The sequence below is a fragment of the Siccirubricoccus deserti genome, from assembly GCF_014283215.1.
Lineage (GTDB): Bacteria > Pseudomonadota > Alphaproteobacteria > Acetobacterales > Acetobacteraceae > Siccirubricoccus > Siccirubricoccus deserti.
Map to the genome: position 1 here is coordinate 1 of NZ_JACOMF010000007.1, position 56,984 is coordinate 56,984.

At 70.5% G+C, this 56,984-nt stretch carries 48 protein-coding genes and 1 pseudogene (1 of these 49 running past the window's edge); 22 read left to right on the forward strand and 27 right to left on the reverse strand.

Going from position 1 to position 56,984, the window contains the following annotated elements; translation table 11 throughout:
* Positions 1-63: 63 nt before the first annotated feature.
* Positions 64-393: pseudogene (locus tag H7965_RS08125) on the forward strand (transposase); the annotation flags it as partial.
* A 200-nt stretch (positions 394-593) separates the two neighbouring features.
* On the opposite strand, the gene H7965_RS08130 reads toward H7965_RS08125, so the two are convergent.
* The 6 genes from H7965_RS08130 to cydD form a co-directional block, all read right to left on the reverse strand.
* Positions 594-1,727 (reverse strand): DegT/DnrJ/EryC1/StrS family aminotransferase, encoded by a 1,134-nt coding sequence (locus H7965_RS08130; RefSeq protein WP_229682531.1) that lies wholly within the window; start codon positions 1,725-1,727, stop codon positions 594-596.
* A 7-nt stretch (positions 1,728-1,734) separates the two neighbouring features.
* The gene (locus H7965_RS08135; RefSeq protein ID WP_186770071.1) at positions 1,735-2,736 is read right to left on the reverse strand and encodes an NAD-dependent epimerase/dehydratase family protein; all 1,002 of its coding nucleotides are present in this window, start codon (positions 2,734-2,736) and stop codon (positions 1,735-1,737) included.
* Positions 2,737-2,938: 202 nt separating this feature from the next.
* Positions 2,939-3,304: a RidA family protein gene (locus H7965_RS08140; protein ID WP_186770072.1), complete on the reverse strand. Its 366-nt coding sequence runs from the start codon at positions 3,302-3,304 to the stop codon at positions 2,939-2,941.
* Positions 3,305-3,353: 49 nt separating this feature from the next.
* A complete protein-coding gene (locus H7965_RS08145; RefSeq protein ID WP_186770073.1) occupies positions 3,354-5,021 on the reverse strand; it encodes a calcium-binding protein in 1,668 nt (555 codons plus the stop codon).
* A 73-nt stretch (positions 5,022-5,094) separates the two neighbouring features.
* Positions 5,095-6,717: a thiol reductant ABC exporter subunit CydC gene (gene cydC / locus H7965_RS08150; RefSeq protein WP_229682533.1), complete on the reverse strand. Its 1,623-nt coding sequence runs from the start codon at positions 6,715-6,717 to the stop codon at positions 5,095-5,097.
* Complete coding sequence (gene cydD, locus H7965_RS08155; protein WP_186770074.1) at positions 6,718-8,382, reverse strand: thiol reductant ABC exporter subunit CydD; 1,665 nt, start codon at positions 8,380-8,382, stop codon at positions 6,718-6,720. It abuts the gene before it with no gap.
* A 454-nt stretch (positions 8,383-8,836) separates the two neighbouring features.
* Here cydD and H7965_RS08160 point away from each other — a divergent pair, with 454 nt between their 5' ends.
* Entirely contained in the window at positions 8,837-9,352 is a 516-nt protein-coding gene (locus tag H7965_RS08160; RefSeq protein WP_186770075.1) for a lipocalin family protein, read from the forward strand.
* Between the two features lie 183 nt (positions 9,353-9,535).
* On the opposite strand, the gene H7965_RS08165 is transcribed toward H7965_RS08160, so the two are convergent.
* The 3 genes from H7965_RS08165 to H7965_RS08175 form a co-directional block, all read right to left on the reverse strand.
* Positions 9,536-10,762, reverse strand: coding sequence for an MFS transporter (locus H7965_RS08165; RefSeq protein WP_186770076.1), 1,227 nt, complete (start codon positions 10,760-10,762; stop codon positions 9,536-9,538).
* A gap of 148 nt (positions 10,763-10,910) precedes the next feature.
* Positions 10,911-11,306 (reverse strand): Zn-ribbon domain-containing OB-fold protein, encoded by a 396-nt coding sequence (locus H7965_RS08170; protein ID WP_186770077.1) that lies wholly within the window; start codon positions 11,304-11,306, stop codon positions 10,911-10,913.
* A 5-nt stretch (positions 11,307-11,311) separates the two neighbouring features.
* A complete protein-coding gene (locus H7965_RS08175; protein WP_186770078.1) occupies positions 11,312-12,478 on the reverse strand; it encodes a thiolase domain-containing protein in 1,167 nt (388 codons plus the stop codon).
* Between the two features lie 191 nt (positions 12,479-12,669).
* Here H7965_RS08175 and H7965_RS08180 point away from each other — a divergent pair, with 191 nt between their 5' ends.
* The 4 genes from H7965_RS08180 to H7965_RS08195 all read left to right on the forward strand — a co-directional run bounded on the left by H7965_RS08180 (position 12,670) and on the right by H7965_RS08195 (position 19,547).
* The gene (locus tag H7965_RS08180) at positions 12,670-13,911 is read left to right on the forward strand and encodes a CaiB/BaiF CoA transferase family protein (protein ID WP_186770079.1); all 1,242 of its coding nucleotides are present in this window, start codon (positions 12,670-12,672) and stop codon (positions 13,909-13,911) included.
* A 173-nt stretch (positions 13,912-14,084) separates the two neighbouring features.
* Positions 14,085-15,263, forward strand: a complete 1,179-nt coding sequence (locus H7965_RS08185; protein ID WP_186770080.1) for an aminotransferase — start codon at positions 14,085-14,087, stop codon at positions 15,261-15,263.
* 269 nt (positions 15,264-15,532) lie between these two features.
* The gene (locus tag H7965_RS08190) at positions 15,533-18,070 is read left to right on the forward strand and encodes a PAS domain S-box protein (RefSeq protein WP_222440518.1); all 2,538 of its coding nucleotides are present in this window, start codon (positions 15,533-15,535) and stop codon (positions 18,068-18,070) included.
* A 409-nt stretch (positions 18,071-18,479) separates the two neighbouring features.
* Positions 18,480-19,547, forward strand: a complete 1,068-nt coding sequence (locus H7965_RS08195; protein ID WP_186770081.1) for an NAD(P)H-dependent flavin oxidoreductase — start codon at positions 18,480-18,482, stop codon at positions 19,545-19,547.
* Positions 19,548-19,578: 31 nt separating this feature from the next.
* Here H7965_RS08195 and H7965_RS08200 read toward each other — a convergent pair whose 3' ends face one another.
* The 5 genes from H7965_RS08200 to H7965_RS08220 all read right to left on the reverse strand — a co-directional run bounded on the left by H7965_RS08200 (position 19,579) and on the right by H7965_RS08220 (position 24,790).
* On the reverse strand, positions 19,579-20,526 hold the full coding sequence (locus tag H7965_RS08200; protein WP_186770082.1) for a Bug family tripartite tricarboxylate transporter substrate binding protein: 948 nt from the start codon (positions 20,524-20,526) through the stop codon (positions 19,579-19,581).
* Positions 20,527-20,603: 77 nt separating this feature from the next.
* On the reverse strand, positions 20,604-21,248 hold the full coding sequence (locus H7965_RS08205) for an antibiotic biosynthesis monooxygenase family protein (RefSeq protein WP_186770083.1): 645 nt from the start codon (positions 21,246-21,248) through the stop codon (positions 20,604-20,606).
* Positions 21,249-21,480: 232 nt separating this feature from the next.
* The gene (locus H7965_RS08210) at positions 21,481-22,140 is read right to left on the reverse strand and encodes a polysaccharide deacetylase family protein (RefSeq protein WP_186770084.1); all 660 of its coding nucleotides are present in this window, start codon (positions 22,138-22,140) and stop codon (positions 21,481-21,483) included.
* Between the two features lie 82 nt (positions 22,141-22,222).
* Positions 22,223-23,509 (reverse strand): NCS2 family permease, encoded by a 1,287-nt coding sequence (locus H7965_RS08215; RefSeq protein ID WP_186770085.1) that lies wholly within the window; start codon positions 23,507-23,509, stop codon positions 22,223-22,225.
* 54 nt (positions 23,510-23,563) lie between these two features.
* On the reverse strand, positions 23,564-24,790 hold the full coding sequence (locus H7965_RS08220; protein ID WP_186770086.1) for a polyhydroxyalkanoate depolymerase: 1,227 nt from the start codon (positions 24,788-24,790) through the stop codon (positions 23,564-23,566).
* A 137-nt stretch (positions 24,791-24,927) separates the two neighbouring features.
* Here H7965_RS08220 and H7965_RS08225 point away from each other — a divergent pair, with 137 nt between their 5' ends.
* Positions 24,928-25,644, forward strand: a complete 717-nt coding sequence (locus H7965_RS08225; protein ID WP_186770087.1) for a glutathione S-transferase — start codon at positions 24,928-24,930, stop codon at positions 25,642-25,644.
* 292 nt (positions 25,645-25,936) lie between these two features.
* Here the strand turns inward: H7965_RS08225 and H7965_RS08230 are convergent, their stop codons facing one another.
* A complete protein-coding gene (locus tag H7965_RS08230) occupies positions 25,937-26,260 on the reverse strand; it encodes a DUF962 domain-containing protein (RefSeq protein WP_186770088.1) in 324 nt (107 codons plus the stop codon).
* A gap of 91 nt (positions 26,261-26,351) precedes the next feature.
* Between H7965_RS08230 and H7965_RS08235 the strand changes: the two genes are divergently transcribed.
* Positions 26,352-27,968, forward strand: coding sequence for an MFS transporter (locus tag H7965_RS08235; RefSeq protein ID WP_186770089.1), 1,617 nt, complete (start codon positions 26,352-26,354; stop codon positions 27,966-27,968).
* A gap of 151 nt (positions 27,969-28,119) precedes the next feature.
* On the opposite strand, the gene H7965_RS08240 is transcribed toward H7965_RS08235, so the two are convergent.
* The gene (locus tag H7965_RS08240; RefSeq protein WP_186770090.1) at positions 28,120-28,641 is read right to left on the reverse strand and encodes a DinB family protein; all 522 of its coding nucleotides are present in this window, start codon (positions 28,639-28,641) and stop codon (positions 28,120-28,122) included.
* Between the two features lie 198 nt (positions 28,642-28,839).
* Here H7965_RS08240 and dps point away from each other — a divergent pair, with 198 nt between their 5' ends.
* Positions 28,840-29,358, forward strand: coding sequence for a DNA starvation/stationary phase protection protein Dps (gene dps, locus H7965_RS08245; protein ID WP_186770091.1), 519 nt, complete (start codon positions 28,840-28,842; stop codon positions 29,356-29,358).
* Between the two features lie 53 nt (positions 29,359-29,411).
* Here dps and H7965_RS08250 read toward each other — a convergent pair whose 3' ends face one another.
* Complete coding sequence (locus H7965_RS08250; protein WP_186770092.1) at positions 29,412-30,695, reverse strand: CAP domain-containing protein; 1,284 nt, start codon at positions 30,693-30,695, stop codon at positions 29,412-29,414.
* A 281-nt stretch (positions 30,696-30,976) separates the two neighbouring features.
* Here H7965_RS08250 and parE point away from each other — a divergent pair, with 281 nt between their 5' ends.
* The 5 genes from parE (at position 30,977) to H7965_RS31685 (ending at position 37,990) form a co-directional block, all read left to right on the forward strand.
* Positions 30,977-32,959: a DNA topoisomerase IV subunit B gene (gene parE / locus H7965_RS08255; RefSeq protein WP_186770093.1), complete on the forward strand. Its 1,983-nt coding sequence runs from the start codon at positions 30,977-30,979 to the stop codon at positions 32,957-32,959.
* Positions 32,960-33,173: 214 nt separating this feature from the next.
* On the forward strand, positions 33,174-33,671 hold the full coding sequence (locus H7965_RS08260) for a hypothetical protein (protein ID WP_186770094.1): 498 nt from the start codon (positions 33,174-33,176) through the stop codon (positions 33,669-33,671).
* The gene (locus tag H7965_RS08265) at positions 33,664-34,509 is read left to right on the forward strand and encodes a class I SAM-dependent methyltransferase (RefSeq protein WP_222440519.1); all 846 of its coding nucleotides are present in this window, start codon (positions 33,664-33,666) and stop codon (positions 34,507-34,509) included. Before H7965_RS08260 ends, H7965_RS08265 begins: the two co-directional genes overlap by 8 nt.
* Positions 34,510-34,522: 13 nt before the next feature.
* Positions 34,523-34,864, forward strand: coding sequence for a hypothetical protein (locus tag H7965_RS08270; protein WP_186770095.1), 342 nt, complete (start codon positions 34,523-34,525; stop codon positions 34,862-34,864).
* Positions 34,865-35,119: 255 nt separating this feature from the next.
* Complete coding sequence (locus H7965_RS31685; protein WP_186770096.1) at positions 35,120-37,990, forward strand: PAS domain-containing protein; 2,871 nt, start codon at positions 35,120-35,122, stop codon at positions 37,988-37,990.
* 70 nt (positions 37,991-38,060) lie between these two features.
* Here the strand turns inward: H7965_RS31685 and H7965_RS08280 are convergent, their stop codons facing one another.
* The gene (locus H7965_RS08280) at positions 38,061-38,780 is read right to left on the reverse strand and encodes an alpha/beta fold hydrolase (protein ID WP_186770097.1); all 720 of its coding nucleotides are present in this window, start codon (positions 38,778-38,780) and stop codon (positions 38,061-38,063) included.
* A 371-nt stretch (positions 38,781-39,151) separates the two neighbouring features.
* Here H7965_RS08280 and H7965_RS08285 point away from each other — a divergent pair, with 371 nt between their 5' ends.
* From H7965_RS08285 to H7965_RS08305, 5 genes are all read left to right on the forward strand, one after another.
* Positions 39,152-41,080, forward strand: a complete 1,929-nt coding sequence (locus H7965_RS08285; protein WP_186770232.1) for a DEAD/DEAH box helicase — start codon at positions 39,152-39,154, stop codon at positions 41,078-41,080.
* A 223-nt stretch (positions 41,081-41,303) separates the two neighbouring features.
* On the forward strand, positions 41,304-42,494 hold the full coding sequence (locus tag H7965_RS08290) for an acyl-CoA dehydrogenase (RefSeq protein WP_186770233.1): 1,191 nt from the start codon (positions 41,304-41,306) through the stop codon (positions 42,492-42,494).
* Positions 42,475-42,930, forward strand: a complete 456-nt coding sequence (locus tag H7965_RS08295; RefSeq protein ID WP_186770098.1) for a DUF2721 domain-containing protein — start codon at positions 42,475-42,477, stop codon at positions 42,928-42,930. The genes H7965_RS08290 and H7965_RS08295 overlap by 20 nt, the downstream gene beginning before the upstream one ends.
* Entirely contained in the window at positions 42,923-44,179 is a 1,257-nt protein-coding gene (locus H7965_RS08300) for a class I SAM-dependent RNA methyltransferase (protein ID WP_186770099.1), read from the forward strand. Before H7965_RS08295 ends, H7965_RS08300 begins: the two co-directional genes overlap by 8 nt.
* A 103-nt stretch (positions 44,180-44,282) precedes the next feature.
* Positions 44,283-45,269: an MBL fold metallo-hydrolase gene (locus H7965_RS08305; protein ID WP_186770100.1), complete on the forward strand. Its 987-nt coding sequence runs from the start codon at positions 44,283-44,285 to the stop codon at positions 45,267-45,269.
* 293 nt (positions 45,270-45,562) lie between these two features.
* On the opposite strand, the gene H7965_RS31690 is transcribed toward H7965_RS08305, so the two are convergent.
* The 9 genes from H7965_RS31690 to H7965_RS08350 form a co-directional block, all read right to left on the reverse strand.
* A complete protein-coding gene (locus H7965_RS31690; protein ID WP_186770101.1) occupies positions 45,563-46,171 on the reverse strand; it encodes an acyloxyacyl hydrolase in 609 nt (202 codons plus the stop codon).
* A gap of 81 nt (positions 46,172-46,252) precedes the next feature.
* Entirely contained in the window at positions 46,253-46,624 is a 372-nt protein-coding gene (locus H7965_RS08315; protein ID WP_186770102.1) for a HesB/IscA family protein, read from the reverse strand.
* 15 nt (positions 46,625-46,639) lie between these two features.
* A complete protein-coding gene (locus H7965_RS08320) occupies positions 46,640-47,014 on the reverse strand; it encodes an SUF system Fe-S cluster assembly protein (protein WP_186770103.1) in 375 nt (124 codons plus the stop codon).
* Complete coding sequence (gene sufU / locus H7965_RS08325; RefSeq protein ID WP_186770104.1) at positions 47,007-47,483, reverse strand: Fe-S cluster assembly sulfur transfer protein SufU; 477 nt, start codon at positions 47,481-47,483, stop codon at positions 47,007-47,009. The genes H7965_RS08320 and sufU overlap by 8 nt, the downstream gene beginning before the upstream one ends.
* A 28-nt stretch (positions 47,484-47,511) precedes the next feature.
* Positions 47,512-48,777 carry an aminotransferase class V-fold PLP-dependent enzyme gene (locus tag H7965_RS08330; protein WP_186770105.1) on the reverse strand — a complete coding sequence of 422 codons (1,266 nt, stop codon included), beginning with the start codon at positions 48,775-48,777 and terminating at the stop codon, positions 47,512-47,514.
* The gene (gene sufD, locus H7965_RS08335) at positions 48,756-50,045 is read right to left on the reverse strand and encodes a Fe-S cluster assembly protein SufD (RefSeq protein ID WP_186770106.1); all 1,290 of its coding nucleotides are present in this window, start codon (positions 50,043-50,045) and stop codon (positions 48,756-48,758) included. The genes H7965_RS08330 and sufD overlap by 22 nt, the downstream gene beginning before the upstream one ends.
* Positions 50,042-50,788, reverse strand: a complete 747-nt coding sequence (gene sufC, locus H7965_RS08340) for a Fe-S cluster assembly ATPase SufC (RefSeq protein WP_186770107.1) — start codon at positions 50,786-50,788, stop codon at positions 50,042-50,044. The genes sufD and sufC overlap by 4 nt, the downstream gene beginning before the upstream one ends.
* Position 50,789: 1 nt before the next feature.
* The gene (gene sufB, locus H7965_RS08345) at positions 50,790-52,283 is read right to left on the reverse strand and encodes a Fe-S cluster assembly protein SufB (protein ID WP_186770108.1); all 1,494 of its coding nucleotides are present in this window, start codon (positions 52,281-52,283) and stop codon (positions 50,790-50,792) included.
* Positions 52,284-52,290: 7 nt separating this feature from the next.
* Positions 52,291-52,770: an SUF system Fe-S cluster assembly regulator gene (locus tag H7965_RS08350; protein ID WP_186770109.1), complete on the reverse strand. Its 480-nt coding sequence runs from the start codon at positions 52,768-52,770 to the stop codon at positions 52,291-52,293.
* Positions 52,771-52,891: 121 nt separating this feature from the next.
* Between H7965_RS08350 and H7965_RS08355 the strand changes: the two genes are divergently transcribed.
* The 3 genes from H7965_RS08355 to H7965_RS08365 form a co-directional block, all read left to right on the forward strand.
* Entirely contained in the window at positions 52,892-53,782 is an 891-nt protein-coding gene (locus H7965_RS08355; protein ID WP_186770110.1) for an alpha/beta fold hydrolase, read from the forward strand.
* 145 nt (positions 53,783-53,927) lie between these two features.
* Entirely contained in the window at positions 53,928-54,839 is a 912-nt protein-coding gene (locus H7965_RS08360) for an SDR family NAD(P)-dependent oxidoreductase (protein WP_186770111.1), read from the forward strand.
* Positions 54,840-55,022: 183 nt separating this feature from the next.
* Positions 55,023-56,984, forward strand: partial view of an acetate--CoA ligase family protein gene (locus H7965_RS08365; protein ID WP_186770112.1) — the 5' portion only. It continues 90 nt past the right edge of the window; 1,962 of the gene's 2,052 nt are visible here — the first part of the coding sequence; it begins with the start codon at positions 55,023-55,025; the stop codon falls past the right edge of the window.

Consider the following 56,984-nt stretch of genomic DNA (forward strand, 5'->3'; position numbering starts at 1 on the left):
TCGGGACATCGCCAGAGAGCCTGGCCGAAGCTCACCGCGGTCGTCCACACCCATTCGCACCTGATCCTCGGCGCGGTTCCCGGCGTCGGACCGAGCCAGGACTCGCCCGACTTCGCCCCGGTAGTGCGTCAGGCGACTGCCCTCCTTGCGTTCAAGGCTGCGCTGGCCGATGCGGCCTATGACGCCGAGCATAATCACCGTCTCTGCCGCGAGGAGTGCGGAATGCGGCGCAGCGTCATCGCGCTCAACTCGCGGAATGCCGGCCGGCGCTGGCCGAAGACGCCCCACAGGCGCGCCATGCGACGGCACTTCCCGCGTGCGCTGTACCATCAGCGCTGGCATGCCGAGAGCGGCTTTAGCCAGCACAAACGACGCCTCGGCTCGGCTCTGAGCGCTCGCAGCGGTGCCGCGCAGGCGCGCGAAATCATCCTGCGGGTCCTCACCCACAACCTGATGCTCCTCAGGTCGCCCACCACAGGGTTTCAACAATGCATGGCCGGGCCAAAGCCCGGCCATGATGGGTTTCGGCTTGTCCAGTCCCGAAGCCCCGCTGTTCAGCCGCCGGACGGAGCGCCCGCCGCCAGCGTGCCCCCTCAGCCGCCGAGGCCGCGCAGCGCCTCGCAGATCCGCTCGATCTGCTCCTCGGTCAGTTCCGGGTACATCGGCAGGCTGAACACCTCCAGCGCGGCCCTTGCGGTCTCGGCGCAGCCGGCAGGGCCGAGGGCGGTGCGCCCCTGATAGGCGGATTGCAGATGGACCGGCACCGGGTAGTGGATGCCGGTGCCGACCCCGGCCTCCTTCAGCCGGGCCTGCAGCGCGGCGCGTTCGGGGCTGCGCAGCACATACTGGTGGAACACATGCTCGGCGTCCGGACGGCGCACCGGCGGCGCGACCGGGCCATTGGCCAGCGCGGCGTCGTAGCGCGCCGCGATCTCCCGCCGCTTCGTATTGCCGGCGTCGAGCGCGGTCAGTTTCACCCGCAGGATCGCTGCCTGCACCTCGTCCAGCCGGCTGTTCACCCCGACCATCGAGGAGATGTAGCGCTCCTTCCAGCCATACTGGCGGATGGCGGCGATGCGGTCGGCCAACTCGAAATCATCGGTCGCCAGCACCCCGCCGTCGCCGAGCGCCCCGAGGTTCTTGGTTGGATAGAGCGAGAATGCTGCGGCGGCGCCGAGGGTGCCGAGCTTCCGGCCATGCAGGGTGGCGCCATGCGCCTGGGCGCAATCCTCGATCAGCGCGACGCCATTGCGGCTGCATGCCTCCAGCATCGGCCCGAGGTCGCAGGACTGGCCGTAGAGATGGACGGCGATGGCCGCGCGGATCGGCGGCAGGCCGGGTGGCGGATCCTCCAGCACCGCGGTCAGCTCGTCCGGGTCCATGGTGTAGGTGTCCGGGTCGATGTCGAGCAGCAGCGGCGTCGCCCCGGCCATCTCGATGGCGGCGACGGTGGCGACGGCGGTGTGGGAAACGGTGGCGACAGTGCAGCCCTCGCCGATGCCCATGCCGCGCAGGATCAGCGCCAGCGCGTCGGTGCCATTGGCGCAGCCGACGGCGCGGGTGGTGCCGAGCCAGGCGGCGAATTCCCGCTCGAAGGCCTCGCCCTCCTTGCCGAGGATGTACCAGCCGGAGGCCAGCGCGCGCTGCACGGCGGCGTCGATCTCGGCCTGCTGGGCCCGGTAGCCGGCGCCTGGGTCGGCCTGCGGGATCATGGTCTGCGGATTCATTCTGGCCTCACGTGTAATCGGCGAGCCGGCTGCGGTACCAGTCGAGGGAGCGACGCAGCCCCTCGTCCAGCCCGATCTCCGGCACCCATCCCGTCGCCTCGCGGAAGGCCCGGTCATCGGCGTGGTAGCTGCCGATGTCGATGGGGGCGCGATCGGCGGGGAAGCTCTTCACAGTGTAGTGACCGCGGCCGTCATTGGCGGCAATCAACCGATCGGCCAGTTCCTTCAGCGAGGCCGGCGGGGAACCGCCCAGGTTGAACACCCGCCCGGCCACATCGGGCCGCGGCGCCGCCTCGGCCGAGAGCAGGAAGGCGCGAACCACGTCATCCACATAGGTCAGGTCGCGGAGCTGCTCGCCACCCCAGACCTCAAAGGGCTCGCCGCGCAGCACCTGGCGGATCCAGATGCCGAGGAAGGTCTGCCGCGCGTCGCGGATCCGCAGCCGCGGGCCGTAGCAGTTGGTCAGCCGCAGCGAGACCACCGGGCGGTGCAGCACCCGCTGTTCCAGCAGCCAGTACTGCTCGCCGGCCCATTTCGAGACGCCATTGGCGTCCGGCGGGTTCACCGGATGGACCTCATCGACCGGCAGGCTGATCGGCCGGCCATAGAATTGCCGGGTGGAGGCATGCACCACCACCGCCTTCGGCGCCGCCTCCCGCATCACCTGGATCAGCCGCACCTGGGCAACGGCATTGATGGCGATATCCGCCACCGGGTCCTTCTGCCCGCCCATATGGCTGGTCTGCGCCGCCATGTTGAACAGCACGTCGGCATCCTGGCAGAGCGTATGCAACTCCACATCACGGATGTCGCCGCGCACCAGCAATACCGAGGCGCCCTCGAGATTGGCGATATTCGCCCCGCCATCGTCATGCATGGCATCCAGCGCGGTCACCCGCGCCCCGAGGCCGGCAAGCCGATGGCAAAGCGCGCTGCCGAGGAAGCCGGCCCCGCCCGTCACCAGCACCCGCTTGCCCCGCCAGAAGGCGGCCCGTTCGGCGTCCGTCATTGATCCCTCATGCCTCCGCGGGCAGCCGCCCACATCTGTGTTGTCGTGCCCGATTGCGGCGGAACCGCGTCACCTCTCCGGCGGAGGCGCGGCGCTCGTCCCGCAGCGCAACATGCCCTGACCCGGAGGTTGCCGGGGAATGATGGCTGCGTGAGCCCGCAGGGTTGTGCACCGCGGCGCCATATTCCACCGGACCACTCGGTTACCTGGCAGCCGGCTCCGGCAAGGCGGCGACGCCGGTGATCTCCACCCGCCAGGCGGGATCGACCAGCGGCGCCTGGATGGTCATCCGCGCCGGCTTGGCGCGAGGGTCGAGCCAGCGGTCCCAGGCGCGGTTCATCGCCGGCGCATCGGCGATGTCGCGCAGCACCACGGTGATGCTCAGCAACGCTGATTTGTCGGTACCGGCCTCGGCCAGTAGGACATCGATCTGCGCCAGTATGTCCTCGGTCTGTCCCTCGGTGTCGAGGGTGCTGTCGTCGGCCACCTGGCCGGCCAGCCAGACCAGCCCGCCATGCACCACCGCGCCCGAAAGCCGTGCTTCCTCGCCGATTCGCCTGATCGCCATCATTCCCTCCCGGCCCATGCCGGAAGGGGGAGTAGCGCGGCCGGCGGCCTCAGGCGAAGAGGAAATCCGCCGCGGTCAGGCCGGTGACGCCGGTGACGATGACGTAATGGCCCGGGCCGAAATGGACCACCGTGCTGCCGCCGCTGACCAGGAAGGCAGGTTGCAACTGGGTGAAATCGGTGAAGCCCAACCCGACCAGCAGCATATGGTCCTCATTCCGGACGAAATCGCCGATGACCGTGCCGCCGATGCCGCGCTCGAACACGAAGCTGTCGGCTCCGGCCTGGCCGAACAGGACGTCGTTGCCGCCCTTGCCGTTCAGCGTGTCGTTGCCGGCACCGCCGTAGAGCCAGTTCGCCGAGGTGTTGCCGATAATGGCGTTGTCGAGCGGATTGCCGACACCGAAGGAGGTGGTGCCGTGCAGGACGAGGGTCTCGATCTCCTCGTACAGATAGTAGGCGCCGTCGAAGATGTCGGCGAAGACCGTGTCATTGCCATCGCCGGCGGATTCGAAAACGAGGTCGGCCGGGCTGTCAGCATGGAAGCTATCGTCGCCGGCTCCGCCATGGAGGTAGTCGGAATCGCCGAGGCCGCTGGCGCCGTCCAGCGTGTCGTTCCCGGCGCCACCGAACAGCATGTCGAAGGCGAAGCCAGCGCCGCCGCTGAGGCTGTCGTCGCCATCCTCGCCATGGAGCGCGTCGGCGTCCGCGCCGCCGTCCAGCGTGTCATTGCCCTCTCCGCCGAAGAGGCTGTCGGTGCCGGCACCACCGAGCAGGCTGTCGTTGCCCGCCTCGCCGTAGAGCACGTCATCGCCCTCGCCGCCGTCCAGCGTATCCGCCCCCTCGCCGGCGTGGAGGTCGTCGGCGCCAGCGCCGCCGCTGAGGCTGTCGTCGCCATCCTCGCCATGGAGCGCATCGGCGTCCGCGCCGCCGTCCAGCCTGTCGTCGCCCTCCCCGCCGAAGAGCTGGTCGATGCCGGCACCACCGATCAGGCTATCGTTGCCCGCCTCGCCGTAGAGCATGTCATCGCCCTCGCCGCCGTCCAGCGTATCCGCCCCTTCGCCGGCGTGGAGGTCGTCGGCGCCAGCGCCGCCGCTGAGGCTGTCGTCGCCATCCTCGCCATGGAGCGCATCGGCGTCCGCGCCGCCGTCCAGCCTGTCGTCGCCCTCCCCACCGAAGAGCTGGTCGATGCCGGCACCACCGATCAGGCTGTCGTTGCCCGCCTCGCCGTAGAGCATGTCATCGCCCTCGCCACCGGCAAGCGTATCGACGCCCTCGCCGCCCCGCAGCGTATCGGCGGCGGCTCCGCCCTCCAGCCTGTCGTCGCCAGCCCCGCCATCGGCGATGCTGCCGTCGCCGCCACCAACAGTGAGGGACACATTGCCTGGCCCATTCGCGACCCGCAGCAACCCGGGGGTCCCCAACTGCCCAGCGGTGAGGATGATATTGGCGTTGGCCGGCGTCAGCGCATAACAGCCGACGGCATCGGTGCTGGTGGCGGAGGCGTAATAGGTGCCGCTGCTGCGTAAGGTGATGCTGCCGGCACTGGTCAGCGACAACTGCTCCGTGCCATTGGCCGAGCGCAGCCGGACGGTGCCAGCACCGCCCAGCACTTCGGCCAGGATCGGGCGGTTACTGTGGCCGGTCAGTAGGCTCACCGCGAACCAGTCGTGGTCACCGGCGGCATCCCAGGAACCGGAGGCTGTGCATGGAGTCATGCCTCGCAGCTTCTACGGGAACATCGCCTGGGGGGATACTGTTCCCCGCAAATAACGTGTTCTGGTAGAGGAACTACCCGGCCGCCGACAGCACCCGCCCACCGACCAGCCGAAGGATGCGGGTCGGCCGCTCCACCCCGGTCAGCCGGTGGGTGATGAGGATGACGCTGCGGCCGGCGGTCACCGTCTCCAGGGTTTCCAGGAAGGCCCGCTCGGTTTCGGCGTCAAGGCCGGCGGTGGGTTCGTCCAGGATCAGCACCGGGGCAGCGGAGAGCAGCACCCGGGCCAGCGCCAGCCGCCGCGCCTGGCCGCCGGAGAAGCGCGCCCCACCCTCGCCACAGCCGGTCGCAAGCCCGTCCGGCAGAGTGCGCACCAGCTCGCCGATCCCGGCCCGGTCCAGCGCCCGCCACAGCGCTGCATCGGGCGCGGTCGGTGCGGCGATGCGGAGGTTGGCGGCGATGCTGTCGTCGAACAGCCTGGCGTCCTGGGTCAGGCAGGCGATCCGCCGCCGCACCGCATCCGCCGGCAGGTTGGCGAGATCGACCCCACCGAGGGTGATCCGCCCCTCCTGCGGTGCCGCCAGCTTCAGCAGCAGCGCGGCGAGGCTCGACTTGCCGGCGCCGGAGGGACCGAGCAAGGCCAGCCGGGCGCCCTCCGGCACTTCCAGGGCCAAATCCTCGAAGACCGGCGGGCGGTCCGGGGTCCAGGCAAAGCGGATGTGCTCAAGGCGGAGGGCGTAGCCGGCGGGCAGTTCGGCCGGAGTGACGGGCTCGGCCACCGGGGCGGGGGTATCCGCCGCCTCGAACAGCCTTCGGGCACTGGCGGCGGCGATGGCGAGGGTGGTGCCGGCGCGCGGCAGGGTACCGATGGATTCGGCTGCCGCCACTGCCAGGAACAGCCCAAGCACGGCGAGGCCGAGGCCGGAGGCCCCGGTCTCCAGTCCCCAGCCGAGCGCGCCGAGCAGCGCCGCCTGTACCAGCACCGCCCCCGCCGCCCCGGCCCAGGCGCCACGCCAGGCGAGCCGCCGCTGTGCCGCGGCCAGCGCGGCGCCCTCGGTGGCCAGCGCCGCCCCGGCCCGGGCCTCGGCATTGGCCGCCAGCGTATCCTCGATGCCCATCAGCGGATCGACCGCGGCGGCGCGCAGCCTGCCCTGGGCGGTGGCGCCAGCGGCGGCGGCGCGGGCGGCGCCGGGGGCCAGCAGCAGCGGCAGCAGCAGGGCGACGGCGAGCGGCAGCGCCACCAGCGCCGCCAGCAGCGGCGCCCCGGCCAGCAGCGCCAGGGTGACGAGCACCACCACGATTGCGGTCAGCACCGGGACTATGGCGCTGAGGTAGAGCCGGTCCAGCGCCTCCACATCCGCCACCAGCCGGCCGAGCAGGTCGCCGGAGCGGTGCAGCCCGATCCCCGCCGGCATGCGTTCCGCCAGGCGGCGGAAGAACCAGACGCGGGTATCGGCCAGCGCCCGGAAGGTGGCGGCATGGGTCAGCATGCGCTCCACCCAGCGGCTGGCCGGGCGCAGCACCACCAGCGGCAGAAGCAACAGCCCGCCGGCGGCCAGGGCGGCGACCCGCTCCCCGGCCATGGCCAGCAGCGCCAGCCCGAGCAGCGCGGCGACGGCGGCGGCGGCGATGCCGCCGAGGAGCCAGGTGGCACGGGGCCGCCACAGCCCCAGCACCCGGGCAAGATCGGCGCGCATCTAGGCCGGCACCTGCCGCGCGGTGCCGGGCACCCGCCCCGCCGCGATCTCCAGCACCCGTCCGAGCTGCGCCCGGGCGCCGCTGTGGCTGGCAATGATCGCGGTGCGGCCGAGGCAGAGACGCTGCAGGCTTTCGATCACCTCCGCCTCGGTGCCGGGGTCGAGATGGGCGGTCGGTTCGTCCAGCAGTACGAGAGGGGTGTCGCGCAGGAAGGCCCGGGCCAGTGCCACCCGCTGCGCCTGGCCGCCGGACAGGCCCCAGCCCCCCTCGCCCACCGCGGTGTCGAGGCCCTCGGGCAGCGCCGCGGCGAAATCGGTCACGCGGGCGGCCTGGGCGGCGGCCTCCACCTGGGCAGCCGTCGCCTCAGGCCGGGCGAAGCGGATGTTCTCGCGGATCGAGCCGCGGAAGAGATGCGGCTTCTGGCCGATGTAGGAGGAAAGACGGCGCAATTCCTCCGGCCGCAGAGCCATGGCGTCCTGGCCGTTGATGGCCATGCGCCCGGCATCGGGCCGGATGAAGCCCATCAGCAGCCGCAGCACCGAGGATTTCCCCGCCCCGGAGGGCCCGGCCAGCACCAGTGTCTCCCCGGCATTGACCCGGAAGGATAGGCCATCCAGCGCCGGTGCCCGGGCCGGGTCGTAGCTGAGGCGGACATCGCTGAAGGTGACGACGACGCGCGGCGGCATCGCCTCCAGCGCCAGGCCTTCAGCGGCTGGCCGGTCCAGCAGCGGGGCCAGGGCAGCTGCGGCGCCGGTGGCGGCCAGTCTTTCGTGATAGGCGGCGGAGAAGGCGCGCAGCGGGGCGAAGAAGGCCGGCACCAGCAGCAGGGCGAAGACGCCGGCGGTGGGGTCGCCGGCGAAGCCGCCATACCGCCAGGCGGTGCAGGCAATGGCGCCCGCCGCCAGCAGTTCCATGGCGGTGCCGGAGAGGAAGGCGATGCGCAGCACCCGCATGGTGCGGGCGCGCAGCTCATCGGCGGCGGTACCGAGCGCCGTCGCCTCTTCTTCCTGCCGGTTGAACAGCACCAGCGTGGGCAGGCCGCGCATACGGTCGAGGAAACGGCCGGAGAGGCGTTCCAGGCTTTCGAATTGTCGGCGGCTGGCGGCGGCGGCACCGATCCCGGTCAGCGCCATGGCGATCGGGTAGAGCAGTCCGGCGATCGCCAGCACCAGGGCGCTGCGGCCATCCACCATGAAGGCCGCGACGATGACGACGAGCGGCGCCAGCAGCGCCAGGGCGGCGGCCGGCAGCCAGCGGGCGAAATAGCCGTCCAGCGCCTCGATCCGGTCGACCACCAGGCTGGCGCGCTCGCCGACGCCGCGCGGATCGGCCGGGCCGAGGGCGAGCAGTCGGGCGAAGGCGGCATCCCGTAGCCGGGCCCGCGCCGCCTCTCCTGCCGCGAGCTGGCTGCGTTCCTGGGCCAGGCCAAGACCGATACCGAGCAGCGCCAGCGCCCCGGTAGCGGCCAGATCGTCCCAGCCAGCACCCGGATGACCGAGCAGCGCGGCGACCAGACGGGCTACCAGCCAGGCGCCGAGCAGGCCGGTGATGGTGGCGGCGAGGCCAAAGGCCACCGGCCGCAGCACATGGCCGCGCAGGGCCTTCGATTGCTGGCGCAGCAGGGCCCGTGCCGCGCCCGCATTGCCCTCCCCGGGAGTGATCATGCGCTGTAGATAGCCCCGTACGGGGGTTGCCGTCACGCGGTACCGACAGTTACGGAATGATCCTAAGTAGTAACATTATCGACACCCTTCCGCCGGAGCCGCCGATGCTGCCGACCCATGGCCGCCACGTCTGCTCGCCCTGGCCCGACCGAACGCGCCACGCCTGGCCAGGCGGGACGAAGCTCGCGGTATACCTCGGGACGACCCTTGGGCATTTCGCTTTTGGCAAGACGCTGGGGCCGGAGTTGGCGCCGGACGCCAACAGCGGTGGCGGGCCGCGACGATGTTCCGCAGGGGGTAGGCATCGTGTTGCATCCCTGCATCCTCGACCAACCTTACCGCCTGCGAGTGCTGCGCGGCGCACTGGCAGCGATCGCGGCACAGGAGGAGGTCGGATCGCCACCGTCGGGGCGATCTTCAACCATGTGGCTGCGCTGCCGGCCGGGGGCGTGCCATGAAGCGCCTGCTCATGCTGCTTGCTCTTCTGGCCGACTGCGCCAGGCCGGCTGCCGACGCGCCGCAGACCGTCGCCGCGGTGGAGCTGCCGCGCTACCTCGGCGTCTGGCATGAGGTTGCCCGCTTCCCCAACCGCTTCCAGGATGGCGGTGGACGGCGCTGTACTCAGGTGACCGCCACCTATACGGCGCGCGAGGATGGCCAGATCGGCGTCGAGAACCGCTGCCTGGATCGCGGCGAGGAACGCGTTGCGCGCGGCCGGGCCTATGTGGTCGAGGGCAGCAACAACGCCCGGCTCCGGGTGACCTTCTTCTGGCCCTTCTATGGCGACTATTGGGTAATCGGCCTCGATCCCGACTACCGCTGGGCCGTCGTGGGGGCGCCGGATCGGGATTACCTCTGGGTGCTGTCGCGGACGCCGGAGATGGCGCCGGCGGCCTATGCAGGGGCGGTGGAGCTGGCGCGGGCGGAAGGCTTCGATGTGGGGAGGCTGCGTCGCTCGGCGGGTGGGTGAAACGGCCTGGGCGACCAGCGGGAATTTCGCCTCGAGCCTCTGCTTTCGAAGACATGCTTGAGAATAATGGGGTTGGATCGGGGAGGCGCTACCCCCCGCCCCCGCCGGGCGGACAAGCATCCTCAGACCCTGGCCTGGGTTTGGAGCGGGCTTTACGGCCCCTGGCGGCCACGCCTCCGCTGTCTACGCCCCTGCCCGCAGCACGACGGACGCGCGCCTGTGCCCCAGTACGGTGATGACCGCCAGAAGCTGGAACGCCCCGGTCGCCAGGAACAGCAAGGGGGCCGCGCCAGGTGCCTCGGTGGCGGGCAGCACCTCGCGCAGCGCCCCGAAAGCCGCTGGCGCGAAGGCATAGACGGCCTGGCTGCAGGCGGTGACCAGGGCGACGACCCGGGCGGTCTCCGCCGGGGCGAAATCCTGCTGGGCGATTAGCGGCGGCAACGAGGTGGCGTTGCCGAGGCCGAGGCCGAACAGCACCACGCCCAGCACCAGCAGCGGGATGCTCGTGCCACCGGCAGCCAGCAGGACGAGGGACCCGCAGAGCTGCAGCCCGTAATTCGCTGCCGCCGCCCGGCGCCGATCCGCCCCCGGCGGCATCAGCCAGCCGAGTGCCGTACGGCCAAGGATGGCACAGCCGGTCGCCAGCCCGGCGACAAAGCCGGCACGCTGGGCACCGAACACCGGCACCAGCAATGAGAAGAGATGGGCAATGAGGCCGATCTGGGCGAAGAGGCCGAGCGCGGTGGCGGCCACCAGCGTGGCGAAGCGCCGGTCGTGCCACAGAAGGGCGCCAGGCCGGGATACACCCGCCGCCGCGGGAGGCGGGGCAGTCACCGCCTCGCCATCCGGCGCCTGGCCCAATGCGGCCGGTGTCCGGGAGAAGATCCGAGCCGAGAGCCAGCAGAGCGTCATCACCATGGCGCCGCCCACCACCGCCGCCGCCCCGGCAAAGCCGAGCCCGGCGATCAGCGCAACCCAGAGAGGGGAGAGCAGCACGCCGCCGATGCTGGCACCGTTGTAGGCCATGCTGAGCGCCGCTGGCCGCCGGCGGATGAACCAGGGGGAAACCATGGCGTTGATCGCCGCCGCCCCGGTCGCCGCGTAGCCGAAGCCGCTCAGCAATGTCGCCGCGAAAAGCTGCCAGGGCTCCGCCGCCAGCGCCCAGCCGAACACGCCGAGCGCCGCGGCCATCGCTGCCGCGCTGGTGACGGCGGCCGAGACCAGGGCAATCGGCCAGCCGCGCGCCTCATGCACGGCATGCAGGAAGATCGGCGGGCCATAAAAGCCGACACCCCAGCCGAAGATGGCGACGGTGAAGGCCGCCCAGACCACGCGCCAGCCGAAGAAGCCGGCTTGTTGGTCAGGGTGCGGGCCGAAGCCGACAGATGTGGGGGTGGGGTTTTGAGGCATGGCTGCTCCGCCTGGAAGGTTCCAGGCAGCATGCCGCCGGAGCGATAGCCGATGCTGCGCGCATGGCCGAAGTGTAGGTGCCGGTGCTGAACGGCCCCATGTCGCCGAAAAGCAGGGGCGGTCGGCCTGCGCCGACCGCTCCCTTGCCTCAGGCCGGCTTGAACACCGGATAGGGCGGGCCGTCGTCCTGGGTCGGACGCCAGGTGATCTGCACCTTGTCGCCGATCGCCACCTTGTCGAAGTCGCACTCGACGATGTTGGTCATCATCGTCGGCCCGTCATCCAGCGTGACATAGGCGATGGCGTAGACCTCCGGCGCGCGCTTCATCACGCTGACGCTGTAGATGGTGCCGGTGCCCTTGCTCTCGACCCATTCGGTCGTCTCGCTCATGCAGTGCGGGCAGGTCGCGCGCGGATACCAATGCGCCTTGTTGCAGGCGGTGCAGCGCTTGATGAGGAATTTGCCTTCCTTGGCCGCGGCCCAGAAGGGCGCGGTCTCGGGGTTGACGCCGGGCGCGGGGATCGCGCGTTCCTTGGCAGCCATGCGGATCACTCCCGTTCCATGATGAGCGTGGCGGCGCCGTGCCGGCTGCCGAGCAGCCCGCCGGTGCCATGCGCCAGCGCCAGATTGCAATTCGGCACCTGCACCTTCGGATGCGCCTCGCCGCGCAGCTGCCGCACCGCCTCGATCACCTTGGTGATGCCGCCGCGGTTCGCCGGGTGGTTGTTGCAGAGCCCGCCGCCGTCGGTGTTGAAGGGCAGCTTGCCGACGCCGCTGATGAGGTTGCCGTCGGCCACGAACCGGCCGCCCTGGCCCTTCTCGCAGAAGCCGATGTCCTCCAGCTGCACCACCACGGTGATGGTGAAGCTGTCGTAGATGCTGGCGTATTTGATGTCGCCCGGCTTGACGCCCGCCTCGGCGAAGGCGGCGGGGCCGCTGCGCACGCCGGCGGAATAGGTCAGGTCGACGTCGCCGCCCATCTGGCCCTTGATCGATTCGCCGGCGCCCAGCACCTTCACCAGCGGCCGCTTCAGCGACTTTGCGATCTCCGGCGCGACGACGACCAGCGCGCCGCCACCGTCGGAGACGACGCAGCAATCCAGCCGGTGCAGCGGCGTGGCGATCAGCGGGCTGCCCACCACCTGCTCCACCGTCACCACGTCGCGCAGCATCGCGTGTTCGTTGTACTGGGCATGGTGGCTGGCGGCGACCTTCACCCAGGCGAGCTGCTCGGCGGTGGTGCCGAACTGGTGCATGTGCCGCGCCGCGACCATCGCATAGGCGTTCACCGTGGCGACGCCGAGCGGGAATTCCCACTGGGTGTCCGGCGCATCGGCGCCGCGCATCCGCGGCGTCGCGCCGGAATGGCCTTCCGACCGCGGCCGTCCGGCCAGGGTGATCAGCGCCACCTTGCACTTGCCGGCGGCGATCGCCTCGGCGGCGTGCGCGACATGGGCGATGTAGGAACAGCCGCCGACATCGGTGCTGTCGTAATGCTTCAGCGTCAGGCCCATGTAGTCGACCATGGCGATCGGCCCGAGGCCGGGCGCGTCGCCGGCGCAGAAATAGCCGTCGACATCGGCCTTGGTCAGCCCGGCATCGCGCAGCGCGCCGAGCGCGGCTTCCGCGTGGAGCTGTGCGACCGACTTGTCCTTCGCCAGTCGCGTCGGGTGCTCATAGGCCCCCGCGATATAGGCCTTGCCCTTGATGCTCATGCGCCGCTCGCGCTCCCTTCCCCACGGCCCCTCATGGCCGCTGCCGTAGTGTCGCGCCAGAGACGCGCGGGTGCAAATTGGCCTGCGACGCGCCCCGCAAATCGACGGAGGTGCGCGCCTGCCGATCCGCCCGGGTTTCCCCCGCGCGCCGCACGCCGTATTCCTGGGGGAAGAGAATTCCGGGGGAGCCCATGTCCGACGCGATCGGGACCGAAGCCAGCACCACCACAGCCAGCGCCACCGAGGCGACCGGTCCGCTGAAGGGGATTCGCGTCCTCGACCTGACGGCCGTCGTGCTAGGCCCGTTCTGCACCCAGACCCTGGGCGACTGGGGCGCCGAGGTCATCAAGATCGAGCCGCCGACCGGTGACATCGTCCGCAACTCCGGCCTCTACCGCAACCGCGGCATGGCCTCGGTCTACCTTGGCCTCAACCGCAACAAGCGCTCGCTGGCGATCGACCTGAAGTCGCCGGAGGGCAAGGAGGCGCTGCGGCGGCTGATCCCGCGGACCGATGTGCTGGTCACCAACATTCGCCCCGCCGGCATGGCGCGACTCGGCTTCGGGCCGGAGGAATGCCGCCGGCTGAACCCGAAGCTGGTCTTCGCCGTTGCCACCGGCTTCGGCCAGGATGGCCCGTACCGCGCCCGCCCGGCCTTCGACGAGATCATCCAGGCCGCCTCGGGCCTCGCCGACATCGTCGGCGAGGAGACCGGGGAGCCGCGCTTCGTCCCCTCCCTGGTGGCCGACAAGATCACCGGCATGGCGCTGCTCTCGGCGGTGCTCGGCGCCCTGCTGCACCGCGAGCGCAGCGGCGAGGGCCAGCTGGTGGAGGTGCCGATGCTGGAGACGCTGAGCGCCTTCGTCGGCGTCGAGCATCTCGGCGGCATGGCCTTCGAACCCTCGATCGGCGAGCCCGGCTACAAGCGGCTGCGCCACAGGAAGCCGGCGCGCACCAAGGACGGCTGGGTCACCCTGCTACCCTATTCCTCGGCCAATTGGGTCGCCTTCTTCACCGCCGCCGGCCGGCCGGAGCTGATCGAGGAGCTGCACCTGCGCGACCCGGTGCAGCGCAACGCGAATATCGACAAGGTCTATGCCGCGCTGCGCGAGGTGGCGCTGACCCGCACCACCGCGGAATGGCTGGCGCTCTGCCAGGAGAATGACGTGCCGGCCACCGCCTTCACCCCGATCGGCGAGGTGACCGAGCATCCGCATCTGAAGGCGGTCGGGATGTTCGGGCTGCATGACCACCCGAGCGAGGGCCGCATCCGCCTGCCCAAGCCGCCGACCCGCTTCGAGAAGACCCCGGCCAATATCCGGCAACAGGCGCCCCGCCTTGGCGAGCACACCGCCGAGGTGCTGGAGGAGCTGGGCTTCGGCGCGGCGGAGATCGCCGGGATGGAGGCCCGCAAGGTCATTCGTAAGGCGTGAGCCGTCGCCTCGTCGGGCCACGCCCCCGGCAGGCCTGGAGCGGATCGTGCATGGGCGTGAACGCCCCGGAGCGCGAATCCGCTCTGCAAACAACAGGCTACCGCGGGCTGACGTTCGGACATGAACGCACTCTGCGGTAGACTGGCCGGGCGTGGAGTGGGAAGCCTGCCGCCATGCCGCCGCTCTCGCCGCGAATCCGCGCCACCGCCGCCCCGCCCATCCCCTCCGTCCGAAGCTGGGCGGCGCGCTACGCCGGCCAGGCCGGGCCAATGATCGACCTGACCCAGGCGGTGCCGGGCTACCCGCCGCATCCGGAGCTGCTGGCGAGGCTCGCCAGCCTGGCCGGCAGTGCCGCCACCGCCGGCTACGGCCCGATCGACGGCGAGCCGACCCTGCGGGAAGCGCTGGCGGCCGATATCGCGCAATTCTACGCCGCCCCGGTCACCGCCGCCGATGTCGCCATCACCGCCGGCTGCAACCTCGGCTTCGCCATGACCATGGCGGTGCTGGCCGCCGAGGGCGAGGCGGTGGTGCTGCCCACCCCCTGGTACTTCAACCACGCCATGGCGCTGAGCATGGCCGGCATCCGCGCCCTGCCCCTGCCCTGCCGCGCCGGGGACGGTTTCATCCCCGACCCCGAGCGGCTGGAGCCGCTATTGGCGGCCGGCGCCCGGGCGCTGGTGCTGGTCTCGCCGAACAACCCGACCGGCGCGGTCTACCCGGCCGAGGTCATCGCCCGCTGCGCCGCGCTCTGCCGCCGCCACGGCGCCTGGCTGGTGCTGGACGAGACCTACCGGGATTTCCTGCCGGCCGTCGCCACCCCGCCGCATGCGCTGTTCCAGGACCCCGCCTGGCGCGACGGCATCATCCAGCTCTACAGCTTCTCCAAGGCCTATTGCGTGCCTGGCCATCGGGTCGGCGCCATCCTCGCCGGCCCCGGCGTCCGGGCCGAGCTGATGAAGGCGCTGGACACCCAGCAGATCTGCGCCCCGCGCCCCGCCCAGGCGGCGCTGGCCTGGGCGGTGCCGGCGCTGGCCGGATGGCGCGCCGGCAACCGCGACCTCATGGCCGGGCGCGCCGCCGCCTTCCGCCAGGCGGCGGGCCAACTGCCGGGCTGGCGGCTGGAGTCGCTCGGGGCCTATTTCGCCTACCTGCGGGTGCCGGAGGATGGGCCGGATGCGCTGGCGGTCGCCGAGGCGCTGGCGGTGCAACGCGGGCTGCTCGGCCTGCCAGGTCCCTTCTTCGGCCCGGCCCGCAATTCGGGCCAGGACCGCCACCTGCGACTGGCCTTTGCCAACGCCGCGCTGGAGGCGATCAGCGAACTACCCGGGCGGCTGGCCGGCGCCGGATAGGGCGGATCGCTGCAGGGCGAGATTGCTCAATGGCCTGAAGCAATCCCGATTCAGGGTCTTGTGAGACATCCCTGCCATTCGCCCGAACCCGCCTGACCGGCTTCTGTTCCGGACCGGGCCCATCCAGACCGGATCCGCTCCCGTTGGGGCACTTGCCCACCAGTCAACACCTCCAGGGCGGATGCCGCCTGCCCGCTTCGGCGCATCTGGTGCGGTCCGCTGCCGGGGATGTGAGTGTCATTCGCTGCCTGGCCACGAGATTTCGTACTATGTATTCGCGCTTGCGCGCTCCGCCGGCGCAGCCCGACGGGATCTACCAGTCGATCATGCCGAGCCAGCAGCCCCCCGCGCCGGCGCCTGCCGAAGGTCACGGCGATTTCCTTGCCCATGGCGGCGCGACCGGCGCGCTGTTGCGGCAATACGACTGGAGCACATCGCCGCTCGGCCCGCCCTCCGGCTGGCCCGCCGCGCTCCGCACCGTGATCGACCTGATCCTCGACTCGCGTCAGCCGATGGTCGTCGCCTGGGGGCCGGAGCTCGGCATCCTCTACAACGACGCCTATGGGGAGGTGCTACGCGCCCGCCACCCACGGGCGCTGGGCCAGCCCTTCCAACAGGTCTGGTCCGAGATCTGGGACGAGATCCTCCCGCTGATCCGACGCACGCTGGCCGGCAAAGCAACCCTGGCGGATAATCTCCTGCTGGCGACGGAGCGGAACGGCCGCCGGGAGGAGAGCTGGTACGATTTCTCCTTCAGCCCGCTACGCGACGCGGCCGGGCAGGTCATCGGCCTTTTCTGCGTCTGTGCCGAGACCACCTGGCGGGTGCTGGCCGACCGCGCCCGGGCCGAGACCGAGGCGGCGCTGCGGGAGAGCGAGAATCGCTTCCGGAGCCTGGCCGACGATGCGCCGGTGATGATCTGGACCACTGATGCCACGGGCCACTGCATCTGGTTCAACCGTCGCTGGATCGAGTTCACCGGCCGGGACGCGCAGAATGACCTCGGCTTCGGCTGGCTCGCGGCGGCGCATCCCGAGGACCACGCGCGGGCCGAAAGCACCTTCATCGCCGCCAATGCCAGCGCCGCCGATTTCACCGTGGAATACCGGCTCCGCCACCGCCACGGGGACTGGCGCTGGGTGCTCGCCACCGCGGCGGCACGGCGCGGCCCGGGTGGCGAGTTCCTCGGCTACATCGGCTCGGTCATCGACATCTCGGAGCGGCATGCAGCGGAGGTGGCGGCGCACGCGCTGAACGACGCGCTCGAGGCGCGGGTCGCCGAACGCACCGAGGAACGCGACCGGCTCTGGCGTATCTCCCGCGACCTGATGGTGGTCGCCGACTTCGACGGCGGCGTTCGGGCGGTAAACCCGGCCTGGACCGCGGTGCTCGGTTGGACCAAGGCCGAGTTGCATCGCACCAACCTGTTCACCCTGCTGCATCCCGACGACCTTGGTCCTGCCAGGCAGGAGACGGCGCGGCTGGCGGCCGGGCATACCACGCGGCATTTCGAGACCCGCTGCCGCCACAAGGATGGCAACTGGCGCTGGATCTCCTGGATGGCGGCGGCGGAGGAAGGGCTGGTCCATGGCGTTGGCCGCGACGTAACCGCGGAGCGGGAGGCGACCGAGGCGCTGCGCGCCACCGAGGAGCAACTGCGGCAGGCGCAGAAAATGGAGGCGCTGGGCCAGCTGACCGGCGGCATCGCGCATGATTTCAACAACCTGCTAACCGGCATCATCGGCTCGCTGACGCTGATGCAGCGCCGGGTGGCGGCGGGCCGCGCGGTCGAGGCGGAACGCTATGTGGAGGCGGCGACGCAATCGGCACGGCGGGCGGCGGCGTTGACCCAGCGGCTGCTGGCCTTCGCCCGCCGCCAGCCGCTCGACCCCAGGCCGGTCGATGCCGCCCGGCTGCTGGAGGACATGGCGGAGCTGCTGCGGCGGACCATCGGCCCCGCCATCGCGCTCGAGATCGGTGCCGAGCCGGGGATCTGGCCGATCCTCTGCGATCCCAGCCAGCTGGAGAATGTGGTCCTCAACCTGGCGATCAATGCGCGTGACGCCATGCCGGACGGTGGCCACCTCTGCATCGGCTTGCGCAATGCCAGCTTGCCGGCGGGAGGCGAGCTGGCAGCTGGCGACTACCTCTGCTTGGACGTCATCGATACCGGTGCGGGCATGACGCCGGCGGTGATGGCCCGCGCCTTCGACCCCTTCTTCACCACCAAGCCGATCGGCCAGGGCACTGGGCTCGGTCTCTCCATGGTCTATGGCTTCGCCCGGCAATCCGGCGGCGTGGTGCGGCTCCACTCCAGGCCGGAGAAAGGCACCACGGTGACGCTCCTCCTGCCGCGCCATCGCGGCGGCATGCCAGCCGAGCCGGCCCTCGCCACCGCCGGCGATGGCCAGTGCCACGCCCAGGGCAACGAGACCGTGCTGGTGGTGGAGGATGAGGCGGTGGTGCTCGACGTGCTGACTGAGGTGCTGCACGACCTCGGCTACCGCACGCTGCATGCGACCGACGGACCGGCCGGGCTGGAGATCCTGCGCGGCGCCGAGCGGCTCGACCTGCTGGTTACCGATGTCGGGCTGCCGGGCGGGATGAACGGGCGGCAGCTCGCCGACCAGGCCAGGCTGCTGCGGCCGGGGCTGAAGGTCCTGTTCGTCACCGGCTACGCCGAGGCGGCCACCCTCGGCACCGGCTCGCTGGAGCCGGGGATGGCGCTGCTGACCAAGCCCTTTTCGGTGGAGACGCTGGCGGAGCGGATCCGCGACATGGTCGGCGGCGCGACGCGCCCAGGCTAGCAACGGTCACGACCGGCGGCGAAGCAGGCGCCGGGCACCGATGCCGCCCGCCGCTGTGCCCGCAACGACGATGGCTAGGAAGGCAGGGGCCCTGCACCGGCTACCGCCCCACGTGCACAGGAGTCGCCCTCAGGGCTGCACAAGGCGTCAGCGATGAGCCCGGCCGCTATGATGCCAAGCCATCCCGGAACATGAAGGCGAGGCCGCCATGCGCGATCGTCGCGAGCAGGACTAGGCACCAGGATCTTCAACATCGCTAGCCGCTCTGGCGCCGTTCCGAACTATGGGGCCATGGCTTCGTGGGACGCCACCCTTGCAGATGCTCGTGCGGTGCCGATGGCGGTCCCACCGCCGCGGCTCTGGCGTCTGGCGCGCTGGACGGCCACCTTGGGCTGCGGAGGGAATGACCATGACCGATGCCCGTAGCCGTGCCGCCGCCTTCTGCTCCCGCCATGACCTGCGCGTCCCGATCCTGCAGGCGCCGATGGCCGGAGCCTGCCCGCCGCCGCTTGCCGCCGCGGTTGCTTCGGCCGGCGGCATGGGCGGCTTCGGCGCGCTGATGAGCAGCCCGGCGGCCATGGCCGACTGGGTCGCCAGCTTCCGCAGCCGCAGCAACGGCGCCTTCCAGATCAACCTCTGGATTCCCGACCCCGCCCCGGTCCGCGACGCGGCGCATGAGGCACGGGTGCGGGAGAGGCTGGAGCGGCTGGCCGGCATCGCCGTGCCGGACCCCGGCCCCGGCCCCTTCGTCCAGGATTTCGCCGCCCAGCTGGAGGCACTGCTGACAGCGGGGCCGGTGGTCGCCTCCTGCATCATGGGGGTCCTCCCGCCGGAGGTCGCGGCGCGCCTGGCCGAGCGCGGCATCGCTTGGTTCGCCAATGCGACCACGGTCGCCGAAGCCCGCGCCGCCGAGGCTGCCGGCGCCGCGGCGGTGGTGGCACAGGGTGCCGAGGCCGGCGGGCACCGTGGCAGCTTCGACCCTGGTGCGGCCGAAGCCGGGCTCAATGGGCTGTTCGCGCTGCTGCCGCAGGTCGTGGATGCGGTGGGCATTCCGGTGATCGCGGCCGGCGGCATCATGGACGGCCGGGGGATTGCCGCGGCGCTGACCCTCGGCGCCAGCGCGGTCCAACTCGGCACCGCCTTCCTCCGCTGCCCGGAGACCGGGCTGCACCCGGCCTGGGCGGCGGCGCTGGCTGTTGCGAAGCCGGAGGATACCGTGCTGACCCGCGCCTTCTCCGGCCGGCTGGCCCGCGGCATTCGCAATGCGGTCACCGAGGCCTTCGCCGGGGACCTCCGCCCGGCCCCCTATCCGGTGCAGCGCGCGATGATGGCGCCGGTGCGGGCGGCGGCCGAGGCGGCCGGCGACGCCTCCCGCATGCAGACATGGGCCGGCCAGGGCGCCGCCCTCGGAACGGCGGAGCCGGCGGGGGCACTGGTGCAGCGGCTGTGGGCGGAGGCGCAGGCGCTGCTGCCGTAGGGTCGTGAAGGGCCGGGCTCCCGGCCCTGCCCTACTCCGCCGTGATGCCCGCCGCCTGCACCACCTCGCGCTGCCGCGCCAATTCGCTGCGGGTATGGTCGGCAAGCTCCTCGGGCGTGCCGCCCATCACCTCCAGCCCCTGCCGCTCCAACTCCGCCCGGGTCGCCGGGTCGGTCAGCGCCACATTCACCAGCGCATTCAGCCGGCCGATGACCGGCGCCGGCGTCCCGGCCGGGGCAAAGACGCCCCACCACCCCTCCACCACCGCGCCGGGCAGCCCGGCCTCGATCAGCGTCGGCACCTCGGGAAAGAGGAAATGCCGTGCCTTGCCAGTCACCGCGAGGGGGCGGATCGCACCGCTGCGGATGTGCGGCAGGAAGCCGAGCGGGTGGTAGACCATGGCATCGAGCGTACCGTTCAACAGGTCGGCGATCGCCCGCGCGCCGTCGCGGTAGGGCACATGGGTCAGCGTGACACCGCTGCGCAGCGCGATCAGCGCCTGGGTAAGGTGGCCGGTGGTGCCGGTACCGGCGGTCCCCACTGAAAGCGTCTGCCTGCGACCGAGTGCCAGGAACTCCGCGTCATCCCCCGCCCCGAGTTGCGGCCGCGCACCGAGCACCACGCTGGTGCGGGCGAAGCTGGCGACCGGCGCGAAATCGCGCAACGGGTCGTAGGGGATGCCCGGCATGATGATCGGGTTGGTCGCCATGGTGCCGCTGGTGCCGAACAGCAGGGTATGGCCATCCGCCGCCGCCTGGGCGACCGCCGCGCTGCCGACCGTGCCGCCGGCGCCGGCCCGGTTGTCCACCACCACCGGCTGGCCGACGCCGCGAGAGATGGCGGTGGCGGCGATGCGGCCGAGGATGTCGGTGGTGGTGCCGGCGGCGAAGGGCACGATCATCCGCAGCGGCCGGTCCGGCCATTCGGCGGCACGGGCCGGCAGCGCGGCGAGGCTCGCCAACATGGTACGACGCAGCATGGCGCAGGATCCTCCCCGTTGGCCGGCGCCGCCGGTGCAGCGGTGCGACTTGGCACGGCCTGACGCTTCCCGGCGGCTCAGGCCGCAGGGTCGCGCCCGGCCGCGGGTGAGGTCACCAGCAGGACACTCATCCCGGAGGCACTCTCCGGCGGGTCGGGCAGAATGTCACGCAGCTTCGGCAGGAGTGCTTGGGTGAAGTGGCTGGCCCAGGCGTTTGCCGCCTCGGCGTTCTGCCAGAAGGAGATGGCGGCGCCGCGGGTGGGGTCCTGGTCGGACATCAGGTTGACGAAGCCGCGGAAGCCGGCCTGCCCCCGCATAACCGGCAGGATGTCCTGGTCGACCCGTCGCCTCATCTCCTCGATCGAGCCCCGGCGCCCGGTGTAGCGGTTCACCCTGGCGAAAACCTTGTCCGTCGCACCGCTGCGCAGCTGCGTCAGATCGTGGTTTGCCGACCCGCCCTGCATGATCTCGGGCGGGCTCCGTATCCATCCACTGAGATTGGCCTGCACCCAGGCACGGACCTTGTCGTAGGCGGCGTTCGCTGCCTCCCGGGTGTCGAACAGGCTGATGGAATGAAGGTCGGCATCATCACCCGTGATGACGCAGTAGGCGGCGAAGCCGTCTGACTGCCTGAGGATGGGAAGCAGGCCCTGGATTGCCTTCGGGACCATCTGCTCGGCCGTTGCGCCAATCCCGCGATACCGCCGTATCGATACGTACATGGCGATCTCCTCCCTGAAGACCTACAGCGGATTGCGTTCACGCCGCTCCACGATCCGCTCCGGGCAGCAAACCGTGCTCCGCATCAGGCATCATGATCAAGGATATTGGGCTGTGGTGGATGAGCGCTGCAGCGCGTGCCTGATGGAGCGCCTCCGCTACTTCCTGTGCGTGGCTGGTGTCTTGCCCAGGTCTCGTTTCAGCGATCTGGTGGGGAAGGACGGCAGGCGCGGTTCAGGGTGCGGGATCCGCCGAGACATAACGGTCAAGCGCCTCGGTCGGCACGCCGGCGCGCAGAGGCACGCAGGCTGCCGGGGGCGTGGCGAGGAACTCCACCCCGAGGTCCTGCCAACGCCCCAGCACCCGGTCCAGATGCCGCATCGCCCCGTTCGGCAGGTCATGCAGCACCATCAGCAGCGGCCCGGTTGCCGCCGCATGCTGGGCGAAAGCGGTCGCCGGCCAGTCATCCGGCGCGGCGAAGTCGCGCGGCACGGCGTTCCACAGCACCACCGTATGGCCACCCGCCCGCAGGTGCCGCACCGCACTGGCGTTCAGCAGATGCGGCCCGAGTTCACCGCCGCCGCCATTCGGCCGGAACAGGCGCTCCGGCTCGCGCAGCCTGCCGAGCAGCGCATCGGTCTTGGCGATCTCCGCCACCGCCTCGGCGCCGCCGCGGCGTCCGAGCGGCACCCCATGGGTCAGGGTGTGGTTGCCGACCGGATGCCCCTCCGCCCTGGCGCGCTCCGCCAGCGCCCGCCGGGCCGGGTCGCGCAATTTCTCTCCCACCACGAAGAAGATCGCCGGAATGCGGCGGCGGGCCAGCACATCGAGCACGAAGGGAGTCGCCTCCGGCTCCGGCCCGTTGTCGAAGCTAAGGCAGATGGGGCTGGGCACGGCGGCGTCCTCGCGCGGAACGGCGAGGATGCGTCCGCCCCGCCGCCTGGGGCAAGGCCCGGCGGCACAGGGGCCGCCGGCGTCAGCCCAGGATGAGCTTCACCAGGCACAGCCCGGCCAGCAGCCAGACTGCGGCGGTGACCTCGCGCGCCCGCCCGGCCGCCGTCTTCAGCATCGCATAGGTGATGAAGCCGAGGCCGATGCCGGTGGCGATGGAGAAGGTGAAGGGCGTCGCCAGGGTGGTGATCACCGCGGGCACGTATTCGGTCGGGTCCTCCCACCCCAACTCGCGCAGCGCCTGGACCATCAGACAGGCGACGAAGACCAGCGCCGGAGCGGTGGCGAAGCCGGGAACGCCGGTGGCGAGCGGCGAGAGGAACAGCGTCACCAGAAACAGCACCGCGACGGTGACCGCGTTCAGCCCGGTGCGCCCGCCGGCCTGCACGCCGGAGGCGCTCTCCATGTAGCTGACCGTGGTGGAGGTGCCGAGCACCGCGCCGATCACCGCGCCGCCGCTGTCCGCCAGCAACGCCGGCCCGAGGTTGGGCACGGTGCCGTCCTTGCGCATCAGCCCGGCGCGGCGGGTGGTGGCGATCAGCGTCCCGGTGTTGTCCAGCAGGTCGACTAGGAAGAAGCTGAAGACGATGCCGGTGATGCCGATACCCAGGGCGCCGGCGATGTCGAGGTGCAGGAAGGTGGGTGCCAGCGACGGCGGCAGGCTGACCACTCCGCCGATCTCGGTCAATCCGAAGGGCACGCCGAGCGCCGCGGTGATCAGGATGCCGAGCACGATGGCCCCCGGCACCCGCCACACCGTGAAGATGCCGATCAGCAGGAAGCCGACGGCGCCAAGCAGGGTCGCCGGCTCACGCAAATCGCCGATCCCGAGCAGGGTGGCCGGGTTGTCGATCACCAGCCCCATGGTCTTGAGGCCGATCAGGCCGAGGAAACAGCCGATGCCGGCGGCGATGCCGAGCTTCAGGCTGAGCGGGATGCCGTTGATCAGCCATTCCCGCATCTCCAGCACCGACACCAGCATGAACAGCAGCCCGGAGAGGAACACCGCCCCCAGCGCCACCTGCCACGGCACCCCCATGCCGAGCACCACGGCATAGGCGAAATAGGCGTTCAGTCCCATCCCCGGCGCCAGGGCAATGGGGAAATTCGCCAGCAGCCCCATCAGCGCCGAGCCGATGGCGGCGGCCAGGCAGGTGGCGACGAAGGCGGCACCCTGGTCGACCCCCGCCTGCGCCAGGACCGCCGGGTTGATGATGACGACATAGACCATGGTCAGGAAGGTGGTGACGCCGGCCAGCCCCTCGGTGCGCAGGTTCGTCCTGCGTTCCGTGAGATGGAAGAACCGGTCCATCCGCCGCTGCCACCTGCCGCCGAACCGCCGAGCGGCCGCCGTCGCCCGCTGCATTCAGAGGGCGTCCGAATAGGACTGGATCATCTCCCGCACCCGCGGATAGATCTCCTGCGCCCAGCGCCGGCCGCTGAATACGCCGTAATGGCCGACGCCGGTCTGCAGGTGGTGACGCTTCATCGTCACCGGCACGCCGCGGCAGAGGTCGAGCGCCGCCATGGTCTGGCCCACCGCGCAGATATCGTCCTTCTCGCCTTCCACCGTCATCACCGCGGTGCGGCGGATCGCCTCCGGCCGCACGCGGCGGCCACGCCATTCCAGGGTGCCGAGCGGCAGCGCATGCTGCTGGAACACGGTGCCGACGGTCTCCAGGTAGAACTCGGCCGGCAGGTCCATGACGGCCAGGTACTCGTCGTAGAAGCGGCGGTGCTGCCCGGCCTTGGCCAGGTCGCCATCGAGCAGGTGGAGGAACTGGTCCTGGTACGCCTTGGCATGCCGGCCGAGGTTCATCGACATGAAGGCCGTCAGCTGCAGCGCACCGGGGTAGACCCGCCGGCCGCCGCCCTTGTGCCGCCAGGGCACCTTGGCGACCAGGTTGCGCTCGAACCAGTCGATCGATTTGCTGTTGGCCAGCTCGTTCACCTTGGTCGGCTTGATGCGGGTGTCGATCGGCCCGGCCATCAGGGTCATGGTCCGCGGCGTCGCGCAATCGCGCTCCTCGGCCATCAGCGCGACCGCCGAGAGCACCGAGACCACCGGCTGGCACACCGCCAGCACATGGCTGCCGGGACCGATGGCGCGCAGGAACTCCATGATGTGGGCGGTGAACTCATCGAGGCCGAAGCGCCCCTCGGCCACCGGGATGTCACGGGCGTTGTGCCAATCGGTGATGTAGACGTCGTGGTCCTGCAGCAGCACCTGCACGGTGTTGCGCAGCAGGGTGGCGAAATGCCCGGACATCGGCGCCACCACCAGCACCCGCGGCAGCCTCACCTCAATGGCCTTGCGGAAATGCAGCAGGCTGGCGAAGGGCGTCGCCTGCACCACCTCCTCGGTGACCGCGACCACGCGGTTGCCGACCCGCACCGCGTCGATGCCGAACGCCGGCCGGGTATGGGTGACTGCGTAATCGGCGAAGACCTCAAGCGCGGCGCGGGTGGCGTGGAGCGGGAAGAAGGCGGGATGCGCGCTGTCCATCGTCGAGAGGATGCCGCCCCAGCCGCGCGCCAGCCGTCGCATCGGCGTGAGCAGGTCCTGCCGGGCCTGGTAAAGATGGTAGATCATAGGCAGGCGGGTACTCCGGGGGCGGCGGACGACAGGGTGCAGCATGGCAGCGTCCCTATCGTGGCAGTGATGTACCATTTCGCAACAGCGAAGGCGCTGCTAGTCTCGATCCACGCCGCCAAGCCGAGGAGACAGCGATGCCCGAGCCGAAGCGCCGCAGGGCCGCGCCGCCGGAGGCACCCGCCGTGGCCGTGCCGGCGGTGCTGCACATCAGCAGCCGCAATTACTCCTCCTGGTCGATGCGCGGCTTCCTGCTGGCCCGGATGGCGGGGCTCGACTTCACCGTCGACACCGTCTCGCCCGACGATCCCTCGGCGCGGGCGGAGCTGCTGCTGCAATCCTCCTCCATCCTGCTGCCCTGCCTCTCGCACGAGGGCGCCGAGCTGTGGGACACGCTGGCGATCGCCGAATACCTGAACGAGCGCTACCCCGAGGCGCGGATGATGCCGGAGGAGCGCATCGCCCGCGCCCGCTGCCGGGCGATCAGCGGCGAGATGCATGCCGGCTTCCACGCGCTGCGCTCCACCCTGCCGATGAACCTGCGGACGACCATCCCCGGCTTCACCATCTGGTCGGCGGCACGGGCCGACATCGAGCGTATCCTGAAGCTTTGGCGCGACTGCCTGGCGGAATGGGACGGCCCCTGGCTGTTCGGTACCAGGCCGAGCGTCGCCGATGCGATGTTCGCCCCGGTGGTCACCCGCTTCCGCACCTATGCGGTGGCGCTGGACCCGGGCTGCGAGGCCTATGCCCGCACCATCCTGACCTGGCCGGCGGTGCGGGAGTGGATCACCGCGGCGGAGCGCGAGCCGGAGCAGGGCATCGCCGAACTCGACCTCGACGCCGAGTTCTGATGCATCCCCGCGAAGCCGCTGGGCGGCTTTGCAGGACCCTCGGGACCTCTCCCGACCAGCGCGTCGGCCGCCTTCCGCCGCCAAGCCGTGGAAGGTCACCAGCAGGCATTGGGTTCCACGGGCCTGGCTTCGGATCCGGAGTGGTGGCTCGGTTACGGCGCAGGTCGGGCGGCGGGCGGCCGCCTACAGCGGATTTACGCGCCGGGGCATTCGCGCCCTCCGCGATCCGTCCTGACCGAGTTCGTTGCGATATTGCAGCCACGCTGCCAGCTCGCCGGACGCGGGCCCGACCCTACAGCCCGTGCCGGCGCAGTTCCGCCCCGAGCCGGCCGGTGACCGCCAGCCAGGCCATGCGCAGATCGCCACGCAGCGACCACAGCGGGTGACGGAAGGTGGCGGGGCGGTTGCGCTCCACCAGCAGATGCGACCCCCAGGCGCAGCCGTAGCCCAGCACCGGCGCCAGCAGCATCAGCCACCACGACCCGGCGATCACCCCGGCCAGCAACACCGCCGCCCCGGCCAGGGTCCCGCCGACATGCACCGCCCGGGTGGCCGGGCGGGCATGGTCCCGCAGATAGGCAGGCCAGAACGCCTCGAAGCCGCCATCAGTTGCCATAAGGTCCGAGTTGGGGCGGCGGGCCCGGCCTCGCAAGCTTGTCGCCGTGGTTTCCCTTGGCGCCGCGACCGGCCACGGGCAGAAGCGGTCCATGCCGAGATTCGCCCCGCGACGCATCCCCCTGCCGCGCGCCTTCCTGCCGCTGCGCCATGGCGTGTTCCGCAGCCTCTGGCTGGCGACCCTGGCCAGCAACATCGGCGGCTGGATGCAGAACACCGGCGCCGGGTGGCTGATGACAAGCCTCGATCCCAGCCCGATGATGGTCAGCCTGGTGCAGGCTGCCTCCATGCTGCCGGTCTTCCTGCTGGCGCTGCCGGCCGGCGCTCTGGCCGACATCATTGACCGGCGGCTGTTCCTGATTGGCGCCCAGGCCTGGATCCTGGCGATGGCGCTGATCCTGACGGCGCTGACCATGACCGGCAACATCGGCGCCTGGGGGCTGCTGGCGCTGACCTTCGCGATCGGTGCGGGCAGCGCGATGAACTTCCCCGCCTGGGCCGCCACCACCAATGAGCTGGTGCCGCGCGAGGACCTGGTCGGCGCCATCGCGCTCAACGGCATCGGCTTCAACCTGGCCCGGGCGCTCGGCCCGGCGATCGGCGGCTTCGCCATCGCCTGGGCCGGGCCGGAAGCCGCCTTCGCGCTGAACGCAGTCGCCTTCCTGGTGCTGATCCTGGCGCTGCTCCTGTGGAAGCGGCGCGAGGCGCCGGGGGGCGGGCCGAAGGAGCATCTGGTCTCCGCCATGCGGGCCGGGCTGCGCTTCGTCTCGGCCAGCCCGGCGATGCGGGCGGCGATCCTGCGGGCCTGCACCTTCTTCCTGTTCAGCGCCGCGGTCTGGGGGCTGCTGCCGCTGTTCGTACGACAGCAACTGGGCCTTGGGCCGCAGGCCTTCGGGCTGATGCTCGGGGTGATGGGCGGCTCGGCGGTCGCCGCCGGCTTCGCCCTGCCGGCGCTGCGCGGGCGGCTGGACCGCAGCGGGATGGTGCTCTGGGCCTCGCTCATCGGCGCGGTGTCGATGGCGCTGCTGGCCGTCGCGCAGCACTGGGCGCTGGCGGCGCTCGGGATGCTGCTCTACGGCGCCTCCTGGATCGCCGCCGGCAGCACCCTGGCCGCGGCAGCGCAGCTGGCGGCGCCGGGCTGGGTGCGGGCGCGGGCGATCGCGATCTATCAGCTCAGCTTCTTCGGCGTCATGGCGGCGGGCGCGGCGCTCGCCGGCTGGCTCGGTGGGCGCTTCGGGGTGCCGCTGGCGCTCGGCGCCGCCGCGGTGGGTGCCGCGATCGCCGCCGTGCTGGTGCGGCGCTGGCGGATCGATTCCGTCGCCGTGGCGCAAACCCCGGCTACCGTCGCCGCCATCCCGCAGCCGGAGGCGCCGGCGGATGAGCTTCGCCCGGTGCTCGGCGAACGGTCGGGCCGGGTGCTGGAGGTGGTGCGCTATCGCATAGACCCGGCGGAACGCGCCGCCTTCCTTGCCGCCATGCAGGAGGTACGGCGGGTCCGGCTGCGCTCCGGCGCCGAGGATTGGCGGCTGTGCGAGGATGTGGCGCATCCCGAGCGCTGGGTGGAGCTCTGGGCAGTGGCAAGCTGGACGGAGCATCTGCGGGAGGCAGCGCGACTGACCGATTCCGACCATGCGGCCCTGGCCCGTGCAGCGGCGCTGCACCGTGGCGAGCCACCCGAGGCGGCCCGGTTCATCCAGGTGGAGCCATAGGGCTTCCCCGTGGAGCCGTGGCGCAGCCTTGCGAGGCCCCGGCTGGCCCCTCCCGGTCAGCACTTCGGCACGGCCTTGCGCGGCAATGGCGGGGAAGGACACTCCAAAGGCAACTGATTCCCGCGGGCATCCGGGCGACCGGAAGAGGAAGCTATTGCGGCGCCACGGCAGCGACGCGCTGGAAGGCCAGCAGGTCGAGCACCGGCGTCCCTTCGCGCCCCAGCACCAGCCCGAGCAAGTGATGCGCCTGGCCGCGGTGGTGGGTCTGGTGGTTGAACAGATGGGCCAGCGCCTGATGCAGCGGCTGGGATTGCGCCGCACCGCTGGTGGTGGCGTAGGTAAGCGGCGCGGCCAGCCGCGCCTCATCCAGCGCCGCGACGTAGCCGATCAGCCGCTCATCCTCGGCCTGGCGCGCCGTCTGCAAGGCGGCGAAATCCCCATACGGCATCGCATCCAGCCGGGTGCCGCGCGGGCTCTCGCCCTCCAGCCGCGCCAGCCACAGGCGGTCGGTCACCAGCAGATGGTTCAAGGTGCCGAGCAGCGAGCCGAAGAAGGCCCCGCGATCCTCCGCGAGCGCCGCCGGCGTCAGCCGCGCCGCGGCGGCATAGAGGCGCTGGTTGGCCCAGCGGTTGTAGCCGGCGAACATCCTTACATGCTCCTGGCGCGGTCCCATGCTGATCCTCCACGAGGGGCGTCCGCAGGATCATCGCCAGGGCAGAATCCGGACGCCAGCGTGGTTGCGCACATGTTTGTCATGCGCCCGGCGGCGGCGTTCCGGCGCTGGCATATGGCAGACGCAACGCGCCGGGGGTGGCCCTCGGCGCGAGGTGTCGCCACATCTGCATGTGCAACACCCAAGAGGACAGCAAGCATGGCGAAATCCGCCGATAAATCCGCAGCCATCCAGTCCACCCGCAACGACGTGCCGACCAACGCCAAGCAGGTCTCGATCGGCGTGCTGCAGGGCTGCCTAGCCGACTCGACCGACCTGTTCAACGCCACGCGCCAGGCTCATTGGAACGTCAAGGGCCCGCATTTCGGCGAGTTGCACCGGCTGTTCGAGGAATTCTATACCGCCCTCGTCACCTCCACCGACGATCTGGCCGAGCGCATCGTCCAGCTCGGCGGCACCGCCAATGGCACCAGCCAAGTGGTCGCCGGCGGCACCCGCCTGCCGCCCTACCCCACCGACCTCTACGCCGGCATGGATCATGTGAAGGCTCTGGCCGACCGCTACGCCATGGTCGCCAAGACCCTGCGCGAGGGCATCGACCAGACCGACGAAGCCGGCGATGCCGACACCGCCGACCTGCTGACCGAGCAGTCCCGCGCCACTGATAAGATGCTGTGGATGCTGGAAGCCCATCTACCGGCCGACAAGGCACCCTGACCCCAGGGCGCCGGTCGCTGTCGAGGGGCGTCCGGCGCCCCTCGCCGCGCCGATCAGGCGATAATCGCGTGGTCGCCGAGCGCGGCGACCGTCGTCCCGTGCAGCGCCGCGATCTGGACGAAGCGATTGCCACCGCCGTCCATGTCCAGCTCGACCCGCACCCCCGAGCCACCTTGGGTGAGCCGCAGATAGCCGCCCGCCAGCAGTTGCGCCTGGGTGTCGAGTCCGGCGCCGAACAGCGCCGAAAAATCCAGCAGGTCGCCCGCCGCGGCAGCGAAATCCATGATGCTGTCATGGCGGTCGGACAAGGCCAGGAAGACGAAGTGGTCGGCGCCGGCGCCGCCGGTCAGCGTGTCGGCCCCCGCGCCGCCGATGAGCCGGTCGTCGCCGGCATCGCCGTACAGCCGGTCGGCCCCGTCCCCGCCCTCCAACGTGTCGTTGCCGCCGCCGCCCTGCAGCCGGTCATTGCCACCAAGGCCCTGGATCAGCTCGGCTGCGGCGGCGCCCTTCAGCGTATCCGCCGCCGCGGTGCCACGCAGGGCCGCCGGCGCCGACGTGACATCGGCATCCAGGTCGAGCTTGACGTTGACACTGCCGATGACCGCGGTCTTCGTCACCGGCGCCGCCAGACCGCCGCCGGAGAAAGTCACCGAATAGCTCCCCGTCGGCAGGGCGAGTTGCCAGCCGCCGGCGTCCCAGCTGGTGGCGTGCCAGGTCTGGCCGGCGGTGTTGCGGATGTCGATCGAGACGCCACCCAGCCCCTCGCCGGGGTCGTAGAGATGGTCGCCGTCGCGGTCGTCGAAGGTGACGCCGAGCAGAAAGCTCGCGCTGCCGGAACGGGCGAAGACCTCGGTCGCGGTGATGCCGTTGCTGCCCTGGTACTCGCCGGTGGCGACGCCGATGCCGATCTCGCTGAAGCCGGTGCTCTCGATGTTGGTGCGGTGGCCGGGGCTGCGGAACAGTCCGGCATGGAAGCTGTCGATCTGCGCCTGGGTGACGGCGCCGCTGCCGCCCCAGGTGATGGCGATGTTCTCGCCCCAGCTCCAGCTGCCGGTGAAGCTGTAGCCTGCCGCCTTCATCCGGTCGCCGGCGCTGCTGCCGTTGGCTCCGGTGTGGGAGAAGGTGTCGGTGGCCAGCATCCAGGCACTGTGGGCATCGGCGGCGTCGAGCAGCGCCGCGTTGAAGGCGAGCGGCGCCTTGGCGGCGGTGGAGATGGTACCGGCGGCCAGCCCGTCGTTCAGGCCAATGCCATGGCGGGCAGCCTCGGCGGCCGGGTCGGCCCGGGCGCGGTTCACCAATTCGAGGAAATACTGCTCGTAGGCATTCGGCTGAGCCATGCGTAATGTCCCTGCGGCTGGTGCCCGGCGGCGCCGGGCGATATCGGGGCGGGGCGCCCTCCCCTTCGGTTGGTCCGGGCCCCGCCGCGGTGCAGGCTTAGCGATAAGGAATACTAAATACAACTTATGCGCGCATTTGGTGTGCGCCATAGGGGTTGCGAGTCGCCCTGTGAGGGCGGGTTCCCAACAGCCGGCACGCGGCCGCAGCCCTGACCTAACGCCAACGGCGTTGTTTCCCGCCGCCACCAAGGTTATCTTGGGCCGGAATACGGGAACAAGACATGAACGATCTGTTCGGCGGGCGCCGGGCCGGGCGCAGCGTGGCCCCCGAGCCCGCCTCCTACTCCGCCAAGGATATCGAGGTGCTGGAGGGGCTGGAGCCGGTCCGACGCCGGCCCGGCATGTATATCGGCGGCACCGACGAGACCGCGCTGCATCACCTCGCCGCCGAGATCATCGACAATTCGATGGATGAGGCGGTGGCTGGCCATGCCGATCGTATCGAGGTGACCTTGGAGCCCGGCAATTGGCTGACGGTGCGCGACAACGGCCGTGGTATCCCGACCGACCCGCACCCAAAATTCCCCAAGCTCAGTGCCTTGGAAGTCATTTTTACGACGCTGCATTCGGGCGGCAAATTCAGCGGCAAATCCTATGAGACCTCCGGCGGCCTGCACGGCGTCGGCAGCAGCGTGGTCAATGCGCTGAGCGAGCGGCTGGAGGTGGAGGTGGCGCGCGACCGCACCCTGTTCACCCAGGCCTATTCCCGCGGCAAGCCGCTCGGCAAGCTGAAGAACGCCGGCGCCATCCACAATCGCCGCGGCACGTCGATCCGCTTCAGGCCGGACCCGGAGATCTTCGGCAAGCTGGAGTTCAGCGCCGCCAGGCTGTACCGGCTCTGCCGTTCCAAGGCCTATCTCTACCGCGGTGTCGAGATCCGCTGGGCCTCCGACCCCACCCTGGTGAAGGACGACACCCCGGCCCAGGCCATCCTGCACTTCCCCGGCGGCCTTGCCGACTTCCTCGGCTCGGCGATCGAGGGCCGCAGCCAGGTCACCCCTGCCCCCTACGTCGGCGAGGTGGCGTTTGCCGACAACGCCGGCCGGGTGGAATGGGCGATCACCTGGCTGGAACAGGGCGAGGGCTTCCTCTCCACCTATGCCAACACCATCCCGACCAGCCAGGGCGGCACCCATGAGGCTGGGTTGCGCGCGGCCCTTGTCAAAGGCTTGCGGGCCTATGGTGAGCTGAAGAAGGAGAAACGGGCCACAAGCGTCACCGCCGAGGATTTGTTCTCCGGCATGGCCGGCATGCTGAGCGTTTTCATCCGGGATCCGCAATTCCAGGGCCAGACCAAGGAAAAGCTGACGAGTCCGGAAGCCTCCCGGCTGGTCGAGGCCGCCATGCGCGACCATTTCGACCACTGGCTGACCGGCGACCCCGGCAACGCGGACAACCTCCTCGCCTGGGCGGTCGAACGGGCGGAGGAGCGCATCCGCCGGCGCGAGCAGAAGGACACCCCGCGCAAATCCGCGACCCGCAAGCTGCGCCTGCCCGGCAAGCTGGCTGATTGCGCCCGGGAGAGCGCCGAGGGCACCGAACTCTTCCTGGTGGAGGGCGACAGCGCCGGCGGCAGCGCCAAGCAGGCGCGCGACCGCGAGACCCAGGCGGTGTTGCCGTTGCGCGGCAAGATCCTGAACGTCGCCTCAGCATCAGCCGATAAGCTACGACAGAATCAGGAATTGAAGGATTTGATCGAGGCGCTCGGCTGCGGCGCGGGGGATCGTTTCGACATTGCCCGGCTGCGCTATGGCCGGGTCGTCATCATGACCGATGCGGATGTCGACGGCGCGCATATCGCCGCCCTGCTGATGACCTTCTTCTACAAGGAGCTGCCGGAGCTGGTCCGCCAGGGCCGGGTGCATCTGGCGCAGCCGCCGCTGTACCGGCTGCAGGCCGGCGGCAAATCGGTCTATGCCATGAACGATCAGGATCGAGAGCGGCTGCTGAAGAAGGAGTTCAAGCCGAACCAGAAGGTGGAAGTCAGCCGCTTCAAGGGGTTGGGAGAGATGCCCCCGGCGTCGCTCAAGGAAACCACCATGGACCCGAAGAAGCGCACCCTGCTGAAGGTGGTCCTGCCGCCGGAGGAGCGCGCCCGTACCGCCGAGCTGATGGAAGCGCTGATGGGCCGCAAGCCGGAGCTGCGGTTCAAATTCATCCAGGAGAATGCGGCGAAGCTGGATGAGGCCGAAGTAGACGTCTGACTTGGCGGCTACCGCGCAGGGCGGGTCACGTCCCTCCGTCATGCGCGGACTTGATCCGCGCATCCGATCCCGTGCGGGAGCGGCGACCAGGTCAGGCCCGCCGATGGACCGCGCCCGGAAGCGTGATCCCCGGCTGGGGCGAATTCCCGGCATCATCCCTCGCGATCGGCGTTATGTTGCAACGCAGCATAACCTCGAACCCCAGGATTTCCTGATGCAGCATGACGTGACACCCCCGGACCAGCCGCCGGCTGATGTCCTGTCCAGCCTCGGCCGGCACCACTCCCGCACCGGCGCGCTGGCATTGGCGGCGACCGAGGTGCTAGTCCGCCGCATGCATCTCGGCGGTGCCGCCATGGTCTTCCCGGCCGGTGCGGATCATGCCGAATTCGCCCGCATGGTGCCGGAGAAGGCGCGTGCCTTCGCCGATGCCGGCACCGCCCTGCTCAACCAGACGGTGCTGATCGGCCAGGAATTGACCGGCCTCGCCCTCCGGGAAGCAGCGCGTGGCGCCAGGGTCGCGGCCGAGGTGCTGGCCAGCCCGACCCCGATGGGCCTGCTCGCCACCCAGGCGGATGCCGCACGCGCCTGGTTCGGGCAGTGGGTGGCCGGCGCCGGCGCCATGGCCCGGCTGGCGCTGGAAGCCCATGCGGCGGTGATGGCGCCGATCGACCAGGCGGCCGCCGCGAACGTCAAGCGGCTGCGTGGCTGAACGATCGGAGCCTCCGGACCCTGGCCCGGCCCGGATCGCCCCGGGCCTCGATGGGGTGCCGGAGACCATGCTCTGGTCGCTGTACAACCGCGCCGCCGAGGCCGCCCGCCCCGACGGCGTCCTGCGGGACCCCGAGAGCCTCCGGATCATGCAGGCGCTCGACTACGATTTCGCCGGGCATTTCGGCACGCCGGGAGGCTCGCTTGCGGCGCGGGCGGCGGCAATCGACGGCGCCCTCGCCGCCTGGCTCGGCGAGCATCCGGAGGGGCTGGTGATCTCGCTTGGCGAGGGTCTCGAAACCCAGTCCCGCCGGGTCGACAATGGCCGCATGCGCTGGCTGTCGGTCGACCTGCCGGAGGCGATCGGACTGCGCGAGCGCTTCCTGCCGCCAACGGAACGCTTCCGCCACCTGGCGGCCAGCGCTCTCGACCCGGGTTGGATGGCGGCGGCCGAGCCGGGGGTGGCCGTCTTCGTCGTGGCGCAGGGGCTGCTGATGTATCTGGAGCCCGCCGCCGTCGCCGGGCTGCTCGGCCGGATGGCGGAGCGGCTGCCGGGGGCGCGGCTGGTCTTCGACACCATCCCGCCCTGGTTGTCGCTGCTGACCCTGCGCGGGCTGCACCACACCCCCCGCTACCGCCTGCCGCCGATGCCCTGGGGCATCGCCCGCGACGCCATCGCGCCGACCCTGATGCGCTGGTGCCCGCGGCTGGGCGCCGTCGAATTCCTGCCCTATACCATGCCACGCGGCCTGGGAGCCGTGCTGGGCCGCGCCATGGCGGCGACGCCTACCCTGCGCAACCAGTTGCCAAACTTGGTACTCACCGGCTTTCAACAATGAGATGACTGCCGACATGCCTGACGGTCGCGGTCCCTTGTCGCTCCGTCGCCGGCGCGGGCTTTTCCTGTTGCTGGCCAGCCTGGCGCCGTTGCCGGGCACGGCGGCCGAGCCCGGCCCGCGCGACCGGGCCGGGGCGGCGCGCGAGGTGGCGCGGCGCTACCTCTGCCCGCATGGCGGCAGCCCGGTCCGCGGCCGCTGCCGCCCCGCCGCCAGCGCCCCCCTTGTCGCTGGCGGTAGCGCCGGCTGGGACGCCGGACTGCCGCCGGCGAACAGGCACCAGCAGGATTGTCCGGATGGCACTAGGCCCGGCACCGCCATGGCCAGACCGGAGGCGGTGCGCTGCCTGCCCTGGTGAGTTTCCTTCAACCATTGGTCACTTTTCCGCGAAATCGTCTCACGGTTATTGGATTGCTCAATTCACCATGGGATCAAGCGGCTGATCCGCCTTCGGCGCGGCCCCTTCGACTCGCGCGCAGGAAGGAATTGCATGACGCCTGCTGGCCCGAACGCCAGTCCGGCGAAAGCCTCACCGGGATCCACGCCGGACACCCGAGCCTTGCTGGCATCCGGCACTGGGTCGCCAGGGAGCCGGGCCCCTGACTCGCGCGCCGTGAACCTTGTGGGCTCCACCACGGCGCGCCGCACCGGGCTGCTCCTGCTGGCCACGATCGTCGCGCTGCCGTTGCTGGTCACCGGCGTCGGCGCTTGGCGGTCCTGGCAGGGCATCTGGCGCGAGGCCACTGCCGAGCTGACCCGCACCGCCGATGCCGCGGCGGAGTACGGCATGCGCGTGCTGGTTGCCTATGCGCTGGCGGCGCGGCAGGTGGATGCGCTGGTGGCTGGCCTCTCCGATGCCGAGATCCGGGCCCGCGAGCCGGAGCTGCACGCGGCGATGAAGGCGCTGGTCTCGGAGCTGCCGCAGGCCGAGAACAGCTTCATCATCGACCGCACCGGCGTGCCGCTGGTCGCCTCCAGCCTCCTCCCGGTGCCGCGGGTGCGGACCGCGGCGGACCGCGACTTCTTCATCGACCTGCAAAGGGACGACGCCCCCCAGGTTCATGTCAGCCAGCTCTACATCGGCCGCTTCGACCACCGGCCGTTCTTCGCCATCAGCCGCCGCCGGACCCGCACCGGCAATGGCCTGCCGCCGGGCGAGTTCGATGGGGTGGTCAACGTCTCCGCCTTTCCCGAGCGGTTGGCGGCGGGGCTGCAGCAGGTGCAGGTCGGCAGCGGCTATACCCTGTCACTGATCCGCGCCGATGGCGCGGTGCTGGTGCGTACCGGCCCGCCGGTGGAGCCGGGCGTGCGGGTGCCGGCAGGCAGTCCCTGGCGCGCCCAGGTCGCAGCCGGCATGCAGCGGGCCACCTATCAAACGGCGGACGAGGGTGGCGGGCAGCTGGTCGCCCTCACCCGGCTCGGTGGCTTCCCGATCTACGCCACGGCGCAGCGGTCGCGCGCCGGCATCCTGCCACTGTGGTGGCGGGAGGTGGCTCCGCAGCTGGCCATCGGCCTGCCGGCCAGCCTGGCGCTCCTTGCACTGGTCCTTTTGGTCCGCCGCGGCCAGCAGGACCTGCTGGACAGCAATGCGACGCTCGAGGCACGCGTGGCGGAGCGGACCGCCGCGCTGCGGGAGGTATCGGACGCGCTTGATCTCTCGCCCAGCATGATCACCGACCTGACCGGGCATGTGGTGCACTGGTCGGCTGGCTGCGAACGGGTCTACGGCTGGACGCGGGAGGAGATGCTCGGCAAGCGGGCCCGCACCATGCTGAAGACCGAGTTGCCGCCCGGCGGCATGGGCCCCATCACCGCCGCCCTGGAGCGCGACGGGAGCTGGCAGGGAGAGCTGCGGCAGTGCCGCAAGGACGGCACGCCGATCGTCACCGGCGCCCACTGGACCTACCGCCTGGACCCGGTGACCGGCCGGCCCAACGGCTATGTCAGCACCCGCACCGACCTGACCGCGCTGCGCCAGGCCGAACGTGCGGCGATGCAGAGCGAGGCACGGCTGCGCCGGGCGCAGGAGGCGAGCGGGGTCATCGCCTTCGAGATCGACAGCCACGGACTGGGCGCCACCGACCCGTCGCTGCCAACGCTGTTCGGCCTGCCGCAGGGCCCGCCCTTCGATCCGCCCGGCATGCTGACCCGCATCCACCCCGAGGACATGATCCGGCTGGCCGAGGAGCACCGCAGGCTGGCCCGCGCTGGCGGCACTTTCGCCACCGAGTTCCGCGTGGTCTGGCCGGACGGCTCGGAACACTGGCTGCTCTCGCGCGGCGAGGCGGAGCCGGATCCGGACGGCGGCCCGCTGCCGGCGCGCATCCGCGGCGTCTGCCTCGACATCACCGCCCGACGCCGGGCCGAGGCGGCGTTGACCGAAAGCGAGGAACGGCTGCGGCTGGCGCAGGAGGCCGCCCGGCTCGGCACCTACGACTACGACTATGCCGCCGGCCGGGTGACCTGGGACTCCCGGATGCGAGCGCTGTGGGCACTGCCCGAGGATGTACCGATCACCCGACGGCGCTTCGTCGAGGCGATCCACCCGGACGACCGCGCCCTGCGCCGCGCCGCCGTGCGGCGCGCCATGGACCCGTCCGGCGAGGGGCTCTACCAGCTGGAGCTGCGGGTCGTGGGCATCGCCGATGGGCGGGAGCGCTGGATCGCGGCGACCGGCCAGGTGCGCTTCGCCGGCGGGCGGCCGGCGCGGCTGGTCGGTATCGCCATGGACATCACCGACCGCAAGCAGGCCGAGACCCGCAACCAGCTCCTGATGCGCGAGGTCGACCACCGCGCTAAGAACGCCCTGGCGGTGGTGCAGGCGGCGCTGCGGCTGTCCCGGGCCGAGAGCCCGGCGGAGCTGGTCCGGATCATCGAAGGGCGGGTGGCGGCGCTGGCCCGGGCGCAGACCATGCTGGCGCAACGCCGCTGGGAGGGCGCCGAGCTGCGCGCCCTGATGGAGGGCGAGCTGGCACCCTTCCTCGGCCCGGACACCGAGGACGCGCCCCGCGCCGTGCTGCTCGGCCCGCCGGTGACGATCGCCGCCCAGGCGGCGCAGCCGCTCTGCATGGCGCTGCATGAGCTGGCCACCAATGCGGTGAAATACGGCGCTCTTTCGGTGCCGGGCGGGCTGCTGACGGTCACGTGGCGGATCGAGTCCGGCGGCCGCATCCTGCACCTGGTCTGGCGGGAGTCCGGCGGTCCGCTGGTGGATGCGCCGCCGGCAGGCCGCGGCTTCGGCTCACGCGTCATCGAGCAGACCGTGCAGGCGCAGCTTGGCGGCAAGCTCAGCCGGCTGTGGCTGGCGGATGGGTTGCGCTGCGAGCTGCTGGTGCCGCTGCGCAGCCAGGAGCCGTCGGAGATGGAGGAGATGCCGCCAACGCCGGCCTGGGGCCCGGGGCGGCTGCCGGGTGGATCCTCATGCGCGACGTCGCAGCAGAACGCGGCCCATGGCCGGCCGCGGATGCTGCCCAGCTGCGGCTGAGGCCGCCTCATGGCGATTGGCGTTCAGACATGCACGCCAATCGCCGTAGCTTGTTGTTTGCAGAGCGGATTCACGCCCCTCCGCGATCCACCCTTGCCTCCAGCCAGTCCCGCAGCAGGGCGGTGACCGCGGCAGGGGCTTCCAGCGGCGGCAGGTGGCCGCAGCCAGGAATCACCTCCAGCCGGGCGTCGGGGATGGCGGCGGCGATCTCCTCGGCAAGGTCCGGCGGGGTCAGCGCGTCGGCCTCTCCCACCGCCACCAGGGTTGGCAGGCGAATGCCGGGCAGGTCCGGGCGGCTGTCGGGTCGAGCCAGGATCGCCGCCTGCTGGCGCAGGAAGGCGTCGCGCCCGACGCGCTCCGCCATCGCCACCACCGCGGCGCCGACCGGCCCGCCGAGATGCACCGGATGCACCAACTGCGGCAGCAGCCGCGGCGTCACCCCGCGGAACGCCCCGGTGCGGGCCAGGCCGATCAGCCCGCGACGGCGCCGGGCCTGATCCGGCGTGTCCGGCCGCGCCGAGGTGTCGAGCAGTGCCAGCCGGGTGACCCGTTGCGGCGCCTGGCGCAGGATCTCGAACGCTAGGTAGCCGCCCATGGACAGGCCGGCGAGGGCGAAGCGGTCCGGCGCCGCCTCCAGGGCCCTGCGAGCCATGGCGGGCAGGCTGTCGTCGGCGGTGACATCGGCCACCTGGCACTGCGCCAGCCCGGCCAGCCCATCGATCTGCGCCTGCCACAGCGTCGCGTCGCAGAGCAGGCCGGGCAGCAGCAGCAGGGGGTGCGGGTCGGGCATGGCCGCTGTGGTAGCGCGGGCCGGCACGTCGTGAAACCGCCCGGGCCACCACCAGTTCCGTGGCAGCGGTACCGCTGCGGAACGGCGATGGTTGCGTGGAGCGCCGCACCGCCACAGCAACCGCGGTTTCGACGGATCGGCTTGATTTTCCGCGACAGTAAGCGCATATGGCGCGCGGACCTGGAACGGCAGCCTTGCGATGTGGTGTGCCGGGCGTCGGATTACGGCCCGCAGCCGGTTGCTGCGACGCCGCCATACCGCCGCTGTCCCGGCGAAGGAACCGACCGCACTTGACCGATACCCCTGAGCGGCCTGCCATTACGGCGGCCGAGGCCGAACACACTGATACCACGACCGGCACGCCGCCGGCCATGCCTGGTGCGGTGGACGCCGCGCCGTCCGAGGCGGCCGAAGCAGGCCCCATCGAGGCTGTGGCCGAAGCGCCCGCGGCCGCGCAGGCCGAGGCCGCCGAAGCCGATGCCCCGGTGGCCGAAGCCGCCGGCGCGGATGACGACGACACGGACCAGGATGAAGCCCTCGCCGCCGACGACGGGGATGACGACGAGTCCAGCGCCTCCGACGAGGATGAGGAGGAGACGGCCGAGGACGCTGCGCCGCGCGTCACCTTCACCGATCTCGGCCTCTCCGAACCGATCCTGCGCGCGGTGGCCGAGGCCGGCTACGTAACGCCGACGCCGATCCAGGAAGCCGCGATCCCGACCGTGCTGATGGGTCGCGACGTGCTCGGCTGCGCCCAGACCGGCACCGGCAAGACTGCCGGCTTCACCCTGCCGATGCTCGACATCCTCGCCTCTGGCCGGGCCAAGGCGCGCATGCCGCGCAGCCTGATCCTGGAGCCGACGCGCGAGCTGGCGCTGCAGGTCGCCGAGAATTTCGTGAAGTACGGCAAACACCTCAACCTGGTGCACGCCCTGCTGATCGGCGGCGAGAGCATGAACGACCAGCGCGCCGTGCTCGAGAAGGGCGTGGACGTGCTGATCGCCACGCCAGGCCGGCTGCTCGACCTGTTCGACCGCGGCCGCATCCTGCTGGCCGATTGCAAGGTGCTCGTCATCGACGAGGCCGACCGCATGCTGGACATGGGGTTCATCCCCGATGTCGAGCGCATCGTCTCAATGCTGCCGGGGATGCGGCAGACGCTGTTCTTCTCGGCGACCATGGCGCCGGAGATCCGCAAGCTGGCGGATGCCTTCCTGCAGAACCCGAAGGAGATCACCGTCTCCGCCCCGGCCAGCGTGGCGACGACGATCACCGCCGGGCTGCTATGGACCCGAGAACTCGACAAGCGGGAAGCGCTGCGGCGACTGATCCGGCGCGAGGATGTGCAGAACGCGTTGATCTTCTGCAACCGCAAGATCGAGGTGGACGTCCTCTACAAATCGTTGAAGCGGCACGGCTTCGCGGTTGGTGCGCTGCATGGCGACATGGACCAGCCGACCCGCTTCGCCACCTTGAACAAGTTCAAGGCGAATGAGCTACAGCTGCTGGTCTGCTCGGATGTCGCGGCCCGTGGCCTCGACATCGGCGGGCTGTCGCATGTCTTCAACTTCGACGTGCCCTACCATGCCGAGGACTACGTCCACCGCATTGGCCGCACCGGCCGCGCGGGGCGGGAGGGCGCGGCCTTCACCATCGCCACGGCGGATGATGCCCGCAACGTCGCGGCGATCGAGAAGCTGACCGGCATGCCGATCCCGCGCATCGAGGTCGAAGGCCTCGATCCGGTGAGCAATGAGGAGATCGCCGAGGCGGCAGCGCGGCCGAGCCGTGGCCGTGGCGGCCGCGGCGCCCCGGCGGCCCGTGGCGGGCGCGACGCCGGCCGTGGCCGTGGTGGCCGCGACGGGCGCAGCGACCGCTCGCGCGGCGACCGGCCCGAGCGGAGCAGCGACCGCCCGGAGCGGAGCAGCGATCGGCCCGAGCGGAGCAGCGACAAGCTGGACCGCCCGCGCCCCGAGCGCAGCGACCGGCCGCAGCGCGAGCCGGCGGAGCGGGTGGCCGAGGCCGAGCGGCCGCGCGGCGACCGTAGCCGCCCCGAGCGTGGCGACCGGGCCCGGCCGGAGCGCGGCGACCGCGCACGGCATGAGCGCACCGCCGCCCCCCGCGAGGAGACCGAGCGCCACGACCATGCCCGGCGCGACGACCGCCGCCGTGACCGTGACGATCTCGGCCCGAGCGTGCGCGGCTTCGGCGATGCCGTCCCTGCCTTCATGCTGATCCCGATCCCCCGCCCCCGTCGCGAGACGGCGACGGAACAGGAGACCGAGGCCGAAGCGGCCTGAGATGCGATGGCGGCCCGCCCGGCTCCCCGGGCAGGCCGCCTGCCGTCCGCCTAAACGGCCCGATGCGCGGAGCCCGCGCCACCCCATGTCTTGTGAGCAACGGCCCGGCTCGGGTGTTTCCACCTGAAGCGGGATTGCTCTATGCCCGCGCCGCCACGAGGAGAATGCCATGACCGTCGCCAATGCCATCGCCATCCCCTCCGGTGGCGCATCCGACACTGCGATGCGCGCGCCGGCCAAGGCCAGCTTCGTCTGGGAAGATCCGCTGCTGCTGGAGGACCAGCTTTCCGAGGATGAGCGGATGATCCGCGACGCGGCGCGGGAATTCTGCCAGGGCAAGCTCTTCCCCCGCGTGCTGGAAGCCAACCGCAAGGAATTCTTCCATCGCGAGATCATGAACGAGTTCGGCGAGATGGGCTTTCTCGGCGCCACCCTGCACGGCTACGGCTGCGCCGGCGTCTCCTACGTCGCCTACGGGTTGATGGCCCGGGAGGTGGAGCGGGTGGACAGCGGTTACCGCAGCGCCTTCTCCGTGCAGTCCAGCCTGGTGATGTACCCGATCTACGCCTTTGGCTCCGAGGCGCAGAAGGAGAAGTTCCTGCCGAAGCTGCGGAGCGGCGAATGGGTCGGCTGCTTCGGCCTGACCGAACCCGATGCCGGCTCCGACCCGAATTCGATGCGTACCCGGGCGAAGAAGGTCGATGGCGGCTACCTGCTGTCCGGCTCCAAGACTTGGATCACCAATGCGCCGATCGCCGATGTCGCCGTGGTCTGGGCGAAGGACGACGATGGCGTGCTGCGCGGCTTCCTGCTGGAGCGCGGGATGAAGGGTCTCACCACCCCGAAGATCGAAGGCAAGTTCAGCCTGCGCGCCTCGACCACCGGCATGATCATGATGGATGAGGTCTTCGTGCCCGAGGAGAACCGTCTGCCGGGTGTGAAGTCGCTGGCCGGCCCCTTCTCCTGCCTCAACCGCGCCCGTTACGGGATTGCCTGGGGCGCCCTCGGCGCGGCCGAGGATTGCTGGCACCGTGCCCGCGACTATACGCTGAACCGCAAGATGTTCGGCCGGCCGCTGGCGCAGACTCAGCTGATCCAGAAGAAGCTGGCCGACATGCAGACCGAGATCACCCTCGGCCTGCACGCCGTGCTGCGGGTCGGCCGGCTGTTCGACGAAGGCAAGGTGGCGCCGGAGATGATCTCCCTGGTCAAGCGCAACAATTGCGGCAAGTCGCTCGACATCGCCCGGGTCGCCCGCGACATGCATGGCGGCAACGGCATCGTCGACGAATACCATGTCATCCGCCATGTCATGAACCTCGAGACGGTGAACACCTATGAGGGCACGCATGACGTGCATGCGCTGATCCTCGGCCGCGCCCAGACCGGCCTCAATGCCTTCGGCGGCGGCTGAGCCGCTGTCCGGTGCCTTCGGCGCCGAGGATGTCGCGGAGATCGAGCGGGCGATCCAGCTGCCGATCGCCCCAGCCTTCCTGCTCACCGGCATCTTCAGCGTCATCAACGTGCTCGCCGGCCGGCTCGCCCGGCTGATCGACCGGGAGCGGGCGATCCGCGCCGGCAGTTCCACCGCCCTGCCGGGGGAACGGCAGCGGCTGGCGCAGCGGGCAGGCTGCGTGCACCGCGCCATCAGCGCCAGCGTGCTGGCGGCGATCCTGCTGTGCTCGCTGATCGTCGGCTCCTTCGCCAGCATCTTCGTCGGACTGAAGGTCGCCTGGCTGCTCGGCGCGCTGCTGATCGCCGCCATGCTGGCGATGATCGTGGCGCTGTCGCTTTTCCTCGTCGAGGTACGCCTCGCCTCCCATCACCTGCCGTTGGACAATGATGCCTGAGACGCTGGAGATCACCGCGATCGGCGCCGGCGGCGATGGCATCGCCCATACCGCGGCCGGCAGCGTCTTCGTCCCGCAGGCGCTGCCCGGTGAGCGAGTGCACGCCCGCATCGCCGGCCAGCGGGCCCAGGTGGAGGAATGGCTGAGCGAGAGCCCGGACCGCATTGCCCCGCCCTGCACGCATTTCCCCGCCTGCGGCGGCTGCGTGCTGCAGCATTGGGCGCCGGCGCCCTACGCCGAATGGAAGCGCGCCCGCCTGGTGGAAGCCCTGGCCCGGGCCGGCTTCGCCGATGCACCGGTGGCACCGCTGGTGACGACGCCTCCCGCCAGCCGCCAGCGCGCCGACCTCGGGCTGGAACGGCTGCCAGATGGCCGGGTGCAGATCGGCTTCCACCAGCGCGGCACCACGGCGCTGGTGCCGATGCGCGAATGCCATGTACTGCTGCCATCGCTGGTCGCCCTGCTGCCGCCGCTGGCCGAGGCGCTGCGAGGGCTGGAAGGGCTGCGCCGGCTCGGCTCGGCGGTGATCAACATGCTGGCCAGCGGGCCGGACATATTGCTGCGGACCGATGCGCCGCTGACAATGCCGGACCGCCGCGCCCTGGCCGCCCTCGCCCAATCCGCCGGGATCCCGCGCATCGCCTGGGCCGGCAAGGGGGCGCGAGCGGAGGTGGCGGCCCAGTTCGGCCCGGTGCGGCATATGCTCTCCGGCGTCGAGCTGGTGCCCACGCCGGGCGCCTTCCTGCAGGCGAGCGTCCCCGGCGAAGCGGCGATCATCACCGCCATGCTGGAAGGGCTGCCGAGAAAGCTGCCGCCGCGGGCGGCCATCGCCGACCTTTACGCCGGGCTCGGCACGCTCAGCATCCCGCTCGCGGCGCGCGGCCGGGTGACGGCCTTTGAGAGCGTGCCGGAGGCGGTGACGGCGCTGGCCGCCGCCGCCGGCAAAGCCGGCATCCGGGTGCAGGCGGTGAAGCGCGATCTGGACCGCCAGCCGCTGGCCGGACCGGAGCTGAAGGGCTACGCCGCCGTGGTGCTCGACCCGCCCTATGCCGGCGCGGCGGAGCAGGTGGGGCTGCTGGCGCAGGCACGGGTTCCGACCATTGTCTACGTCTCCTGCAACCCGGTGGCGCTGGCGAAGGATGCGAAGGCGCTGCATGCTGCCGGCTATCGCATCGTAGCGGCTACGCCGGTCGACCAATTCCTCTGGTCGCCGCATCTGGAATCGGTGGTCGCCTTCACCCGTGGGTAATGGACCGCCGCACGCCGCTCGCGCCGGACGAAACCGCCGCGGAATGGCTTGATCGCGACCGATCCCTGCCCACCAATAAGGGACCCCCAGGGAGGGAATCGCCATGACGCCCCATGCTAGCCGCCGCTTCATCCTCGGTGGCACTGCCGTTGCGCTCGCCACCCCTACCCTGCTCCGCGGCGCCGCGGCGCAGCCGGCACCGGCGGCAGCTCCCGCCATTCCGCAAGCGCCGGGCTTCTACCGCTTCAAGGTCGGCGGCTTCACCGTCACCACCGTGCACGACGGCTTCTTCGCCCGGCCGGTGAAGGATTTCGTCCGCAATGCCTCGCTGGAGGATGTCCAGAAGGTGCTGGCGGAGAGCTTCCTGCCGGCCGAGACCATCCGCATTCCCTTCACCGTCACCTTTGTCGAGACGCCGACCCAGCTCATCGCCTTCGATGCAGGCAATGGCGTGACGCCGGCCGGCGCGACCCAGGGCCGGATGATCGAGAATATGCGCGACGCCGGCATCGACCCGGCGAAGGTGACCGCCGTCATCCACAGCCACTTCCACGGCGACCACGTGAACGGGCTGCTGAACGCCAGTGGCGGCGCAGCCTTCCCGAATGCCGAGATCGTGGTGCCTGCCGCTGAATGGGCCTGGTGGAGCGATACCGGCAACCAGACCCGCAGCCCGGAAGGCCAGCGCGGCAATTTTGCCAACAGCGCACGGCGCTTCGCGCCGTACCAGGGCAAGATCCGCCAGCTCGCCGAGGGTGCCGAGGCGCTGCCCGGCATCCGCAGCATTCCGGTCCATGGCCATACCCCTGGCCATACAGCCTACCGCATCGCCGATGGAGATTCGCAGGCGATCTTCGTCGCGGATACGGTGAACCGACCGGAGCTCTTCGCGCGCCGGCCGGATTTCCACGCCGTCTTCGACTTCGACCCGGTGATGGCCGAGGCATCGCGCCGCAAGCTGTTCGACCAGCTCGCCACCGATCGTATTCGCATCACCGGCTACCATTTTCCCTTCCCGGCCAATGGCTATATCGCCAAGGAGGGCAACGGCTACCGCTTCGTCCCGGCGGATTGGTCGAGCGCGGTCTGAAGGAGCGCAGTGTCGAGGGCTGGCGGGGTGCCCCTTCCGTCATGCGCGGGCTTGGCCCGCGCATCCGCCTTCGCAGCCCCTGCAGCGGAGTTGCGTTCAGACATGAACGCAACTCCGCTGCAGCCTGCTATCTGTAGAGCGGGCCGGTGCTCCGGGGACGTTCTCCCCTGATCCGCTCCCGGTGCTGGAGGCCGGATCAACCCGGCCATGACGGCCGTGAAGGAGCATCCGCGCCTGAAAACGCCGATCGGGAGCAACCATCCGGGACCCAGTACGGTCAGCCCGAACGCGCTCTAGAGTCCGAAGCCCAGGCGCAGGCCGAGGCTGTTCATGCCCTCGTTCTCGCGGGCGCTGCCGGCATTGCTCTCATGGTCGAGGAAGAGCGAGACCGACCAGCGCGGATCGATCTGATAGCCGATCTCGCCGCCGACCCGGAACAGCAGATTGCCGCCGAGACTCTTACGGTCGAGAGCATTGGTGACGTGCTTGCCGTCATTCACCGAACCGCCGAAAAAGAAGTCGAAGCGGATGCCATCGCCAGGCCGCAGCACGTCGCGGTACAGCATGGTCGTCCAGGTCAGGCCGAAATAGCCCTGGCTGGTGTAGCCTTCGGTATTGGCGCTGAAGCCGATATGCGGCCGCGGCTCCAGCATCCAGCGATAGAGCGGCGGCAGGCCCGCTGTCAGCCGTGCCGGCACCGGGGTGACGAAGAGCAGCTCGCCATTGATATCCGTGCCACCTTCCTTGGCGCCGAGATCATGCCAGGAAGCGCCGCCGCGGATCTCACTGAACAACCCGGCCAGGCCCACCCCGGCATGGATGCGAGGCATTCCGTACTCCGCCCGGGCCGCCACTGGCAGCGCTCCGAGGATCGCCAACAGGCCGAATACTGGACGCCGCACCGTCTGCCTCCATCGGGAAGCCGTGATTATCGCCAAGCGGCAGCCGAATTCCCATCCTTGACGCAATCACGGAATCGGTGGTCAGACGTGGAAGCTCTCGCCGCAGCCGCAGCGGCCCTTCTCATTCGGGTTGGTGAAGGTGAAGCCGGCCGACATCGCCTTCACCTCGTAATCCATGATGGTGCCGATCAGGAACAGGCTGGCCTTGCGGTCGACCAGAACCGTCACCCCCTTGTCGGTGACCCGCTCATCCGTCGGCTCCGCCGCATCAACCCAGGTGAGGTCGTAGGACAGGCCGGAGCAGCCCTTGGTCTTGACGCCGATACGCAGCAGCCGCCCGGCCTCGCCGCCGGCATAGAGGCCATGCAGCCGCTCCGCTGCGGCCTCGGTCAGCTGCATCAGCGGCGGCAGGGCGCGACGCGCGCGCGGCGGGTTCGTCGTGGTGGTGCTCATTCGCTGGCCCCTCGGTCAGTACATGTTCAGCGCGAGGCGGGCATCCTCGCTCATCCGGCTCTGGTCCCAGGGCGGGTCCCAGACGACCTCGACCTGCACGTCGCTGACGCCGGGGATCATTCGGATGCTCTCCTCCACCTGGCTCGGCAGTTCCTGCGCCGAGGGGCATGAGGGCGTGGTGAGGGTCATCTCCACCTTCACCTTGCCATCGTCCTCGATCTCGACCGCGTAGATCAGGCCGAGTTCGTAGATGTCGACCGGGATCTCCGGGTCGAACACCGTCTTCAGCATGGCGATGACCGCCTCCTCGCCGATGCGCGGCGGCGCCGTCTCGCCCTCCGGTGTCCAGGCGGTATGCGTGGCCGGGGCGGTGGTCGACTCGTCACTCACTGCTCGCCTCCTTTATCTGCCCCGGGGCTGCATCGAGGGCGGCATTGAGGGTGTGCCAGGCCAGGGTCGCGCATTTCACCCGGCTCGGGAATTCATGCACGCCGGAGAGCGGCTGCAGCCGTTCCATCTCGTCGGCCAGCGTCGCGCCGCACTCCGGGCAGGCGCCGGTCATCGCCAGGGTGCGGAACTGGTCGGAGAGCGCGTGCGCCGCCTCCTGCGACTTGCCCTTCACCGTCTCCGTCAGCAGCGAGGCGCTGGCCGTGGAAATGGCGCAGCCGCGGCCCTGGAAGGCGGCATCGGCGATGCTGCCGTCCGGCGCCAGCTTCAGGAACAGCTCCAGCCGATCGCCGCACATCGGATTGTCGCCGCGGGCAACGCGGTCGGCATCCTCCAGCCGGCGGAAATTCCGCGGCTTGCGCCCGTGGTCCAGGATCACTTCCTGGTAGAGGTCGCGCAGATCGTCGAACATCAGCCCCCCGGGCAGGTTGCGAACCGGTTCATGCGAAGAACTCCCGCGCCTTGGTCAGCGCCTCGGCCAGGAAATCCACCTCCTGCGCGGTGGTGTAGAGGCCGAAGCTGGCGCGCACCGTGCCGCCCTCGACGCCGAAGCGGCTGTGCAGCGGCTCGGCGCAGTGGCGCCCGGCACGGACGGCGATGCCAGCACGGTCCAGCAGGGTCGCCAGGTCATGCGGATGGGCATTGTCCAGGGCAAAGGCGAAGACACCGCCACGGTCCTGTGCCCGCCCCAGCAGGGTCAACCCGTCGATGTCGGTCAGCCGCCGCATCGCATGGTCCACCAGCTGGCGCTCATGCGCCTCGATCGCCGGCATTCCGATGGCGGAGACGTAGTCGATGGCGGCATGCAGCCCGACCGCCTCGATGATCGGCGGCGTACCGGCCTCGAATTTCGCCGGCGGCGGCGCCCATTCGCTGCGCTCCATGGTCACCATGGAGATCATGTCGCCGCCGCCGAGGAAGGGCGGCATGCGTTCCTGATGCTCCAGCCGTGCCCAGAGCACGCCGATGCCGGTCGGGCCGTAGAGCTTGTGACCGGTGAAGACGTAGAAATCGGCACCCAGCGCCTGCATGTCGACCCGACGATGCACCGCCGCCTGGCTGCCGTCCAGCAGCACCTTGGCGCCGGCGGCCTGCGCCATGCGGATGATGCGCTCCACCGGTGCGACGGTGCCGAGCACGTTCGACATATGCGCCATTGCGACCAGCCCGACCTTGCCGTCGGCCAGCTTGGCGGCGACATCATCGAGGTCGATTTCGCCGGAATCGGTGACGCGGGCGACCCGCAGCGCAATGCCCTTGTCGTCCCGCAGCAGCTGCCAGGGGACGATGTTGGCGTGGTGCTCCAGCTCGCTGATCAGCACCGCCTGGCCGGGCTGCATGACCCCGCGGCCCCAGCTGTGCGCGACCAGGTTGATCGCCGCGGTGCTGTTGGTGGTGAAGACGATCTCGCGCGGATCGGCGGCGTTGAGGAAGCGCGCCACCGCGCCGCGTGCCGCCTCATAGGCCTCGGTCGCCGCCTCGCTGAGGAAATAGGCGCCGCGGTGGACGTTGGCGTAGCGCTCCTCCATGCAGCGGACCATGGCGTCGATCACCGCGCGCGGCTTCTGCGCGCTGGCGCCGCTGTCGAGGAAGACCAGCGGCTTGCCGCGCACGGTCTGCGCCAGGATCGGGAAGTCCCGGCGGATGCGCTCGATGTCGAAGGAGGAAGCCAGTGTCGCGTCGTTCACGCCGCCGCCTCCCACCATCCGTTGACCGCCGCCTCCAGCGCCGCCCGTGCGGCGCCGTCCTGCACCACCTCGACCGCCTCGGCCAGGAAGGCTTCCACCAGCATGGACCGCGCCTTCGGCTCGGGGATGCCGCGGGCGCGCAGGTAGAAGAGCTGGTCGGCATCGATCTCGCCGACCGTGGCGCCATGGCTGCACTTCACGTCGTCGGCGTAGATCTCAAGCTGCGGCTTGCTGTCGATCTCAGCCTCGGGGCTCAGCAGCAGCGCCTGGTTCATCTGATAGCCATCGGTGCGCTGCGCCACCTGATGAACGTGGATCCGGCCTTGGAAGACCCCGCGCGAGCGGCCGGAGAGCACAGTCTTGTAGGTCTGCCGGCTGGCGCAATCCGGCGCCGCATGGTCCAGCACCGTGGTGGTATCGGCATGCTGGCCGTCGCGTAGCAGCTGCGCGCCGTTCATGTGGCAGGTGGCCTTCGGCCCGTCGAGGCTGGCGTGGATCTCGTTCCGCACCAGCTTTCCGCCGGCATTCAGGGTGAAATTATCGTAGGTCCCCCCGGCCGCCACCCGGGCATAGAGGGTGCCGAGCTGGAAGGCGCGCGGCGATTCCTGCTGCAGCCGCACATGGGTCAGCGTCGCGCCCTCACCGACCTCGATCTCGTAGACCGGGTTGTGCAGATAGCGCGCCTGCGCCGGGCCGGTGGCGGTCTCGATGATGGTGAGGCTGGCACCCGCTTCCAGCCGGATCAAGTGGCGCGGGTGGAAGGCGGCGGGGCGGTCGGTGGCCGAGCCGAGGGAGAGCAGGTCGAGCACGCCGCCGGCGACGCCGGCCGGCACGGTCACCACCAGCCCATCCTCGAACAGCATGGTGTTCAGCGCCGCCATCGGTTCCGCCGCAGGCCGCGCCAGTGCGCCCAGCCGGTCCTCCAGCGTGCCGAGCCCCGCGGCAAGGCTTGCCGCCACGAAGGGCGCGGCGTCGAGCGAGGAGAGGTCGTCGCGGAAGCGGCCGTCCTGGAACACCGCACGCCAGGCGCCATGCGGCGCCGGCAGCGTCTTGGCCGCGCCGAGAATGCTCAACGGCTCGTCAAAGCCGGCGTCGGCGACCTGGCGCAGGTCGGTGTAGTGCCAGGCTTCGGCGCGGCGGGTCGGAAAGCCCTGGGCGCGGAAGCTCTCTGCCGCCTGCTCGCGCAGCTGCTGCACCCAGCCCAGCCGGGCACCGGGCAGCCGCGTCCGCAGCCCGTCGAAGCGGTGCAGGAAGCCCTCTGCACCAGTGTGCAACGGTGCCGTCATGCCGCGGCCTGCACCGAGGCATAGCCCGATGCCTCCAGCTGCTGCGCCAGCTCCGGCCCGCCGGACTGCACGATGCGGCCGCCCATCAGCACATGCACCCGGTCCGGGACGATGTAGTCGAGCAGCCGCTGGTAATGGGTGATCACCAGGGCGGAGAAATCCGGGGCCCGCAGGGCGTTCACGCCCTCGGCCACGATCTTCAGCGCGTCGATGTCGAGGCCGCTGTCGGTCTCGTCCAGGATCGCCAGCCGCGGCTGCAGCAGCGCCATCTGCAACACCTCGTTGCGCTTCTTCTCGCCGCCGGAGAAGCCGACGTTGACGCCGCGCCGCAGCATGTCCTCCGGCATCGACAGCGCCTGCATCCGCTGCCTCGCCACCTTCAGGAACTGCATCGCATCCAGCTCCGGCTCGCCCCTGTGGCGGCGGATGGCGTTGAGCGCGGTGCGCAGGAACAGCGCATTGCCCACACCGGGCAGCTCGACCGGGTACTGGAAGGCGAGGAACAGGCCGGAGGCGGCGCGCTCCTCCGGCTCCAGCGCCAGCAGGTCGATGCCGTCGAAGGTCACGCTGCCGCCGGTGATCTCATAGCCCTCGCGCCCCGCGAGCACGTAGGAGAGCGTGGACTTGCCCGAGCCGTTCGGGCCCATGATGGCGTGGATCCCGCCGGCGGGAACCTCCAGGTCGATCCCGTTCAGGATCGGCTTGCCGTCCACCTCGGCGGTCAGTCCTTCAATCTTCAGCATGTCAGCCAACCGATCCTTCGAGCGAAATCTGCAACAGCTTCTGCGCCTCGACCGCGAACTCCATCGGCAGCTCCTTCAGCACCTCGCGGCAGAAGCCGTTGACGATGAGGCCGACTGCGTCCTCCTGGGTCATGCCGCGCTGGCGGCAGTAGAAGAGCTGGTCCTCGGCGATGCGGCTGGTGGTCGCCTCATGCTCGGTCTTCGCCGTCATGCAGCGATTCTCGATGTAAGGCACGGTATGGGCGCCGCACTGGTCGCCGATCAGCAGGCTGTCGCATTGGGTGAAGTTGCGGGCGTTGCTCGCGGTCGGCGCGACGCGCACCAGCCCGCGATAGGTGTTCTGGCCACGCCCGGCGGAGATGCCCTTGGAGACGATGGTCGAGCTGGTCCGCTTGCCGACATGGATCATCTTGGTGCCGGTGTCGGCCTGCTGGCGGTTGTTGGTGATCGCCACGCTGTAGAACTCGCCCACCGAATCATCGCCGAGCAACACGCAGGAGGGGTACTTCCAGGTGATCGCCGAGCCGGTCTCCACCTGGGTCCAGCTGACCTTGCTGCGCTTGCCGCGGCATTGCGCCCGCTTGGTGACGAAATTGTAGATGCCGCCCCGGCCCTCGGCATCGCCCGGGTACCAGTTCTGCACCGTGCTGTACTTGATGGTCGCGTCATCCAGCGCCACCAGCTCCACCACCGCGGCATGCAACTGGTTCTCGTCGCGCATCGGCGCGGTGCAGCCTTCCAGGTAGGAGACGGTGCTGCCCTCGTCGGCGATGATCAAGGTCCGCTCGAACTGCCCGGTGCTTTTCGCATTGATGCGGAAGTAGGTGGAGAGCTCCATCGGGCAGCGGACCCCCTTCGGGATGTAGACGAAGCTGCCGTCGGTGAAGACCGCGCTGTTCAGCGCGGCGTAGAAATTATCGCCCTGCGGCACCACCGTGCCGAGGTACTGCCGCACCAGCTCCGGGTGGTTCTGCACCGCCTCGGAGATCGAGCAGAAGATGATGCCTTCCTTGCCCAGCCGCTCCTTGTAGGACGTGGCGACGGAGACGCTGTCGAACACCGCATCCACCGCGATCGGCATCCGGCCGCTGTCGGCCGGGCTTTCCCCGGCCCCCTCGACGCCGGCGAGGATCGCCTGCTCCTTCAGCGGGATGCCGAGCTTGGCGTAGGTCTTCAGCAGCTCCGGATCGACCTCGTCCAGCGACTTCGGGCCGGCCTTCGGCGCGGCGTAGTAGAAGGCGTCCTGGTAGTCGATCGGCGGGTACTTCACCGCCGCCCAGAGCGGCTCCTCCATCTTCAGCCAGCCGGCATAGGCCTTCAGCCGCCAGTCGAGCAGCCACTGCGGCTCGTTCTTCTTCTTCGAGATGAAGCGGACGATGTCCTCGTTCAGCCCCTTAGGGGCGAACTCCATCTCGATATCCGTCTCGAAGCCGTATTTGTACGTGCCTTCGGTGAGGGACTGGACGGTATCGATCGTCTCGGTGACGGCGGGCATGGGAATCCTATTCGGCAACGAGGGCAGCGGCGGAAGCGCCGGCGGCGGCCGGCGGGGCGCGGCGCTGGGGCGGGGGGCCCGCCAGATCGGCCAGGGTGATCCCGGACAGCGCCGCGCGGATGGCCTGGTTCACCGGGTTCCAGCGGCCGCGGACGGCGCAGATGTTCTCCGCCTCGCAGAGGCCGCTGCCGCCGTCGACGCAGGCGGTGAGCGCGATCGGCCCATCTACCGCGACGATGACCTCCGACAGCGGCACCTCGGCCAGCGGCCGGGCCAGCCGATAGCCGCCACGGGCGCCGCGGAGGCTGTCCACGAGCCCGGCATGGCCTAGGCTTTTCAAGACCTTGGCCACTGTCGGCTCGGCGATGCCGGTTGACACCGCCAAGCCCGGCGCGGTCTGCACCTGGCCATCCGGCCCGGCGCCGTCATGCGCCAGCCGGGCCATGACCACCACGGCGTAGTCGGTGAGTTTCGAAAGCCTCAACACGGCCGGATCCCCTTCGCCGAGCTCAAATAGGACCAATCGGGTCCTGTTTGAAGGGGGCAGCCATGCGGTTGTTGCAGGCAAGGGTCGCGGCTAGCTTCTCCCTGGCAGCCGGGGAAGCCACATGCCGAGCATCACCACCGAGGATGGCGTCGAACTACACTACGAGGAGACCGGCAGCGGCACACCGCTGATCTTCGTCCATGAATTCGCTGGCGACATGCGTAGCTGGGAGCCGCAGATCCGCTTCTTCGCCCGGCGCTACCGCTGCATTTCCTACAATGCCCGCGGCTATCCGCCGAGCGCCGTGCCGCAGGACGGCGCCGCCTATTCCCAGGACCGCGCGACCGACGACATCGCCGCCGTGATCCGGGCGCTGGACCTGGCGCCGGCGCATGTGGTGGGCCTGTCCATGGGCGCCTTCGCCACCTTGCACCTCGGCCTGCGCCACCCGCATCTGGCGCGCAGCCTGACCGCTGCCGGCGTCGGCTATGGCGCCCAACCCGGCAAGCGCGACCAATTCCGTGCCGAGGTCAACGCGACCGCCGACCGCATCGCCGCCGAGGGCATGGAGACGATGTCCCGCGTCTACGGCAGCGGCCCGACCCGGTTGGTGTTCGAGGAGAAGGACACCCGCGGTTACGCCGAGTTCCTGTCCCAGCTCGCCGAGCACGACACCACCGGCTCGGTGCTCACCATGCGCGGCGTGCAGCGGGAGCGGCCCAGCCTGCTCGAGCTGGAAGCCCAATTCCGGCAGATGAAGCTGCCGACCCTGGTGATCGCCGGCGACGAGGACGACCCTACCCTGGAGCCCTCGGTCTTCCTCAAGCGCGTCATCTCCACCAGCGCCCTGCTGGTGATGCCGCGCTGCGGCCATACCATGAACCTGGAGGATCCGGACGCCTTCAACCGGGCGTTGCTCGACTTCATCACCTGGGTCGATGCCGGGCGCTGGTGGGAGCGCAATCCCGCGACCCTGGCCGGCGGGATCATCGCCGGCACCGCGAAAGGCTGAACCCGGCGCCTCCCGCATGGCAGCACCCATGCGGGTGGCGTCGGTCAGAAGGCCGCGACGCGCCCTGCGCGGCAACGGCTTCACGCCGCCTGCCGCCGGGGCTAGGAATGGCCGCTGTCAAGAACCGTGAGGGAGTGAGACTCCAATGGGTATGCTGGATGGGAAAGTCGCGGTCGTCACCGGCTCCGGTGGCGGCATCGGCCGTGAGATCGCCCTGCACATGGCGCAGGCCGGCGCCAAGGTCATCATCAACGACATCGGCGCCAGCCTGACCGGCGAGGGCCAGTCGGCGACCCCGGCGCAGCAGACCAAGGCGATCATCGAACAGCGCGGCGGCCAGGCCGAGATCAACACCGACAGCGTCTCCTCCTGGGAGAGCGCGGGCAAGATCGTTCAGTCCGCGCTCGATCATTTCGGCCGCATCGATATCGTGGTGAACAACGCCGGCATCCTGCGCGACCAGATCTTCCACCGGATGACGGCGGAAGAATGGGATGCCGTCATCGGCGTCCACCTGAACGGCAGCTTCTACGTCTCCCGCCATGCGGCGACGCATTTCCGCAAGCAGGAGAGCGGCAGCTACGTCCACATCACCTCGACCTCCGGCCTGATCGGCAATTTCGGCCAGGCGAATTACTCGGCGGCGAAGCTCGGCATCGCCGCGCTGTCGAAGTCGATCGCCCTCGACATGAAGCGCTACAACGTGCGCTCCAACTGCCTCGCCCCCTTCGCCTGGAGCCGCATGACCAGCTCCATCCCGGCGGAGACGCCGGAGCAGAAGGCGCGGGTCGAGAAGATCATGCGCATGGGGCCGGAGAAGAACGCCCCGCTGGCGGTCTTCCTCGCCTCCGACGCCGCCAAGGAAGTGAACGGCCAGATCTTCGGCCCGCGGATGAACGAGCTGTTCCTGTTCAGCCAGAACCGCCCGATCCGCGGCATCCACAGCAGCGAGGGCTGGACCCCGGAAAGCATCGCCGAGCACGCCTTGCCGGCGCTGAAGAGCTTCTTCATCCCGCTCGAGCGCTCGGGCGAGGTGTTCTCCTGGGATCCGCTGTAAGTTCCCCACGGAACCGCTGCGCAGTTCGAGGGGGGACCGGATAGGTCCCTCCCGATCGGCGCTTCGACACAGCCTTCCGCGGCCAAGCCGCGGAAGGACACCGGGAAGCGCCAGAGCCTGACAGGCACTTCCACGCATTGCTGACCAGCCGGCCCGATGGGGCCGGCCACGAGGATGTTCGAGATGAATGCCCTGCACCGCGCGCTGTTCGAACCGCGCCGTATTGCCCTGGTCGGTGCCTCCGCCGACCGCACGCGGCTCACCGCCCGGGCACAGCTCTACCTGCGCAAGCACGGCTACACCGGCGACATCCTGCCAGTGCACCCGCGAGAGGCGGAGGTGCTGGGGGAGAAAGCCTACCCTTCCATTGCCGACATTCCTGGGGAGGTGGATTTCGCCTACCTCCTGCTCGGCACCCAGCATGTCGAGGGCGTGGTGGATGCCGTTGCGGCCAAAGGCATCCCGGCCGCCTGCGTGCTGGCCGATGGCTTCGCCGAGGCGGGGCCGGAGGGCGCCGCGTTGCAGGCCCGGCTGCTGGCGACGGCAAAGGCCGCGGGGCTGCGCATCCTCGGTCCGAATTCCATGGGCGTGATCAATCTCAACGCCCGCATCGCCTGCTCGGTGAATGCGGCGCTGGAGGCGGACAGCCTGCCGGCCGGGCGGATCGCCCTGGTCAGCCAGTCCGGCTCGATGATGGGCGCCATCATGTCGCGCGGCGCGGCCCGCGGCATCGGCTTCTCCCATCTCGTCGGCACTGGCAACGAGGCGGATCTCTCCGCCGGCGAGGTCGCCGGGCTGCTGGTCGAGGACCCGCAGGTGGATGCGATCCTGCTGTTCCTCGAAGCCATCCGCCAGCCGCAGCATTACGCCGATCTCGCCCGCCGGGCGCATGCCGCGGGCAAGCCGGTGATCGTCTACAAGCTGGGCCGCTCGCCCTATGGCGCCGAGCTTGCCACCAGCCACACCGGCGCGCTGGCCGGCTCGGATGCGGCGGCGGAGGCCTTCTTCCGCGCCAATGGCATCGCCCGCGTCACCACCCTGGAAGGGCTGCTGGAGCTGCCGGCGCTGCTGATCGGCCGCAAGCCACTGGCGCAGCCGCGGCGCGCCGTCGGGGTGATGACCACCACCGGCGGCGGCGGCGCCATGGCGGTGGATTGCCTCGGCGTCGCCGGCATCGAGGCGCGGGCACCGGATGCCGCCGCCGGCGCGGCGCTGGAGGCCGCCGGTTTCCCGCACCATGGCCGGCTGCTGGACGTGACCCTGGCCGGCACCAAGCCGGAACGCGTTGCCGCCGCGCTGAACGGCCTGCAGCAGGCCGGGGACACCGATCTGGTGCTCTCGGTCATCGGCTCCTCGGCGCAGTTCCGGCCGCAGGACTCGGTCGCCGGCATCCTGCGTGCCCGCGATGCCGGGCTGGCCAAGCCGCTCGCCGCCTTCCTGGTGCCGCAGGCCGATGCCTCGCTGCAGTTGCTGGCCGAGGCCGGCATCGCCGCCTTCCGCACGCCGGAGAGCGCCGCCGACTGCATCCGCGCCTGGTGCGACTGGCGGCTGCCACGCGAGGCGCCCGCCGCCCCGGCCATCGCCCATGCCCTGCCCGAGCGGCCGGATGAGGCGGATGCGCGCAAGCTGTTTGCCGCGCTCGGCCTCGACAGCCCCTTCGCCACCATCGCCTCGCCGCAGGATGCGCCGAAGGATGTCGCCTGGCCGGTGGCGCTGAAGATCCTGTCGCCTGACTTGGCCCACAAGACCGAGCTCGGCGGCGTCAAGCTCGGCATCGCCGATTCCGCGGCGCTGAAGCAGGAAGCGGCGGCGATGCAGCACCGAGTCGCCCGGATGGCGCCGCAGGCGACCCTCACCGGCTTCCTGGTGCAGAGCATGGCCAAGGGGCTCGGCGAGGCCATCCTCGGCTTCCGCCGCGACCCGGAGATCGGCCCTATCGTCATGCTCGGCACCGGCGGGGTGACGGCGGAGCTGTTCCGCGACGTGACCCTCCGCCTCGCCCCGGTCACCGAGGCGGAGGCGATGGGAATGATCGCCGAGGTGAAGGGCCTGCAGGTGCTGGCCGGCTGGCGCGGCCTGCCGCGCGGCGACCTGGCGGCGCTGGCGCAGGCCATCGTCGCCGTCTCGAAGCTGGCGGCGCGGGAG

Coding starts and splice junctions, on each gene's coding strand:
- H7965_RS08185 (WP_186770080.1), top strand. CDS start 14,085: ATGCCGCCGCTCTCGCCGCGAATCCGCGCCACCGCCGCCCCGCCCATC.
- H7965_RS08205 (WP_186770083.1), bottom strand. CDS start 21,248: ATGTACGTATCGATACGGCGGTATCGCGGGATTGGCGCAACGGCCGAG.
- H7965_RS08165 (WP_186770076.1), bottom strand. CDS start 10,762: ATGCCTCAAAACCCCACCCCCACATCTGTCGGCTTCGGCCCGCACCCT.
- sufD (WP_186770106.1), bottom strand. CDS start 50,045: ATGACGGCACCGTTGCACACTGGTGCAGAGGGCTTCCTGCACCGCTTC.
- H7965_RS08215 (WP_186770085.1), bottom strand. CDS start 23,509: ATGGACCGGTTCTTCCATCTCACGGAACGCAGGACGAACCTGCGCACC.
- H7965_RS08290 (WP_186770233.1), top strand. CDS start 41,304: ATGCGCGCGCCGGCCAAGGCCAGCTTCGTCTGGGAAGATCCGCTGCTG.
- H7965_RS08305 (WP_186770100.1), top strand. CDS start 44,283: ATGACGCCCCATGCTAGCCGCCGCTTCATCCTCGGTGGCACTGCCGTT.
- H7965_RS08190 (WP_222440518.1), top strand. CDS start 15,533: ATGTATTCGCGCTTGCGCGCTCCGCCGGCGCAGCCCGACGGGATCTAC.
- sufC (WP_186770107.1), bottom strand. CDS start 50,788: ATGCTGAAGATTGAAGGACTGACCGCCGAGGTGGACGGCAAGCCGATC.
- H7965_RS08195 (WP_186770081.1), top strand. CDS start 18,480: ATGACCGATGCCCGTAGCCGTGCCGCCGCCTTCTGCTCCCGCCATGAC.
- H7965_RS08130 (WP_229682531.1), bottom strand. CDS start 1,727: ATGAATCCGCAGACCATGATCCCGCAGGCCGACCCAGGCGCCGGCTAC.
- H7965_RS08295 (WP_186770098.1), top strand. CDS start 42,475: ATGCCTTCGGCGGCGGCTGAGCCGCTGTCCGGTGCCTTCGGCGCCGAG.
- H7965_RS08140 (WP_186770072.1), bottom strand. CDS start 3,304: ATGGCGATCAGGCGAATCGGCGAGGAAGCACGGCTTTCGGGCGCGGTG.
- H7965_RS08360 (WP_186770111.1), top strand. CDS start 53,928: ATGGGTATGCTGGATGGGAAAGTCGCGGTCGTCACCGGCTCCGGTGGC.
- H7965_RS08260 (WP_186770094.1), top strand. CDS start 33,174: ATGCAGCATGACGTGACACCCCCGGACCAGCCGCCGGCTGATGTCCTG.
- H7965_RS08160 (WP_186770075.1), top strand. CDS start 8,837: ATGAAGCGCCTGCTCATGCTGCTTGCTCTTCTGGCCGACTGCGCCAGG.
- H7965_RS08170 (WP_186770077.1), bottom strand. CDS start 11,306: ATGGCTGCCAAGGAACGCGCGATCCCCGCGCCCGGCGTCAACCCCGAG.
- H7965_RS08135 (WP_186770071.1), bottom strand. CDS start 2,736: ATGACGGACGCCGAACGGGCCGCCTTCTGGCGGGGCAAGCGGGTGCTG.
- H7965_RS08235 (WP_186770089.1), top strand. CDS start 26,352: ATGCCGAGATTCGCCCCGCGACGCATCCCCCTGCCGCGCGCCTTCCTG.
- cydC (WP_229682533.1), bottom strand. CDS start 6,717: ATGCGCGCCGATCTTGCCCGGGTGCTGGGGCTGTGGCGGCCCCGTGCC.
- H7965_RS08250 (WP_186770092.1), bottom strand. CDS start 30,695: ATGGCTCAGCCGAATGCCTACGAGCAGTATTTCCTCGAATTGGTGAAC.
- H7965_RS08180 (WP_186770079.1), top strand. CDS start 12,670: ATGTCCGACGCGATCGGGACCGAAGCCAGCACCACCACAGCCAGCGCC.
- cydD (WP_186770074.1), bottom strand. CDS start 8,382: ATGATCACTCCCGGGGAGGGCAATGCGGGCGCGGCACGGGCCCTGCTG.
- H7965_RS08330 (WP_186770105.1), bottom strand. CDS start 48,777: ATGGTGGGAGGCGGCGGCGTGAACGACGCGACACTGGCTTCCTCCTTC.
- H7965_RS08225 (WP_186770087.1), top strand. CDS start 24,928: ATGCCCGAGCCGAAGCGCCGCAGGGCCGCGCCGCCGGAGGCACCCGCC.
- H7965_RS08145 (WP_186770073.1), bottom strand. CDS start 5,021: ATGACTCCATGCACAGCCTCCGGTTCCTGGGATGCCGCCGGTGACCAC.
- H7965_RS08355 (WP_186770110.1), top strand. CDS start 52,892: ATGCCGAGCATCACCACCGAGGATGGCGTCGAACTACACTACGAGGAG.
- H7965_RS08270 (WP_186770095.1), top strand. CDS start 34,523: ATGCCTGACGGTCGCGGTCCCTTGTCGCTCCGTCGCCGGCGCGGGCTT.
- H7965_RS08175 (WP_186770078.1), bottom strand. CDS start 12,478: ATGAGCATCAAGGGCAAGGCCTATATCGCGGGGGCCTATGAGCACCCG.
- sufU (WP_186770104.1), bottom strand. CDS start 47,483: ATGTTCGACGATCTGCGCGACCTCTACCAGGAAGTGATCCTGGACCAC.
- H7965_RS08220 (WP_186770086.1), bottom strand. CDS start 24,790: ATGATCTACCATCTTTACCAGGCCCGGCAGGACCTGCTCACGCCGATG.
- H7965_RS08315 (WP_186770102.1), bottom strand. CDS start 46,624: ATGAGCACCACCACGACGAACCCGCCGCGCGCGCGTCGCGCCCTGCCG.
- H7965_RS08240 (WP_186770090.1), bottom strand. CDS start 28,641: ATGGGACCGCGCCAGGAGCATGTAAGGATGTTCGCCGGCTACAACCGC.
- dps (WP_186770091.1), top strand. CDS start 28,840: ATGGCGAAATCCGCCGATAAATCCGCAGCCATCCAGTCCACCCGCAAC.
- sufB (WP_186770108.1), bottom strand. CDS start 52,283: ATGCCCGCCGTCACCGAGACGATCGATACCGTCCAGTCCCTCACCGAA.
- H7965_RS08200 (WP_186770082.1), bottom strand. CDS start 20,526: ATGCTGCGTCGTACCATGTTGGCGAGCCTCGCCGCGCTGCCGGCCCGT.
- H7965_RS08300 (WP_186770099.1), top strand. CDS start 42,923: ATGCCTGAGACGCTGGAGATCACCGCGATCGGCGCCGGCGGCGATGGC.
- H7965_RS08285 (WP_186770232.1), top strand. CDS start 39,152: ATGCCTGGTGCGGTGGACGCCGCGCCGTCCGAGGCGGCCGAAGCAGGC.
- parE (WP_186770093.1), top strand. CDS start 30,977: ATGAACGATCTGTTCGGCGGGCGCCGGGCCGGGCGCAGCGTGGCCCCC.
- H7965_RS08230 (WP_186770088.1), bottom strand. CDS start 26,260: ATGGCAACTGATGGCGGCTTCGAGGCGTTCTGGCCTGCCTATCTGCGG.
- H7965_RS08280 (WP_186770097.1), bottom strand. CDS start 38,780: ATGCCCGACCCGCACCCCCTGCTGCTGCTGCCCGGCCTGCTCTGCGAC.